Source organism: Nitrospira calida (assembly GCF_976986435.1).
The window spans coordinates 1,365,951-1,423,621 of sequence record NZ_OZ335950.1 but is presented as its reverse complement, the minus strand read 5'-3'; the positions used below and the strand labels follow the sequence as shown (position 1 = coordinate 1,423,621).

58 protein-coding genes (2 of these 58 cut by a window edge) are annotated in these 57,671 nt (G+C 59.7%); 2 read left to right on the top strand and 56 right to left on the bottom strand.

What is annotated here, in order from left to right; all coding sequences use genetic code 11:
• Nucleotides 1–1,805: the 3' portion of a [protein-PII] uridylyltransferase family protein gene (locus ACWHTU_RS07065; RefSeq protein ID WP_447862746.1), read on the top strand. The gene continues 457 nt to the left of window position 1, outside the view; only the last 1,805 of its 2,262 coding nucleotides appear in the window; the start codon falls outside the window, past its left edge; its stop codon occupies nt 1,803–1,805.
• Here the strand turns inward: ACWHTU_RS07065 and ACWHTU_RS07060 are convergent.
• The 32 genes from ACWHTU_RS07060 to ACWHTU_RS06905 form a co-directional block, all read right to left on the bottom strand.
• Nucleotides 1,802–2,608 carry a CBS domain-containing protein gene (locus ACWHTU_RS07060; RefSeq protein ID WP_447862745.1) on the bottom strand — a complete coding sequence of 269 codons (807 nt, stop codon included), beginning with the start codon at nt 2,606–2,608 and terminating at the stop codon, nt 1,802–1,804. The genes ACWHTU_RS07065 and ACWHTU_RS07060 overlap by 4 nt on opposite strands.
• Before the next feature lie 119 nt (nt 2,609–2,727).
• On the bottom strand, nt 2,728–4,143 hold the full coding sequence (locus tag ACWHTU_RS07055) for a multiheme c-type cytochrome (RefSeq protein WP_447862743.1): 1,416 nt from the start codon (nt 4,141–4,143) through the stop codon (nt 2,728–2,730).
• A 78-nt stretch (nt 4,144–4,221) separates the two neighbouring features.
• A complete protein-coding gene (locus ACWHTU_RS07050; protein WP_447862742.1) occupies nt 4,222–5,259 on the bottom strand; it encodes a cytochrome b in 1,038 nt (345 codons plus the stop codon).
• 57 nt (nt 5,260–5,316) lie between these two features.
• The gene (locus tag ACWHTU_RS07045) at nt 5,317–5,826 is read right to left on the bottom strand and encodes a QcrA and Rieske domain-containing protein (RefSeq protein WP_447862740.1); all 510 of its coding nucleotides are present in this window, start codon (nt 5,824–5,826) and stop codon (nt 5,317–5,319) included.
• Between the two features lie 10 nt (nt 5,827–5,836).
• Nucleotides 5,837–7,003: an ammonium transporter gene (locus ACWHTU_RS07040; RefSeq protein WP_447862738.1), complete on the bottom strand. Its 1,167-nt coding sequence runs from the start codon at nt 7,001–7,003 to the stop codon at nt 5,837–5,839.
• Nucleotides 7,003–7,236, bottom strand: a complete 234-nt coding sequence (locus tag ACWHTU_RS07035) for a hypothetical protein (RefSeq protein ID WP_447862736.1) — start codon at nt 7,234–7,236, stop codon at nt 7,003–7,005. The genes ACWHTU_RS07040 and ACWHTU_RS07035 overlap by 1 nt, the downstream gene beginning before the upstream one ends.
• Before the next feature lie 917 nt (nt 7,237–8,153).
• On the bottom strand, nt 8,154–8,897 hold the full coding sequence (locus tag ACWHTU_RS07030) for a hypothetical protein (RefSeq protein WP_447862735.1): 744 nt from the start codon (nt 8,895–8,897) through the stop codon (nt 8,154–8,156).
• 199 nt (nt 8,898–9,096) lie between these two features.
• Nucleotides 9,097–9,480 carry a PilZ domain-containing protein gene (locus tag ACWHTU_RS07025; protein WP_447862734.1) on the bottom strand — a complete coding sequence of 128 codons (384 nt, stop codon included), beginning with the start codon at nt 9,478–9,480 and terminating at the stop codon, nt 9,097–9,099.
• Nucleotides 9,481–9,501: 21 nt separating this feature from the next.
• A complete protein-coding gene (locus ACWHTU_RS07020) occupies nt 9,502–9,654 on the bottom strand; it encodes a hypothetical protein (protein WP_447862732.1) in 153 nt (50 codons plus the stop codon).
• 552 nt (nt 9,655–10,206) lie between these two features.
• Nucleotides 10,207–11,424 (bottom strand): ammonium transporter, encoded by a 1,218-nt coding sequence (locus tag ACWHTU_RS07015; RefSeq protein WP_447863325.1) that lies wholly within the window; start codon nt 11,422–11,424, stop codon nt 10,207–10,209.
• A gap of 188 nt (nt 11,425–11,612) precedes the next feature.
• Entirely contained in the window at nt 11,613–12,053 is a 441-nt protein-coding gene (cynS, locus tag ACWHTU_RS07010; RefSeq protein WP_447862731.1) for a cyanase, read from the bottom strand.
• Nucleotides 12,054–12,094: 41 nt separating this feature from the next.
• The gene (locus ACWHTU_RS07005; protein ID WP_447862730.1) at nt 12,095–12,970 is read right to left on the bottom strand and encodes an ABC transporter ATP-binding protein; all 876 of its coding nucleotides are present in this window, start codon (nt 12,968–12,970) and stop codon (nt 12,095–12,097) included.
• Between the two features lie 46 nt (nt 12,971–13,016).
• Nucleotides 13,017–13,898 (bottom strand): ABC transporter permease, encoded by an 882-nt coding sequence (locus tag ACWHTU_RS07000; RefSeq protein WP_447862728.1) that lies wholly within the window; start codon nt 13,896–13,898, stop codon nt 13,017–13,019.
• Nucleotides 13,899–13,972: 74 nt separating this feature from the next.
• On the bottom strand, nt 13,973–15,250 hold the full coding sequence (locus ACWHTU_RS06995) for a CmpA/NrtA family ABC transporter substrate-binding protein (protein ID WP_447862727.1): 1,278 nt from the start codon (nt 15,248–15,250) through the stop codon (nt 13,973–13,975).
• A gap of 68 nt (nt 15,251–15,318) precedes the next feature.
• Nucleotides 15,319–16,551, bottom strand: a complete 1,233-nt coding sequence (locus ACWHTU_RS06990; protein ID WP_447862725.1) for a sigma-54 interaction domain-containing protein — start codon at nt 16,549–16,551, stop codon at nt 15,319–15,321.
• 235 nt (nt 16,552–16,786) lie between these two features.
• A complete protein-coding gene (gene glnA / locus ACWHTU_RS06985) occupies nt 16,787–18,196 on the bottom strand; it encodes a type I glutamate--ammonia ligase (protein WP_447862724.1) in 1,410 nt (469 codons plus the stop codon).
• Nucleotides 18,197–18,257: 61 nt separating this feature from the next.
• Nucleotides 18,258–20,948 carry a [protein-PII] uridylyltransferase gene (gene glnD, locus ACWHTU_RS06980; protein WP_447862722.1) on the bottom strand — a complete coding sequence of 897 codons (2,691 nt, stop codon included), beginning with the start codon at nt 20,946–20,948 and terminating at the stop codon, nt 18,258–18,260.
• On the bottom strand, nt 20,945–21,283 hold the full coding sequence (locus tag ACWHTU_RS06975) for a P-II family nitrogen regulator (protein ID WP_447862720.1): 339 nt from the start codon (nt 21,281–21,283) through the stop codon (nt 20,945–20,947). Before ACWHTU_RS06975 ends, glnD begins: the two co-directional genes overlap by 4 nt.
• 100 nt (nt 21,284–21,383) lie before the next feature.
• Nucleotides 21,384–22,709, bottom strand: coding sequence for an ammonium transporter (locus ACWHTU_RS06970; RefSeq protein ID WP_447862719.1), 1,326 nt, complete (start codon nt 22,707–22,709; stop codon nt 21,384–21,386).
• Nucleotides 22,710–22,764: 55 nt separating this feature from the next.
• Nucleotides 22,765–24,543, bottom strand: a complete 1,779-nt coding sequence (locus ACWHTU_RS06965) for an NAD+ synthase (RefSeq protein WP_447862717.1) — start codon at nt 24,541–24,543, stop codon at nt 22,765–22,767.
• A gap of 258 nt (nt 24,544–24,801) precedes the next feature.
• On the bottom strand, nt 24,802–25,725 hold the full coding sequence (locus tag ACWHTU_RS06960) for an urease accessory protein UreD (RefSeq protein WP_447862715.1): 924 nt from the start codon (nt 25,723–25,725) through the stop codon (nt 24,802–24,804).
• A 15-nt stretch (nt 25,726–25,740) separates the two neighbouring features.
• Nucleotides 25,741–26,424, bottom strand: coding sequence for an urease accessory protein UreG (ureG, locus tag ACWHTU_RS06955; RefSeq protein ID WP_447862714.1), 684 nt, complete (start codon nt 26,422–26,424; stop codon nt 25,741–25,743).
• Nucleotides 26,425–26,440: 16 nt separating this feature from the next.
• Nucleotides 26,441–27,151, bottom strand: a complete 711-nt coding sequence (locus tag ACWHTU_RS06950; protein ID WP_447862712.1) for an urease accessory protein UreF — start codon at nt 27,149–27,151, stop codon at nt 26,441–26,443.
• Nucleotides 27,152–27,202: 51 nt separating this feature from the next.
• The gene (gene ureC, locus ACWHTU_RS06945) at nt 27,203–28,927 is read right to left on the bottom strand and encodes an urease subunit alpha (protein WP_447862710.1); all 1,725 of its coding nucleotides are present in this window, start codon (nt 28,925–28,927) and stop codon (nt 27,203–27,205) included.
• Entirely contained in the window at nt 28,924–29,415 is a 492-nt protein-coding gene (locus ACWHTU_RS06940) for an urease subunit beta (protein WP_447862708.1), read from the bottom strand. Before ACWHTU_RS06940 ends, ureC begins: the two co-directional genes overlap by 4 nt.
• Nucleotides 29,416–29,462: 47 nt before the next feature.
• Nucleotides 29,463–29,765 carry an urease subunit gamma gene (locus ACWHTU_RS06935; RefSeq protein ID WP_447862706.1) on the bottom strand — a complete coding sequence of 101 codons (303 nt, stop codon included), beginning with the start codon at nt 29,763–29,765 and terminating at the stop codon, nt 29,463–29,465.
• A 237-nt stretch (nt 29,766–30,002) separates the two neighbouring features.
• A complete protein-coding gene (gene urtE / locus ACWHTU_RS06930) occupies nt 30,003–30,713 on the bottom strand; it encodes an urea ABC transporter ATP-binding subunit UrtE (RefSeq protein WP_447862705.1) in 711 nt (236 codons plus the stop codon).
• A gap of 77 nt (nt 30,714–30,790) precedes the next feature.
• Nucleotides 30,791–31,558 (bottom strand): urea ABC transporter ATP-binding protein UrtD, encoded by a 768-nt coding sequence (gene urtD, locus ACWHTU_RS06925; protein ID WP_447862704.1) that lies wholly within the window; start codon nt 31,556–31,558, stop codon nt 30,791–30,793.
• Nucleotides 31,559–31,660: 102 nt separating this feature from the next.
• Nucleotides 31,661–32,800 (bottom strand): urea ABC transporter permease subunit UrtC, encoded by a 1,140-nt coding sequence (urtC, locus tag ACWHTU_RS06920; RefSeq protein ID WP_447862702.1) that lies wholly within the window; start codon nt 32,798–32,800, stop codon nt 31,661–31,663.
• A gap of 32 nt (nt 32,801–32,832) precedes the next feature.
• A complete protein-coding gene (urtB, locus tag ACWHTU_RS06915; protein ID WP_447862701.1) occupies nt 32,833–34,362 on the bottom strand; it encodes an urea ABC transporter permease subunit UrtB in 1,530 nt (509 codons plus the stop codon).
• Nucleotides 34,363–34,640: 278 nt separating this feature from the next.
• Nucleotides 34,641–36,008 (bottom strand): urea ABC transporter substrate-binding protein, encoded by a 1,368-nt coding sequence (urtA, locus tag ACWHTU_RS06910; RefSeq protein ID WP_447862699.1) that lies wholly within the window; start codon nt 36,006–36,008, stop codon nt 34,641–34,643.
• Between the two features lie 88 nt (nt 36,009–36,096).
• Nucleotides 36,097–37,470 (bottom strand): hypothetical protein, encoded by a 1,374-nt coding sequence (locus ACWHTU_RS06905; RefSeq protein ID WP_447862697.1) that lies wholly within the window; start codon nt 37,468–37,470, stop codon nt 36,097–36,099.
• 259 nt (nt 37,471–37,729) lie between these two features.
• Between ACWHTU_RS06905 and ACWHTU_RS06900 the strand changes: the two genes are divergently transcribed.
• Nucleotides 37,730–38,752 carry a hypothetical protein gene (locus ACWHTU_RS06900; RefSeq protein ID WP_447862695.1) on the top strand — a complete coding sequence of 341 codons (1,023 nt, stop codon included), beginning with the start codon at nt 37,730–37,732 and terminating at the stop codon, nt 38,750–38,752.
• Nucleotides 38,753–38,766: 14 nt separating this feature from the next.
• Here the strand turns inward: ACWHTU_RS06900 and ACWHTU_RS06895 are convergent, their stop codons facing one another.
• The 24 genes from ACWHTU_RS06895 to ACWHTU_RS06780 all read right to left on the bottom strand — a co-directional run.
• Nucleotides 38,767–40,032 (bottom strand): GAF domain-containing protein, encoded by a 1,266-nt coding sequence (locus tag ACWHTU_RS06895; protein WP_447862693.1) that lies wholly within the window; start codon nt 40,030–40,032, stop codon nt 38,767–38,769.
• Nucleotides 40,033–41,136, bottom strand: coding sequence for a 3-dehydroquinate synthase (gene aroB, locus ACWHTU_RS06890; protein ID WP_447863324.1), 1,104 nt, complete (start codon nt 41,134–41,136; stop codon nt 40,033–40,035). It abuts the gene before it with no gap.
• Between the two features lie 160 nt (nt 41,137–41,296).
• Nucleotides 41,297–42,457, bottom strand: a complete 1,161-nt coding sequence (gene aroC, locus ACWHTU_RS06885; protein WP_447862692.1) for a chorismate synthase — start codon at nt 42,455–42,457, stop codon at nt 41,297–41,299.
• Nucleotides 42,458–42,501: 44 nt separating this feature from the next.
• Nucleotides 42,502–44,508 carry a type IV pilus secretin PilQ gene (gene pilQ, locus ACWHTU_RS06880; protein WP_447862691.1) on the bottom strand — a complete coding sequence of 669 codons (2,007 nt, stop codon included), beginning with the start codon at nt 44,506–44,508 and terminating at the stop codon, nt 42,502–42,504.
• A complete protein-coding gene (locus ACWHTU_RS06875) occupies nt 44,505–44,879 on the bottom strand; it encodes a pilus assembly protein PilP (protein ID WP_447862689.1) in 375 nt (124 codons plus the stop codon). The genes pilQ and ACWHTU_RS06875 overlap by 4 nt, the downstream gene beginning before the upstream one ends.
• Before the next feature lie 305 nt (nt 44,880–45,184).
• Complete coding sequence (locus ACWHTU_RS06870) at nt 45,185–45,796, bottom strand: type 4a pilus biogenesis protein PilO (protein WP_447862687.1); 612 nt, start codon at nt 45,794–45,796, stop codon at nt 45,185–45,187.
• A gap of 1 nt (nt 45,797) precedes the next feature.
• A complete protein-coding gene (locus tag ACWHTU_RS06865) occupies nt 45,798–46,349 on the bottom strand; it encodes a PilN domain-containing protein (RefSeq protein WP_447862683.1) in 552 nt (183 codons plus the stop codon).
• A complete protein-coding gene (gene pilM / locus ACWHTU_RS06860) occupies nt 46,346–47,455 on the bottom strand; it encodes a type IV pilus assembly protein PilM (RefSeq protein WP_447862682.1) in 1,110 nt (369 codons plus the stop codon). The genes ACWHTU_RS06865 and pilM overlap by 4 nt, the downstream gene beginning before the upstream one ends.
• 13 nt (nt 47,456–47,468) lie before the next feature.
• The gene (locus tag ACWHTU_RS06855) at nt 47,469–47,687 is read right to left on the bottom strand and encodes a MerR family transcriptional regulator (RefSeq protein ID WP_447862681.1); all 219 of its coding nucleotides are present in this window, start codon (nt 47,685–47,687) and stop codon (nt 47,469–47,471) included.
• Nucleotides 47,688–48,013: 326 nt separating this feature from the next.
• The gene (gene rapZ / locus ACWHTU_RS06850; RefSeq protein ID WP_447862679.1) at nt 48,014–48,880 is read right to left on the bottom strand and encodes an RNase adapter RapZ; all 867 of its coding nucleotides are present in this window, start codon (nt 48,878–48,880) and stop codon (nt 48,014–48,016) included.
• A complete protein-coding gene (gene hpf, locus ACWHTU_RS06845; protein WP_447862677.1) occupies nt 48,867–49,418 on the bottom strand; it encodes a ribosome hibernation-promoting factor, HPF/YfiA family in 552 nt (183 codons plus the stop codon). The genes rapZ and hpf overlap by 14 nt, the downstream gene beginning before the upstream one ends.
• A 165-nt stretch (nt 49,419–49,583) precedes the next feature.
• Nucleotides 49,584–51,095 carry an RNA polymerase factor sigma-54 gene (gene rpoN / locus ACWHTU_RS06840; RefSeq protein ID WP_447862675.1) on the bottom strand — a complete coding sequence of 504 codons (1,512 nt, stop codon included), beginning with the start codon at nt 51,093–51,095 and terminating at the stop codon, nt 49,584–49,586.
• 31 nt (nt 51,096–51,126) lie between these two features.
• Nucleotides 51,127–51,912: an LPS export ABC transporter ATP-binding protein gene (lptB, locus tag ACWHTU_RS06835; protein ID WP_447862674.1), complete on the bottom strand. Its 786-nt coding sequence runs from the start codon at nt 51,910–51,912 to the stop codon at nt 51,127–51,129.
• Nucleotides 51,912–52,499, bottom strand: a complete 588-nt coding sequence (locus ACWHTU_RS06830) for an LptA/OstA family protein (protein WP_447862672.1) — start codon at nt 52,497–52,499, stop codon at nt 51,912–51,914. The genes lptB and ACWHTU_RS06830 overlap by 1 nt, the downstream gene beginning before the upstream one ends.
• Nucleotides 52,474–53,046, bottom strand: coding sequence for an LPS export ABC transporter periplasmic protein LptC (gene lptC / locus ACWHTU_RS06825; protein ID WP_447862671.1), 573 nt, complete (start codon nt 53,044–53,046; stop codon nt 52,474–52,476). Before lptC ends, ACWHTU_RS06830 begins: the two co-directional genes overlap by 26 nt.
• Nucleotides 53,047–53,236: 190 nt before the next feature.
• Nucleotides 53,237–53,704: a 50S ribosomal protein L17 gene (gene rplQ, locus ACWHTU_RS06820; protein WP_447862669.1), complete on the bottom strand. Its 468-nt coding sequence runs from the start codon at nt 53,702–53,704 to the stop codon at nt 53,237–53,239.
• Nucleotides 53,705–53,719: 15 nt separating this feature from the next.
• Entirely contained in the window at nt 53,720–54,724 is a 1,005-nt protein-coding gene (locus ACWHTU_RS06815) for a DNA-directed RNA polymerase subunit alpha (protein ID WP_447862667.1), read from the bottom strand.
• Between the two features lie 80 nt (nt 54,725–54,804).
• Complete coding sequence (gene rpsD, locus ACWHTU_RS06810; protein ID WP_447862666.1) at nt 54,805–55,431, bottom strand: 30S ribosomal protein S4; 627 nt, start codon at nt 55,429–55,431, stop codon at nt 54,805–54,807.
• Nucleotides 55,432–55,525: 94 nt separating this feature from the next.
• Complete coding sequence (rpsK, locus tag ACWHTU_RS06805) at nt 55,526–55,909, bottom strand: 30S ribosomal protein S11 (protein WP_447862665.1); 384 nt, start codon at nt 55,907–55,909, stop codon at nt 55,526–55,528.
• Between the two features lie 31 nt (nt 55,910–55,940).
• Nucleotides 55,941–56,330 carry a 30S ribosomal protein S13 gene (gene rpsM, locus ACWHTU_RS06800; protein ID WP_447862663.1) on the bottom strand — a complete coding sequence of 130 codons (390 nt, stop codon included), beginning with the start codon at nt 56,328–56,330 and terminating at the stop codon, nt 55,941–55,943.
• Between the two features lie 80 nt (nt 56,331–56,410).
• A complete protein-coding gene (gene rpmJ / locus ACWHTU_RS06795) occupies nt 56,411–56,524 on the bottom strand; it encodes a 50S ribosomal protein L36 (protein ID WP_289268191.1) in 114 nt (37 codons plus the stop codon).
• 66 nt (nt 56,525–56,590) lie between these two features.
• The gene (infA, locus tag ACWHTU_RS06790; RefSeq protein WP_447862661.1) at nt 56,591–56,809 is read right to left on the bottom strand and encodes a translation initiation factor IF-1; all 219 of its coding nucleotides are present in this window, start codon (nt 56,807–56,809) and stop codon (nt 56,591–56,593) included.
• A gap of 26 nt (nt 56,810–56,835) precedes the next feature.
• Nucleotides 56,836–57,585 carry a type I methionyl aminopeptidase gene (gene map / locus ACWHTU_RS06785; RefSeq protein ID WP_447862659.1) on the bottom strand — a complete coding sequence of 250 codons (750 nt, stop codon included), beginning with the start codon at nt 57,583–57,585 and terminating at the stop codon, nt 56,836–56,838.
• Nucleotides 57,582–57,671, bottom strand: the 3' portion of a protein-coding gene (locus tag ACWHTU_RS06780; protein WP_447862657.1) for an adenylate kinase. The gene runs 567 nt beyond the window's last position; the window shows 90 of its 657 coding nt (coding positions 568–657); the start codon falls outside the window, past its right edge — the gene reads right to left on this strand; its stop codon occupies nt 57,582–57,584. Before ACWHTU_RS06780 ends, map begins: the two co-directional genes overlap by 4 nt.

The window sequence follows — 57,671 nt, the reverse complement described above, 5'->3', positions numbered from 1 at the left end:
CGGCGGAGCAACGCCGCTTCACCGGTGAACTGAACCGCATGATCCACCTGCTGGATGCCCAGCAGTTCGAAGAGGCGCGCCACCACGTGAACCGGCAATTGGTGGAGCGGCTCGGTAAACAGCGGAGCACTTTCTCTGGTCTGCTGCAGCCTGTGCACATCACCTTCGACAACAGCCAATCCGCGACCGACACGATCATGGACATCCGATCGGACGACACACCCGCCTTCCTCTACGCGTTCGCTAACGCGCTGGCCATGCGGAACGTCTACATCACCAAGGCCCAGTTCGAGAACGTCGGCCCGAAGCTTCATGACCGTTTCTACGTCCGAGATCGCTACGGACAGAAGATCGTCGATCCGGACGAACAGCAGAATCTCCGGATCACCGCGGTGTTGATCAAGCAGTTCACCCACGCGCTCACCTGGGCGCCGGACCCTGCCAAAGCGATCGAGGCTTTCGATCAGTTCCTGGACTTGATCCTTAAAGAGGACAAGGGCCCCAAACGTCGAAAGGGCCTTGCCTTCGTCAAGGACAAAAGGTTTTTCCCGCTGCTTGCCCGCCTGTTGGGCGCCAGTGATTTCCTGTGGGAGGACTTTCTGCGCCGGCAACACACCAATCTCCTGCCGATGCTGGAAGCCTATCAGGTCGAGCCCCTCATCAAATCGAAACAGGAATTGAACAAGATCCTGAGCCGCCGGCTGGCGACTTGCAAGACCGACGAGCAGCGGCAACACACGCTGAATCAGTTCAAGGACGAAGAGTTGTTCCGGATCGATATGAAGCATCTCCTCGATCCCGCCACAAGTCTCGCCGACTTTTCGCTGGCCCTCACCCAGTTGGCCGAAACCGTTGTGAGTCGAAGCGTGGTCGACTGCCAAGCGAAACTGGAACGTCTCCACGGCCGGCCGAGGCTCGCTGATGGCCGCCGTTGTCCCATGACCGTGCTGGGGATGGGAAAATTCGGCGGCCGCGAGCTGGGCTATGCGTCCGATATCGAAGTGCTCTTTGTGTACGAGGGCTCAGGACGGACCGACGGCCGCCAACCGCTGGACAACAGCGAGTACTTCGAACGGTTGGTCCAGGAACTCTTGCGCTGGATCGAGGCCAAGCAGGAGGGGATTTTCCATTTGGATGTGCGCCTGCGGCCGCACGGGAGTAAAGGATCACTGGCCAACGCGCTCGACGAAATACGGACCTATTACAGTCCTTCGGGGTTGGCCGCCCCGTTCGAACGGCAGGCGCTGATCAAGTTGCGCCACGTGGCCGGAGATGAACACTTGGGCAAGCGGGTCGAAGCACACCGAGACGCGTACGTATACAGCGGCGCGCCGTGGGATCTGATGATCGCACTCGACCTGCGACGGCAGCAGGTGAAGGAGCTGGTCGAGCCGGGACGTATCAACGTCAAGTACAGCCCGGGCGGGTTGATCGACGTGGAGTACGCCGTCCAGTATCTGCAACTGATGTACGGCCATCGGCATCCAGCGTTGAGAACCACGAACACGATGGAGGCGCTGGCGGCCTTGGTCGAAACCGGATTGGTCGCGCGCGACGACGGTCTGCGCCTGCGCCAGGCCTACCTGTTCTTCAGGACTCTGATCGATGGCCTGAGGATGGTGCGGGGGAATGCGAAAGATTTGGTATTGCCCGAACCGGAGTCAGACGACTTCGTCTTCTTGGCCCGGCGGGTTGGGTATGCAACCGAGGACTGGCAGACTGGAGCCAGCCATTTACATTCCGACCTCGCCCGCCACATGGCCGAGACCCGAGCGTTTTTCGAGCGGCGCTTCGGCGCGCTCTAAGAGCGGACCGCTCCGTCCTCGTCGGCCCCGCCTTCCAACACCAGCCCGGACAACTCGTCATAGGCCCGCAGCAGATCGGAAACCGAGAGTACGCCGATGATCGTGCCGTCCTCCGTCACCGGTAAGTGTCGAACGCCGTTCTCCTTCATGAGGCGGATCGCTTCGGTCATCGGCTCAGTGTCTTCGATCGTGACGATCGATTTGCTCATGCACTGTTTGACAGTGGTGGTATTGGGGTCGAGGCCGCGCGCTACTGCTTTCCGGCTGAGGTCGGTGTCCGTGATGATGCCGATGTAGCGCAGGCCGTCATCGACCAAAAGGGACCCGACTCTCCACTTTTGGAGCAGCCGCCCGGCCTCTTTGATCGTCGCGTCTCGATGGACGCTGCGGACGTCGTGCGACATGTAGTCCGCCACCTTCACGCTGGTCAATACGTTCGTCCGCCCGTTCCTGGACGCCACTGACGCCTTTCGCTCCTCCAGTTCCGAGATGCAGCTCTCGATGACGCGCTTGCGTTGTTGAAGGCTTTCGCGAAAGATATCCTCCGCCCCTCCCTCCTGCGCCTCTTCGGGCAAATTGACCAAGCTTGCCGCCTCACCCAGCTTGGCGTACTGGTAAGCTTCCAGTTGATCGGATGCCTCGCCGAAGACCAGGCTGATCAGTTGCTCGGTGGTGGCATCAAACTCGTCAAGGGAGGCCAACAACTTTTTCCGGGAAAGAAACGGCTGGAATTTCGCAAGCTGCTGGCGAAACCGTTCAAGGTCACGGTCGAGAAACAGGCCGCGAGCCAATCGGGCTTTCATAGACTTCTGCATATCCGCTGCCTCGCCCTGTTGATGGGAGCCCCAGCATACTCCAATCCCGTCAGCCGCTCAAGAGGGAAGAGGGAACACCCTGCGGTTCGACGACAATCCGCTGTTTTCTACGTGCCACCGCGTTTTCCCTGCATTTCCTTGTCGTAAAACTCGAGCATCTGAGCGATTTCTTCCTTCGTCATGCCCTTCTCGACCCATCGGTGGGTTTCCTGGGCCAGCAGGTCCTTGGCGACATCTGGAGAAAGTTCCCGCACCATCGGAAGGAACTTGGTGTAGAAATGCTTGGCCACTTCGTAGAAGCCTTGCCAATGGACATAATCCGGCGCAACCTTGGAAAGCCCGTGCCGAGCGCGACGGCCTTCGTGATGCCACAGCTCATAGAACACCCATTCGATCTCCTCGTCGAACGGAGTCGGCGTGATCTTGTTCAACTCCTTTAACCGGTCCATCGCCGCCTTGGCCGGTTTGCCGAACTTCTCGTTGTACAGCGTGATGCCGCTGTCCATCTGGGTAAAGAAGCGATCGACGATCTCTGGGCTATGGCACGAGGAACAGACCTGCCTCATGGCTTTGCGCCGTTCCTCGTGTTGCTCGAGTCGCGTGGAGACCACCGGTCGCAAGGTCCAACTGATGCGGTCGCCCACGTCGTGCGTGGTGTCCTGCGTGAGCGTCGCGCTCATGTGGCACGTCGCGCAAGTTGGATAGAGATAGTCCCGTCCGGGAATCCACTTCTCCTTGGGAAGGCTCAGCTTCATCTTCTCTTTGTTCGCCGTAAAGAGCACCCCGTGTTTGCTTTCGTAGTAGGCCTCGATCTGCGGATGATCCGGCCCCATGTGACAACGGCCGCAGCTTTCCGGCTGTCTCGCCTGGGCGATCGAGAAACTGTGCCGAGCATGGCAGGCCGAACAGGTGCCTTTCGACCCATCGGGATTCACCCGTCCGATCCCCGAATTGGGCCAGGTGGAAGGATGGAGCTTGCCGTTCTCCATGACTTTGACGACGCTCCCGTGACAGCCGGCGCAGCCTGTCGTCCCCACCTCCGGGCCTTCCACGACGTTCCCCAGAAAATTGTCCAGCGATCCGATGAACTGTGCGCCCTTGGCATGATGGGATCGCGCGAATTCCTGCGCCTCCTTGTCATGGCAACGCATACAGTCTTTGGGCGTAACGAGCGTGGACACGACGGTGCCGTAATGGTCGAAGGCGTCGGGCTCGCCTTGTTCCGCCCGGTGACATTCCACACAGCCGATGCCCTTGGGTGCGTGCGCACTGACTTTCCAGTCGTTGATGCCGCCGACCGACACGTCCTTGGCTAGATGGCAGTCGATGCATTTTTTGTTCTCAGCCGAGATGAACGGCCGCAGGCCGCCGCCCCGCCGCTCTTCCACCTGAACGTAGCCGACGCCGGTCAGCGCGAGAAACAACACTAAGCACAGCCCGCCGATCAGATAGCGGGTGAAATTGAGTTTGCCGTTCGGCGCGGGTTCGTGATATCGACTCAGCTCGCTATCCGTCTCGTCCACAGGATCCTCCTTCAAGAGGTAACGCTCGTGCAAACGAACCGATCGCCTTTCGCCTAGCGCCTCGCCTCAGACGCCCATTCACATCCTTGTATCCAGAATCATCAGTGCGGCGAATGCGACCACGACCAGGGCCCCGACTACTGCGTTCACGATCGCCATCGGCCACCCTCGTTTCGACAATTCCCGATCGAGAAGCGGATACCCAACGAACACCGCGGCGCCGCCCACCATGCTCCAGAGCGCGACCGGACCGGGCAGCAACGTGATCCACATGTACGGCGCCGAGAAATACCACGGGGGAGAAACGTCCGAAGCGACCTCCTGGGGATTGGCCGGCTGGCCGAGAGTGGGAGGAAAGATCATGACCAGATCGACGATCAAGACCAGCAATCCGGCGGCGATCGCGCCCATCTTCAACGTATGTTCCGGGTAGAACGGGTGGGAGCCCCGGCTTCCCTCTACCTCGGCGAAACCGACAAGTCGGACCACCAGCACGTGACCCAACACGAGACCGGCCAGCAAAACGGGCAAGAGTTTCGTGTGCAGGTCGTAAAGCCGCAAGAGCGTGTTGCCGGACACCTCTTCCCCGCCGCGCAGGAGATAGAGCAGCGGCGTCCCGACGATCGGCAGCGTCCCCAGCATGTTGGTCACGACCGTCATCCCCCAATACGAGACGTTGTCGTACACCAGCGAGTACCCCGTAAATCCCATCGCGAAGGTCACGAACAACACCAGCGCGCCCGTGACCCATTTCAGTTCGCCGGGTGTCCGGTAGGCGCGCGTCAGAAAGACGCGAATCACATGAAAGAGCAAGAACAGGATCATCAGGTCCACCGAGAACTTGTGCAGACCGCGGACGAACCAACCGAGATAGATCTCGTGCGTGATCTGCTCGACGCTTTCGTAAGCCTGCTCCGGCGAGGGTACATAGTAGAACGTCAGCATCAGGCCGGTCGCGACGAGAAGCCCGAACAGGGTGAGCGGAATCGCTCCCAGGGTATACGGCCACCAGTCAAGGTGCTGCGGCAAATCTTTCTGGATATAGTCGATCCAGGTTTTGGTTCTGCCGTTTTGCGCGGCCGCCTTGATCTCCATCGGAGATACTAACGCCTTCACCTTGCCCACCCTCAACGTTCGGCCTTCAGTCCTCAGCGTTACGCCGAGAGCCGACGGCTAACTGCTTTGAAGAATGTTCACGTACAACTGTCCGTTGCGTTCCACCACCTGATACCGGTCCAGCGGGCGCGGTGGCGGGCCGGCGATGTTCCGGCCGGTCCTATCGAATACGCCCTGGTGGCATGGACAGACGAACTGCCCGCGCTCCTTGTTCCAGGAGACCAAACAACCGAGATCGGTGCAGCGCCGGGAAAAGGCCGTGACGCCTTCCTCGGTCTTGAGTACCATGATCTTATGGGTGCCGAGCGTCACAGGGACCGCTTCGCCCATCGGCAGGCGGGCTTCGGTTCCGATCAGAACCGCCTCGTACCGTTTCGACTTTTGACTCGGCACCAGGAACTGCACAAACCGCAGAGCCAGCGCTCCGATCCCGAACAGCGTCCCGAACGCCATGACGGCCTGACTTAAAAACCGCCGTCGCCCGATGTCATCGTGGATCACTGCCATACAGAACCCGTGGCGCGTGAAGCGTTGCCGGTGCGCGTGGAACCGCGCATCACATGGCATGTGTCACGCATCAGGAATACGCTTTCTCCCCATGCTGCGAGAGATCGAGCCCCAGCACTTCGGCCTCTTGGTCAGCGCGCGGCGACATCAGCCGCTGAAGAACCTTGATCAAAAGCACCGTCATCGCGCCGGCGTAGACCCAGGTTACAGCGGCGGCGACCACCTGGGCAAAGAATTGATAGGGATAACCGTAAAACAGACCGTCGCTTCCGTCGGGATTGACCGCCGTGGAAGCAAACAACCCGGTGGAGACCATGCCCCATGTCCCGCCAACGCCGTGCATGCCGAAGACATCCAGCGAATCGTCATACCCCAGGATCGGCTTCACAAAGTTCACGGCCATATAACAGAAGCCTCCGGCTCCGATCCCAATCACCAGCGCCGAGAGCGGGCCGACATAGCCGGCCGCTGGCGCGATCGCTACCAGCCCGGCCACGGCCCCGCTGACCGTACCCAACACGGTGGGCTTGTCCCGTTGCAGCCACTCCGCAGCAGTCCAAGCCAACGCAGCGGAGGCCGCCGCCAGGTGAATCGCCACGAACGCGCTGGTGACCGCAGTCACTGTCGCCACGCCCGGCTTGGCTGCAAAGCCCCACCATCCCACCCAGAGAAAGCCCGCGCCGCAGATCGAGAGAGGAAGATCGTGCGGCATCATGTCCGCTCGCCCGAATCCTTTCCGCGGACCGATCAGGACGGCGGCTACTAATGCCGCCACCCCAGCGCTAATGTGGATGACCGCCCCTCCAGCGAAGTCCAGGCTGCCCAGGTTCGCGAGCCATCCGCCGCCCCAGAGCCAGTACGCGAGCGGACCATAAACCAGCGCTATCCAGAAGACCGAGAACAGCAAAAAAAACGGCAACCGGACCCGTTCCACCACCGCACCAGCCACCAGTGCCAACGCCAGCGCCCCGGCCTCGGCGGAAAAGATCGACAGCAACGGTCCGCTATTCCGCTCCGCATCGGTCACCACCCCGACGATACGGCTCGCTTCCAACCCGAGACCGGCACTCAGCCAGCCGATCGACGCCAGCCCGAGCGCCAGCAGGGGAAGCGCCATGGTGTTGAGGGCATTCTTTTTCCGTACCATCCCGCCGTAAAACAGTGCCACGCCCGGAATGGTCAGAAAGGTGAACGTCCCGGCGACGAGCAGCCAAAGAATCGGATCGGAGTGAGCCATCAGGCAGTTGGCCGAATAAGCGCGACGCGATATTCGCAACGCCGGACCGGCTGAAGCGAAATCGCCTCGGCTCGACTCAGCCGGTCGACCGCCAGAAACACTTGGACCCAACTGGCGTCGGTCAAGAAATGGACGATCTCCTCCAGCATCTGCGGGCCTTGTGTGCGCAAGGCATCGAGGAGTCGCTCTTCGATGGACAACGCTTGCACAAACTCATAGGCCAATGCGCTCATGGTGACCTCCTTTGCCGAGATGTCAGCAACTCCAGTGCCAGGACGCATCACTCGAAAATTCCCTGCGAATACCGACCATTGCCTTGAACAAGGACAACCGGCCCGACAATTTTGTCGGAAAACAGACAAAAAGGGAGGCAGAACCGATCAGATTCTCCAGGTGCCAGGCAGCCCCTTGCGCTTCAAATGCTAATGGGTCTAGATGTACGAAAGGAGAGACAGTAGCGTTGATGAATCCTGCGGACGAGGCCGTTTTCAGCCGAGGGCTGACACGCGGCCCCGCTGCCTGCTCACTGCGTAAAGCGACTCGTTGCAGAAGCCAGACTTGAAGTCATCAAAATAGGTGATCGCATCGGATTTCGTCCAAAGCCCAATGCGTCCGCGCTGAAACTCATGATTGCAAAGGTCGAATACCCTGCGCTCGTCATGGAGCACTTCGATTCGGCAGCCGCGTAATGACCCGCAGCACGTGCCAGCGTCTCATCTCGATCGTCTGGTCCTGTTCTGGAGCATGTGCCGCACCCCTCCACCACACGATAGATCCGAACATTCTGCTCCAAGGGATTGGCGCGCGAGGTAATAGTTCCGGTCGTCGGCAGCACGCCATGTCGGCTTTCCCCTCGACCGGAAAACATACACCTGCACATCAACATCAACCCCGACGATCCCTTTATGAATACGAGCGGCTTATAAGCAGGCTCCGTCCCCGTCCTCTGCAACTGCCCCTCAATACCTACAGCGGGCTTTTGACGCGGTCTGATCGGAGAATTCTCCACTCTCTGGCTAGGCGACCATGGAACAGCGTGCCGACCGAGAAATCCTTGGAAAGGCACTCGCCTGCTCAGCAGCGAATGACCGGAAAAAGCACGCCACCATCTTCCATCATCAGGATCAGGCAACATGGACCGGCGGCCGCGCTAGCGCCATGTTACCGCTTCCCAGTAGAGATGGACGAAAGTTTCATAGGGAGGGAAGTTCTTGGTGTTTTGTTCTTTCGAGCGCACCCACAGGTCGATTTCCATTCCGGCAGGGTCGGTCTCTCCACCGGGCAAGGTCCGTTTGATCGGATACCGCACCTCGTTGGTCTTACGGTCTCTCGACCGCTCCATCACCATAAAGTGAGCCTGGTAGTCCTGATAGAGAACCCGCTCATTTTTCCACACGGTGGCAGTCCCCCATCCCGCGAGATACAGCCATGTCTTGGGGTACAGGGGGTCCCCGTTGCCGGAATCGCCATGCTCGTAAACGCGGCTTGCGATGCCTCCATCCTGATACGGAAGCGACGCAGTAAACCGGTCAAATATGATTCGATAGCGGTCCGCCTTCTCGACGAATTCGGCCACAACCCGACCGGTGTTAGCGAGTTCGTTCACATCGATTTGAATGGTGCCCTCCACAGAATTCAAATGTTTCCCCGCATAGTCGAGATGATCCCAGGGTGGAGCGTCTTGCATGCTGCCGATCAACGTTGCCCGTTCACCCTTGATGTGAAACTCCCCCGTGTAAAACGGATGCTCGACGGCCTTGAAGATTCGGGTGCCTTCCGTCCCCTTGGGCGTTCCAAATACACCCTCATCAGCCGTGACCGAAATCCAGACACCAACCACAACCGAGGCTACAACGACAATCGCCGCGACTTCTCCTCTGTTCAGAACCGCCACCGCATCCTTCCTTTTGCTGATCGAAAAGATGATCCAAAATCCTTTGTTGACCGGAATCGAACTATAAGCCAATTCTTCAACGAAATCGAGCGGAGCAATACTCAGTTTAGGGAGGCTTACCCCACCTAACTGCGAAAAGCTCAGATGCTGCGGGCCGAGCGGACTTTCAAGAAAATAGATATCTCGGGACGGCGGTCACTCAGCAAGTAGGTAAGGACGCAATACGGACGAGGTAGGACGCCACGAATTCGTTGAGGCGCGCCTCAGCTTCTGGAGCGATCCTGACGATTTGCAGTCCGAATTCAAGACCGTTCATCCACCGCACGGCTGCCCGTTCCACGTCCAGAGGTCGCGGATCATTCGGAAGAAACACGCGCAGGGCGAGGTTCATCTCGAAGCCGATCGGATGGTTGCCCTCGATGCGATAGCCGTTGAGAGAGAGATCCAATACCGTTCCGGTGCCCATGAAATTGTCAGCCAAGTAATACACGAAGCATCGGACGGGAATGCGACGGTACAGTCGCCTCCTTGGGAAATCGCCCGTGTCGCCGTTCTCTTTCTCTGGTCCGGAGGAGAGGGTCATGGCTCTTCCTTCGATCTCCGGTCAGCTCCACGCGCTCCTATCCGGCTGGTCATGCGCTCGGACAGGTGGATGCCGTTGCATGGCGGCTTGTGCGAAGCCGATCGGCATTGCGACCTCGTCAACACAGGCCCCAGCCAACACGACCAACGCCGCAAATTCCACAACACTGAACATCGTTACACTCTCCTGGTCGGTCGAACGGTCACCGTTTCCACCCGTCATCAGAAAGCATAAAAGAAATTCCGAGGAGACGGTATTCCTCGAAGAATCTACCTCCAAGGAGGGGATATGTTGCCCAACACTCTTCCTCCCGCTGCGAGGACGCTCAGATTACCGAGACAATCCCGTTGGTTACGAACCCGAGCCGTAGAAAGCGGCATAAACTGTTCGGCAAAGGAACAGTGAATGAGCGACAAGCTCCGAAGGAGGGAAAGGCAGTCGGCGTGTCACGACGAAATGCCTTGGATCGCCCACGGGACGAGGGGAAGTGTGGGAAGAACCGCGTGGATGCGCTCCAACGGCGCCGCCGTTGGATTCCAGGAAGGAATAAACCTGAACGCGCACCCTGTCATGGTCTTCGACGACCGGCACGGTTTCGAACAGCCTTCGGCCACGGCGGAGAACCGCCGCCTTCTCCCCGACAGCATCAGCGTCGGTGACACGTGGAGAGGACAGGTTTGAAGGCAACCGGAAACCCGAGGGCGATGGACGGGGCACGTGGCCGTCTTACGAGTATGCCCGCTCGTTATGCTGGCTGATATCCAAACCGATCGACTCTTCTTCAGGCGACACCCGGAGCCCAACCGTGCGCTGCACCACCTTCAGAATTGCGAACGTCCCGACACAGGAGAACGCCGCGACTGTGAGCGCAGCCACCGCTTGCACGCCGAAGAAACCGGGATTTCCGAAGAAGAGCCCATCAGCCCCGCCGGGGTTGACCGTTTTGGAAGCGAACAGGCCCGTGGCCAAGATACCGAAGATGCCGCCGACGCCGTGGATGCCGACGACATCCAGCGAATCGTCGTAGCCGAATTTCCCTTTCCAGATGATCGCGAGATAACTCAGGGCGCCGGCCGCCAATCCGATCGCCAGCGCGGAGAACACCCCCACATACCCCGCTCCCGGCGTGATGGTTGCGAGGCCGGCGACCGCACCGCTGGCGATTCCCAAGACCGTTGGCGTGCCCCGATGGCTCCACTCGATCAACACCCAGGCCAGCGCTCCGGCAGCAGCCGCCGTGTGCGTGGCCACAAACGCCGTCACCGCGGTCTGATTCGCCCCCAGGGCGCTACCCGCATTGAAGCCGAACCATCCGAACCAGAGCAAGCCGGTTCCCAAAAGCGTCATCGGGAGATTGTGCGGTGCCAGGTAATCGGTTCCGTAACCATGACGCGCACCCAACACCAGCGCGCAGACCAGGGCGCTAACGCCGGAACTGATATGCACGACAGCGCCTCCGGCGAAATCCAGCGCCCCCAGCTTCCCCAGCCACCCTCCGCCCCACAGCCAATGCGCGATCGGCGCGTACACGAACAAGGACCAGAGCGCGGCGAACAGCATCAGCGCGCTGAATTTCATTCGTTCGGCGAAAGCGCCCGTAATCAAAGCCGGCGTGATCGCCGCGAACATGAGTTGAAACACCATGAAGGCCAGATGGGGAACCGTAGGACCGTAAGTCGCATTCGGCGCCAGCCCCACCCCATTCAACGCGACCCAATCGAGCCCGCCGATGAGGCCCCACGTATCGGGACCGAAGGCCAAACTATATCCGATCAACACCCATAACACCGTGACCAGACACAGGATGGCAAAGCTCTGCATGATGGTCCCGAGCACGTTCTTGCTCCGGACCAGGCCGCCGTAGAACAGCGCCAGGCCCGGCATGATCATCGCCAGCACCAAAGCCGACGAGAGCAACACCCAGGCCGTGTCCGCGGCGCTGATCGCGGTCGCGCCTGCCGCAGCCAGTCCATCCTGCGCCCAGGCCGTTTCTCCGGCGGTCAATGACACCGCCCACAGACATGCCGCCGTCATTCTCATGGTCTTCCGCATGATGCTGTCCTGCTCCTCTCGGGCTTCGAGACCGCCCGCCGGGCGAGGCCGGCGGGGCGTTTCCCCTCGGATGCGTCCGATCAGAACGTCTTATACTCCAGCCACTTGCCGTTCAGCGTGATCTTGCAGCGGGCCTCCCCCTGGCTGCCGGTCACTTTCTCCATGTCGATCGTAAAATCGATGGCGCTCATGATCCCGTCACCAAACAGCTCGTTGGCCATCTCGCGCAGAGCGTCGCCGTAGACCCCGACGATCTCCAGCAGCCGGTACTTGAACGGATCGGTCGTGTTAGGAAAATCCGTCCGCACCGGAAACCGGCTCAGCGCTTCCGTCGTCTCCTTGTCCAACTCCAACAACTTGCCGACTTTTTGGGCTTCGTCCGGAGTTAACCGGTGATTACCGTTCAATGCAGCCGCGACGAACATCGGGCTTTTGCCGATGGTCTTCGCCACTTCGGCGATCGTCACCTTCTTTGCCAGCCGTTTGGCCTTGATGATGTCCCGTGGTTTCTTCGCTTCCATGTGCCCCCTCCTTCCGTGAATGGCCGTCCGCCGACCTCGACTCAGCGCAACACAAGCGAATCCTTTTCGAAGTTCACCACCAGCGGTTCCGCGCCGGCCGCCCGGTCCAAAGAACCTTCCTCCCTGCCGTCCGGTCCGCGCGCGGCGTGGCGGACCAGGAAATGGATGATGTGATTTCTGATCTTGTAATAATGCGGATGCTCGATAATGGTGGATCGTGCGCGAGGACGGGGAATGGTTACATCGACGATCTCGGCGATCCGCGACGCCGGGCCGTTGGTCATCAGCATGATTCTGTCCGACAGCAGGATAGCTTCGTCCACGTCGTGCGTCACCATAAACACCGTGTTCCGGGTGGCATTCCACATTTGGATCAACTCTTCCTGGATCACCCCCCTGGTCAACGCATCGATCTGCGCAAAGGGCTCGTCCAGCAACAGCACCTTCGGTTCGATGGAAAACGCCCGGGCCAATCCCACACGCTGTTTCATGCCGCCGGACAGCGCCGCGGGCTTCTTGTTCTCGGCCCCCGTGAGCCCGACCAGCGCGACATATTTGCGCACATGGGCAGCCACCCGTCCCCGGTCCCATTCCGGATAGGCGGACCGCACGGCCAGCGCGATGTTGTCGAACACCGTCATCCACGGCATCAACGCGAAGCTCTGAAACACCACCATCCGGTCCAGTCCGGGCCCGGAGATTTCTTTTCCATTCAGAATCACACCGCCCTCGGTCATCGGCTCCAGACCGGCGATGATGTTCAGCAGGGTGCTTTTGCCGCACCCGGAATGGCCGATGACCGTCACGAACTCGCCTTTCTCGACCCGAATCGTGACGTCCTTGAAGATACACACCTGACCGATCCCCGACGGACTGGGAAAGTATTTGCTCACGTGGTCGACTTCCAGAAAAGCCATGGGTCGTTCTCCTGAGAGCCGGCCGCTGATCGCCAGCCGCTTGGCTCTACTCCTGATACGTCACCGATCCCGCCAGTTTGTTGAAACCAGAGTCCAGGATGACACCGACGACGCCGACAACCAAAATGGCGAAGATGACGCCGGCGATATCCAAGTTGTTCCATTCGATCCAGCTCAAATAGCCGACCCCCAACTCGCCCAACAGCATCTCGGCCGGCACCACAGCCACCAATGCGCTCCCGAACGAGATGCGAAGCCCGTTCACGATCGTCGGCGCCGCGCCAGGCAAGATGACCTTGAACAGCCGCTTGAACCAAGAAAGTTGCAGAATCGCGGCCACATGGAGGTACTCTTTTTTGAGCGAATTCACGCCGAAGGCGGTGGTCGCCAGAGTCGGCCACAGGGAAGCCATGAAGACCACGAGAACCGCGGTCCATTTCGGGTCCTTGACTGTGTAGAGCAGCAACGGCATCCAGGCCAGAGGCGAGATCGGCTTGAGAATCTGGATATACGGATTGATCGCCCGGAACAGCACACGGTTAAGCCCCAACACGACGCCGAGAACGATCGCCACGACTGACGCGGCGAGAAATCCGCCGGCGAACCGAGAAACCGTATAGATCACGAGATACCCGATGCCGTGATCGTTGGTCCCTTTCTTCACAAAGGCTTCGGCCAACTCGGTGCGCGCCTTTTCCAGAACCGCCAGGGGGCCGGGTATGCCTTTCACCTTCTCTTTGTCCGGATTCCAGACGTAGGTTCCGTCCTCCAACCTGATAATGTCCCCGTTGAATTCCATCAATTGGAGCTGCTCCTCGGTCAACCCTCGTGGATCAAACGACGGCCGCAGCGTGAACAAATGCCACGCCAGCAGAAACACCACGAGCAAAAACCCTGAAATCACCCACGGATTCCCCTTGCCCACCACAGCTTCATCCCTCTCCGACTTTCTTGTTTCCCAGCGTATTCTCCCCTTCGTTGAAGCAGTCTCGCCCGCCACCCTCAGACCATGCTGTGAATTTTGAAGCTCTTCACATACGCCTCCGGCTGATCGGGATCGAAGACGCGGCCCATAATCGTGTGTTTCATCATGGTCGATTGGTGCGTCGGATAACCCAATTCCTTCGCGATCTTGTCGCACCCCGAGGCCAGGTACACTTGTTCGGCGACCGCCTTGTAGTTGATTTCGCCTTTGAGATGGCCCCACCGTTTCATCTGCGTCAAAATCCAGATTGCCATCGAATGCCACGGGTAGGGATCGAAGTCGATGCGGTCCGGAATGTTCTGAATCTTGCCCAACCCATCGGCGTAGGTGCCGGTCAGCACCTGTTCCAGCACGGTGACGGGCTGATTGAGATAATTCGCCGGAGCGATCGCCGCCGCGATTTCCTTACGGTGCATCGGGTTGGAGGCGTAATGGGTCGCGTCAACGATGGCCCGCCAGAGGGCAAGAAACGTGTTGGGGAAGGCGGAAGCGAACTCCTTTGTCACCGTGAAGGCACAGCACGGGTGCCGATCCCAGATCTCTTTGGACAGCTTGTAAATGAATCCGACGTTTTCGTAGACCGCGCGCTGGTTGAAGGGATCCGGCCCGAGATACCCGTCCACGTTGCCGGCCTTCAGGTTAGCGACCATTTCCGGCGGCGGTACCACGCGGATCTGCACATCCTTGTCCGGATGGATCCCGCCTTCCGCCAGGAAATAACGGAGCAGGTAATTGTGCATGGAGTAGTCGAACGGGACGCAAAACCGGAACCCTTTCATGTCCGCCGCGGTCTTCACGTTCTTGTGCTTGATGTGCAGCGTGATCGCCTGTCCGTTGATGTTTTCCACCGCTGGCATGTAGATCGGTGTGGCCATCGAGCCGGCCCCCAGGGTGATGGCCAGCGGCATGGGCGTCAACATGTGCGCTGCATCAACCTCCTTGTTGACGGCCCAATCGCGGATCATGGCCCATCCCGCCGCGCGCTTCACCGAGGCGTTCAGCCCGTGCTTTTTATAAAAGCCCAGCGGCTCGGCCATGATGATGGGCGTGCCGCAGGTGATGGGGATGAAGCCGATGCTCACATCCTTTTTTTCCGGCTTGCCAGCCGGATCGGCCGCGAAGGCTTTCAGTTCGGCCAGTGGAAAAACCTCCGCAATCAGCGCGGTCAGCGCGGCGCTCCCCATGCCGGCCAGAAACTGCCGCCTGGACGGCTCAGCCGCGCGCAACACGGCTTCGACCACTGACTCTTCAACGGTCCGCTCGAAATATTGCTCGGGCGACAATGTCGGCCTCATCGCCTCCTCCTTCCCTTACCGGTCCGTTTTTTCCCGATCATCCGATCTTCGTCATTCCGCCACCGGTTTCATGGCCCACGGATCCCGTACTTTTTCATTTTGTACGCGACCTGCCGCGGCGTAAGTCCCAACGCCCGCGCAGCCCTTGCCTGGACCCACCCGGTCCGCTCCAACGCCTCGAGAAGCCTTTGGCGCTCGATCTCCTGCAAACTCTCTCCTAGCGGGAGCCGCTCTTTGCCCGCCAGAGTCCCGCCGCTGCACTCCTCCCGCGCCACGTGTCGCATGTCAGCGAAATAGCCACGCAGCGATGGCGGTACGGTGTCGATGGTCATCCGGTCCCGCTCCGCCATCACGACCAGCCGTTCCACGCAGTTCTGGAGTTCCCGGACGTTGCCCGGCCAGTGATAGCTGGACATCAAGGCCAGAAGATCGTCCCCTAGGGACACCTGCCGCCGGTTCTCGCGATTGAAGCGGGCCAGAAAGTGATTGATCAGCAACGGCACGTCCTCGGCGCGCTCACGCAAGGGAGGCAGTGTGATCGGCACGACGTTCAGTCGATAATACAGGTCCTCCCGGAACGCGCCGCTCCGCACCATGGCCTCCAGATCCCGGTGCGTCGCGGCGATGAGCCGCACATCCACCGAGATCGACCGATTGCCGCCGACCCGTTCGAAACAGCGCTCCTGCAACACCCGCAGCAGCTTCACCTGCGTCGTCGGCGGGATGTCGCCAATCTCGTCCAAAAACAGAGTCCCGCCGTCCGCCTGCTCGAAGCGTCCTTTGCGCGTCTCGACCGCGCCCGTGAAAGCACCCCGCTCATGGCCGAACAACTCGCTTTCCAACAGCGTCTCGGTCAACGCCGCGCAGTGGAGCCGGATGAACGGACCGCCCGCTCGCGGCCCTTCCACGTGGATAGCCTTCGCCACCAGCTCTTTGCCGGTTCCGCTCTCGCCGCGCAGCAGTACGGTCGCCTGGCTGTGGCTCACCCGCCTGATCGCCTGGTAGACCTCCAGCATGGCCGGACTCTCTCCGACGAGACTGGCAAAGCCTGATTCCTGGGTCGACAGCGATTCACCGGATTCGCCTCCCGGAAACATCTTTGCACGAAGGCGTCGGAGACGGTCCCGCGTCAAATCGAGCGCCTGCGTCAGTTTCTGCTGAAGCGCGCCTGCCCCGGCCAGCACCGCTTCAATCGCCTCGAGCGCGGCCACCTCTTCCCGCAACCGTTCTTCCTCGGTCAGATCGGTCACACTCACCACGTGTCCACCGGTGCGATCCCGTCGGCCAAGTTTGGCCGACAAACAAAAAGGCGCCACACATCCCATCGCGACAGACGAGACACATCTCCCGCGATGGCGGTTGGCGCCTTTGCCATTGCGCCGGTCTCTAACACGCGACCGGCGTCCCGCCCGACGACGTTGTCGGGCTTCACGTTGCGCGAATAGCAAACAGCCGTCAGTCTTTCAGCGACACGCTCCTTTGTGTCGCGTTCTGCTATCCGTTTAGGCTGTTCGCCAGATACCGTTAGTGTATCGCCTACACGTCGTAATACATGAAATATTCGTACGGATGGGGTCGCAGGCGGAGTTGGTCGACTTCTTTGCTCCGCTTATAATTGATCCAGGTCTCGATGAAATCCTCGCTGAACACGCCGCCCTTAAGCAGAAACTGGTGATCGCGCTCCAGATTGTTGAGCGCCTCGTCCAGACTGCCCGGCATGGTCGGAATCTTCGCCGCCTCCTTGGGTTCCAAATCGTACAGGTCCTTGTCCGCCGGTTCGCCCGGGTTGATCTTGTTCTCAATCCCATCCAGTCCCGCCATCAACATGGCGGCGAACGCGAGATAGGGATTGCAGGCCGGATCAGGGAACCGCACTTCGATCCGCTTGGCCTTGGGACTGGGCGAATACATTGGGATGCGGATGCCCGCCGACCGGTTGCGGCTCGAATAGGCCAGCAGCACCGGCGCTTCAAAGCCCGGCGTAAGCCGCTTGTAGGAATTCGTCGTTGGATTGGTGAACGCGGCGAGCGCCTTCGCGTGCTTTAGAATGCCGCCGATGTAATACAGGCACGTCTGGGAGATGCCGGCGTACTCCTTACCCGCGAACAGCGGCTTGCCGTCCTTCCAGATGCTTTGGTGCGTATGCATGCCGGACCCGTTGTCGCCAAAGATGGGCTTCGGCATGAAGGTTACCGTTTTGTTGTGGCGTCGCGCGACGTTCTTCACGATGTATTTATACATCATCATCTTATCGGCCATGTTGACCAGCGTGTCGAAACGGATGTCGATCTCCGCCTGGCCCGCCGTGGCGACTTCATGATGATGTTTTTCCACCAACATGCCGACCTTTTGCATCTCCAAGATCATTTCGCTGCGGATGTCCTGTTGCGTGTCGGTCGGCGCCACGGGAAAGTAACCTTCCTTATGCCTGGGCTTCGAGCCGAGATTGACGCCTTCCTTACCTGCGTTCCAGATCCCCTCATCGGAATCGATGAAATAGTACCCGCTGTGGCTGTTCTGATCGTAGCGGGCGTGATCGAAGATGAAGAACTCGGCTTCTGGCCCCCAGTAAGAGGTGTCGCCGATCTTCGTGCTCTGCAAATATTTCTCCGCCTTCTGCGCGATGAACCGCGGATCGCGGTCATAATTCTCGCGCGTGATCGGATCGACCACATTGCAGACCAAGCTCAAGGTCGGCACAGCGGCAAACGGGTCCAGACAGGCCGTGGCCGGGTCTGGGATCGCCAACATGTCGCTGTTCTGGATCGCCTTCCAGCCGCGGATCGACGACCCATCGAATCCCGATCCATCCTTGAAGAGGCCTTCGTTCAGTTCCTCGACCGGAATCGAGAAGTGCTGCCACGTCCCCAACAGGTCGCAGAACTTGAGATCCACCACCAGCACTTTATGTTTCTTCGCAAATTCCAAAACCTCTCGCACATTCATGCCCTTTCCTCCTTCGTTGAGAAGGCTCCGCCGAACTCGTCGGCGCAGCCGCGGCCGGTACTCATGCGACCTTCTTGCTGAGGAACGCTTCGATCTCCGCCTCCACCGCAGCGCGGATGGCCTCCAAGCGGGCGTGGTCCTCGATCTTCCGGCCTTGCAGGTCCGTCACGTAAAACACGTCGGCGACCTGATCGAGCCGCGTGGAAATACGGGCCGCGTGCACCGACAGGTTGAGCCGGAAGATCGCGTTGGTGATGACGTACAGCAGGCCCTGACGGTCATCCGCAAACACATCGATGATCGTGAACCGGTCGGACGTCTCGTTGTCGAGCCGTACTTCGGTCGGCTGCCGGTTGGACGGAAACAGTCGGCTCGACGAGATCCTGGCGCTGCGCCGCATCAACTCGTCGATCCGCACCTCGCCCTTCAACGCCGCGACGATGGTGCGGCTGATCGCTTGCAGTCGCTCCGGCGGCGGCGCGCCGTTGTAGTCCGGATCGGCCGCCTGGAACGTGTCGACGACAACGCCGTCGTGGCGGGTGAGAATCTGCGCGTCAAGAATCTGCAGCCCGCTGGCCGCCATGACGCCGGCGATCTTGGAAAACACCCCAGGAATCAGATCGTTGAACGTCACCACCGCATACTCACAGGTGCCCAGCGACGGATTGAACTCCGCCTCCACCAACACCTGCCCTTCCTTGAGCCGGCTGATCGCCGCCAGATGGGCCGCAATGCGATTCGGCGGCGTGCCGTAGACATACCGCAGGGGAAATTGTCGCAGTTGCACTTCGATCCAGTCGGAAGCCGCAGCGTTCAGCCCCACGAGCGAGGCCTGTTGCGCCACCTCACTCACCACTCGTTTCCACCGCTCTGGCTCGTCCGCCGTCCCCCGTTCGCCCGAGACTTCTGGCATCGTCTGCAGATAGAGTTCGATCAACAGCGATTCCTTCCACTTCGTCAACATGCCAGGACCCACCGCGGCAATATCGGCCGCCGTGAGAATCAGCATTTTCCGCAGCACTTCGGGCGTCCCTACTTCACGGGCGAACGGCAGCAGCACCTTCTCGTCGTAGGGATCGCGCCGAAACGCCGTGTGGGCCATGAGCAAATGCCGGTGCACCAGGAAGACCAGCGTGCGCGTCTCCTGCTCGTCGAACCCGAGCAGCGCCGCCGCATCCTCCGCGATCCTTCTCCCGACTTCGCAGTGATCTTCCTCGCGGCCCTTGCCCAAATCGTGAAGCAGCACGGCCAGGTGCAGGATGTCCTTGCGTTTGATCTGCCGGTAGACATCGCCCAGCATTCCCTGATCCTGCTCTAACGCTTCGGCCTTCGCCACAGCCAACAGACTGTGCTCGTCCACCGTGTACTTGTGATACTGATTGAACTGCATCAGGCCGCGCACCGTCGCGAAGGCGGGGATCAATTTCTCCAGCAGGGACGCTCGGTGCATGGCCTGTAACGTCTGCGCCGCTCCGGGACCGGACAGAATACGCGCAAAGCTCCGGCTGACGTCGGGTGTGCGAAACGCTTCGCCTGGCAGGTGCCCGGCGTGGCGATGGATGTCCTCCAGCAAAGACGGGTCGAGTGCCAGCCGCCTTTCCCGCGCCAGGTCGAAAAGTCGCAACAGCCTCGCGGGGCTGTTCAACACACGGGTCCGCCGCTCGGCGCGGACGCCGAGCGCGTCGCCGATCACAACGAAATCCTCCTCCACGCGGGGCGCCGGCAGGATCCGGACCAGCCGCTGCCGGAACGGCACGCTGCGACAGCGGTCCACAAACCGCATGCACCGCTCGTGCAACCCCATCGTGTGGCGGTAATACTGTTGCATGAACTGCTCGACGGCCAGCAGGTTCGGCTTGTCACGGAATCCGAACTTTTCGGCCAACCAGACCTGTTCATCGAACGTCAGGATCTCCTGCGCCATTCCAGCTCGAAAATGCATGAAGGCCCGCACACGCCAAAGAAATTCACGCGCGTCGCACAACGCCGCGTAATCCTCCCGGGAGATCAGGCCGCGGTCGGACAGTTCGCGGACCGTCGGCGCATGAAAGCGGGCCATCCCCGCCCATTGCAGCATGTGCAGGTCCCGCAACCCGCCTTTGCTTTTTTTGACGTTGGGCTCCAGTAAATACACCGTTTCGCCGAACTTCTCGTACTCGCGCCGTCGTTCGGCGAGCTTGCGCTCCAGATAGGCGTCCGTGCCTTTCGACACCACCTTGCGGAAATACTTCCCGTGGAATTCCTGAAACAACTCGGGACTGCCAGCCAGGAACCGCGCTTCCATCAGGGAGGTCCGAATCGTCAAATCCGTTGCGGCCAGTTCGACGCAATCCTGGATCGTCCGTACGCTGTGACCCACTTGAAAACCGACATCCCAGAGTGGGTGCAGCACGCGGCGGACCAATTCCGGCACCACACGGTCCGCTTCCGGCCGGAACAGAAACATGAGATCAATGTCCGAATGGGGCGCCAGCTCCCGGCGGCCGTACCCGCCCAGTGCGACCAGACAGCAGTGTTGGGAGCTGGCCAGGACGAAGTCCTCCCCGCCCTTGCGCACCGCGTTCCGGTACCGTCCGGCGATGAGGCCGTCCACCAGATCGGTGATCGCCGAGACCACTTCGGCGCCGGAGGCGCCGTCTTCCAAGCGCTGGTGGATGGCGCGGCGGTGCTCGGCTAACATCGTCCCGACGCTTTCGACCTCGCCGTCTCCCAGAACGTTGAGGGAGGAATCGTGTCCCGGAACGGATTTCACAATGCGCTTTCCCCCGTTTCGCCAGTCCTGATGCGGACCGCTGCGCTCAGGTCCCGCACGAAGATCTTGCCGTCGCCGATGCTGCCGGTTTTGGCCGTCCGGGCGATCGTCTCGATCACGCGAGGAACCTGGTTGTCAGTCACCGCAACCTCGATCTTCACCTTGGGCACGAACTCGATCGTGTACTCCGTGCCGCGGTACGTCTCTTTGTGACCCTTCTGCCGACCGAATCCCTTGACCTCGGTCACCGTCATCCCCTGAATGCCGATCTCGAGGAGCGCATCCTTCACTTCATCCAGTTTGAACGGCTTGATGATCGCTTCGACCAGCTTCATAACATCTCCCTCAGCGAGCAGCGAATCGCCGCCGGCACGTCGCCGGGTTTGCTCGCCGCGCTACCCTATGCGCCATTCGCTGCTTGCTATTCGCTCCTCATCACGAATACGCCCGTTCGTTGTGTTGTGTCAGGTCCAGCCCAGTGGCTTCTTCTTCGTGCGAGACGCGCAGCCCCATCGCGTTCTCGACCAACTTCAGGATGACATAGGAGCCGACGAAACTGAACACCGCGGCCGACACCACCGCCACGGTTTGAACGGCCAACTGGGAGGAATTGCCGAAGAACAGGCCGTCTGTCCCGACGGGATTGATCGCCTTGGACGCGAACACCCCCACCGCCAACGTCCCCAGCACGCCTCCGATGCCGTGCGTCCCGACGACGTCGAGGGTGTCATCATAGCCGATCCGTCCCTTCCACACAATCGCCAGATAGGAGCAGCCTCCCGCGACCAGACCGATCAGGATCGCGGCGTTCGGACCGACGAACCCGGCGCCGGCTGTGGATGTGGCCAGACCGGCGACGGCGCCGCTGGCCACCCCGAGAACGGTGGGTTTGCCGCGATGTTGCCATTCGACGATCATCCAGGAGAGAGCGGCGGCCGCCGCCGTCAGATGCGTGACTACCAGTGCATTGACCGCCACCGCATTGGCGCCCCTCGCGCTCCCGCCGTTGAACCCAAACCAGCCGATCCAGAGCAGGCCCGCGCCGAGGAGTACATACGGAAGGTTGTGGGGCGCCATATAATCCGTTCGCCACCCACGCCGCCGCCCTACGACCAGCGCACAGGCCAGCGCGCTCAACCCGGAGCCGATGTGGACGACGGTCCCCCCAGCGAAATCGACGGCACCCAGTTTGCTCAGCCACCCTCCACCCCAGATCCAATGGGCTAGGGGCGCGTACACGAACAGCGACCACAGCACGGTGAACGCCAACATGGCGCTGAATTTCATCCGCTCGGCGAAAGCGCCGGTGATCAACGCCGGGGTAAACGAGGCGAACAGCAATTGGAACAGCATGAAGGCCGTGTGTGGAATTGCCGGACCGTAAGCCGGATTGGGCGTCGCCCCGACACCGCTCAGACCAGCCCAATCGAGTCCCCCGATCACGCCGCCACGGTCCGGCCCAAAGGCGAGGCTGTAGCCGCAAATCACCCAGACGAGGCTGACCGCGCACAGGATGGCGAAGCTTTGCACCATCGTGCCGATCACGTTCTTGCTGCGGACCAGCCCGCCGTAGAAGAAGGCGATGCCCGGCGCGATCATCGCCAGCACCAGAGCGCACGCGGTCAACATCCAGGCCGTGTCTCCGCTGTCGATTCCTCTCGCAGCGGGCGCAGCGCCTTGCGCCCATACGTCGGCGGCTCCCCCCAGGAAACCGATGACGGCCCCCGCGATCAGCACCCCGCACCGTTTTCGTGTTTCCACCACGGCCTCCCCCTTGGTATCCACCGGCGACCGCGTCATCGTCGACCGGCGGAGGTCACATGCTCCGGTATCCGTTCGTGATCGGCATTCGCCGATCCTTGCCGAACGCCCGATGCGTGATCTTGATCCCGATCGGCGCCTGACGCCGCTTGTATTCGCTGCGATCCACCATCCCGATGACCTGCGCGACGGTCTCGCGGTCGAACCCCATGGCGACGATCTCTTCGAGCGACCGATCTTCCTCCACATAGGCTTTCAAGATCGGATCCAGCGTCGCATAGGGAGGCAGCGTGTCTTCATCCTTCTGACCGGGTTTCAGCTCGGCCGTCGGCGGGCGATCGAGGATCCGTTTGGGAATCACCGCACGCTCGCCCCAGCGATTGCGCAGCCGCGCCAGTTCGTACACCATCGTCTTGGGCACGTCTTTGATCACCGCAAAGCCGCCGGCCATGTCCCCGTACAGCGTGGCGTACCCGACGCTCATTTCGCTCTTGTTGCCGGTGGTCAGGACGAGATGTCCGAACTTATTGGAGAACGCCATCAGGATGTTGCCCCGGATCCTGGCCTGCAAATTTTCCTCCGTCGTGTCGGCAGGCCGGTCTCCGAAGATCGGCGCCAGTGCTCTCAGGTAGGATCGGAACGGCCCGGTGATGGGAATCGTCCACAGCGCGATGCCCAGCCGCCGGACCAGATCGGCGACATCCTCGCGGCTTTCTCTGGAGGTGTACGGCGACGGCATGAAGACGCCCAGCACGTTGGCCGGCCCCAGCGCGTCTACCGCGATCACCGCCGTCAACGCCGAATCCACACCCCCGCTGAGCCCGATTACTACGCGCTTGAACCCGTTCTTGCGCACATAATCGCGCACGCCCAGCGTCAAAGCCCGATAGACCTCTTCGATCGAATCAAGCGGCGTCGCCAACGGCGGAACGACGGGCATCCGCTTCCGGCTGGCGGTCGGCATCACAAGATCGACTCGGTCGATCACCGAAGCGAATTTCCCGGCCAGCGCCTTCCTTCGGCCATGCGCCATCCGGAACCGGGCCACTGCCTCAATGTTGAGATCGGCAACCAGGAGGTCCTCCTCGAACGCCTTGCCCCGCGCGATCACGTCACCCGTCTGATCCAGAATCAGACTGTTCCCGTCAAACACCAGCTCGTCCTGCCCGCCGACGGTGTTGGTGTACGTCAGGATCACGCCGTTTTCGCGCGCCCGGGTGGCCAGCATCTGTTCTCGATACCGGCTCTTGCCCACGTGAAAGGGGGAGGCGTTGATGTTGACGATCACCTCCGCGCCGGCCCACGCCTGAATCCTGGTCGGTCCTTCCGGTAGCCAGATATCTTCACAAATGTTTACCCCCAAGACAGTGCCGTTCAGCGTCACGATGGGAAGGCGCCGACCCGGATGAAAATATCGGCTCTCGTCGAACACGCCGTAGTTCGGCAAGAACCACTTGCTGTAGGTTGCGACCACACGCCGATCCACGATGACAGCGGCGGCGTTGTAAAGTTCGTGCCGGCTGGCAGGGACGACCATCGGCGAGAGGCTCTTGTGCCCAGACACCCCGCCTTGCCCCACATATCCTATGACCGCGGCGATATCCCGGCATTCCCGAACCACTTCTTGCAGCGCCAGACGATTGTCCTCGACGAAGCGAGGTTTCAATAAGAGATCTTCGGGCGGATAGCCCGTCACCGCCAATTCAGGGAAAGCCGCCAGATCCGCTTTGGCCTTTCTGGCCTCGCGGAGCCACCCGACGATCCGTTTGACGTTGCCGTCCAGATCACCCACCGTAGGATTCATCTGGACCATGGCGATACGAAACGAACGCATGGTGATATCCGTTTTCAGTCCTCAGCTAGAAAGGAGCCAAGGAGGCCGTTCCCTCTTCAAATCTTTAAGCCACCAACTCGGACCTGGAGGCTCCCCCAAAAAAAAACGCCCTCAATCCCGCTCGGGGACCGAGGACGTCATTGTCCACCGACCAATACGTTGTCTTCGTTGAAGGGAGACGCCGTTGTCTCCCCCAAAGCGGGGCTAGGATAGCACCTGAACCGCAGAACTGTCAAATCCCTTACAGGGAAATCCATTTCAATATTTTCGCCACACCACAGGCGGCAAGTTCCACAGTTCCCTTCTCGTGGCCTGCCAGAGCCCATCGAGCACGAAGGCAAGATCCGGCGCGGACCGGGCGACCAATTTCACCGCCAGGCCAGTGACGGCCGGCCGGGAGACGCCGCCGAGGATTCGCTCGGGTCGCTCATCGAGGAGGGACGCCAAACGTTCTTCCAATCGCTTCCAGACTTCGTCATCCACAGCTTCACTGACCACATACAGCGAGGCGACATAGTTCCACGGTTCAACCAGACCCACTTCGCCGGAGCTGTCGCCAGGGCAAAGAGTGTATCGCTCTAAAATGGAAGCGCCCGATGCCGTCGCGATTCGAATCTCGTTCTTGAGGCATGCGAACGCCCATCGTTCCCCAGCCGCAATCCGTCCCGAGACAATCGCGTCCCACAGCACGACCGCTGCGCTCGGCGCAAGCGTGACGTGAATGGCTTGGCAAAACCGCGACCCGGCGAACGGAATAGTCGGCTCCGGAATCCACTCGAGGATGGCCTCCGGGCCAACCGTTATCTCGACAACCTGCGCGGCCTGTGCCCCCAACGAGCGGTAGACCTTGTTCGCGGAGGGCGTGGACATGAGCACATGCGCGCGCCCTCCCAGCGAGAGGTTGAGCGTCAGATGGTCGCCACCAACCAAGCCGCCGGAAGGATTGAGCAACAGCGTATAGGCGCACCCCGTGTCGTCGAGATAGATGGGTGGCAAGAGATGCCAGGGGGTGCGGCAGGATGACCGGGAAAGCACCGTTTGCGGTCCCTGCCGAACATACTCCAGTGCCAACGTTCCCTTCCGGCCGACGGACGAGACTCCGGAATAGGTCGAGGTTCGAGACTCAAGGTTCGCGACAAACGGAGACTCGTTCTTCAACTTCGAGCGGCGAACTGCGACCATATAACCGTCCGCAATCTACACCCCAACTTTCCTCTTGCTTGCGACCACGTGTTCCACCCACTCGACCACTCGAGCCAATCCCTCGCCGCTCCGGAGGTTCGTAAAGACGAACGGCAGATCGCCGCGCATGCGGCGGCTATCCCGCTCCATCACTCCCAGATCGGCCCCGACATACGGAGCCAAGTCAATCTTGTTGATCACCAAAAGATCCGACCGCGTAATGCCCGGGCCCCCTTTGCGGGGAATCTTGTCGCCTTCCGCCACATCGATCACGTAGATAACGTAATCCACCAGTTCTGGGCTGAAGGTGGCTGCGAGGTTGTCGCCGCCGCTCTCGACGAACAGCAGTTCTACATCAGGGTGGCGCCGCACCAGGTCATCGATGGCTTCCTGATTGTGCGAGGCGTCCTCGCGGATGGCGGTATGCGGGCAGCCGCCTGTCTCTACGCCGAGAATACGGTCCTGCGGCAACACACCACGCCTGGTCAGAAATTCCGCGTCTTCTTTCGTGAAAATGTCGTTCGTCACCACGGCGAGGCTGTAGCGACCGCGCAACTGCTTGCAGATGGCTTCCACCAGTGCCGTCTTGCCCGAGCCCACCGGCCCGCCGATGCCGATGACCGGGATGTGCTTGGCGCGGGCTCGCGTGGGTCTGCCGCCGCCGTGAGGACCGTGGTCATGGCGATGTTGGCCGCCCATATAGAGACGCTCTCAGCTAGGACCTAAACAGCCGCGACTCCAGTTGGCTATGCCGCATGGCGTAAATATCCTGCACCGGCGACCAGGACGCGAGCGCGGACCAGCCTGGCGTCTGCCTGCTCAAGTGCGCGACCAGCGGAGCCCACTGCTCGAGCAACCGCTGGCCTTCCCGTTGTCCCACCGGCAAGAGCTTCATCGCGGCTGAGACAAACCCCACGGCCGTCTGGTAGAGATAGGCGGCAACCGTGTCGGTTCTCGTCCATCCGCAGGTGGCCAGCGCCAAACCGATGCTCACAGGAAAGTGTCCGGGGGCGCGATCCTCTTCAACTGCCGTCCGGAATTCCTCAAGAAGCCGGTACGCTCTGAACTGCTCGGCCGCCACTCGGATCACCTGTCGTCCCATTTGCCGGCTCGCCATCCGTGACTCTCGGCCGATCTTCATCGCATCCAGTTCACGATCAACCTTCAGCGCAGCCTCCAACCTGCCGGTCACGACCGCCTGGTGAGCCACCGCTACAGCGACCGCTTCACGCCGGCTTATGCCTCCACGAAACAGATCCTCGACGTACCGGGACAGATCGTCCGCACTTTGCACCGCTCCGCCCCGCACCGCCGCTTCCAACCCCGACGAAAACGCATATCCCCCGGACGGAAAGAAACTGTCGATAAAGCGGAGCCCGCGAATGAGCGAGAGGGTATCCATATCCAGTCGTCGGCTATCCGCCATCAGCTATCTGCAACATATCAGCAACAAGCTGACCGCTGACGACTGACCGCTCTAAAAGAGGAAATACCGTTGCGCCATCGGCAACACCACCGCCGGTTCGCAGGTCAATTGGACGCCATCGGCGGTCACAACGTAGGTTTCCGGATCGACTTCGATCTTGGGCAGGGCGTCGTTCAGCTTGAGGTCGCGCTTGGTGAGACCGCGACACTGCTTGACCGGCACGATCCGTTTCTGCAACCCCAGTTTCTTGGGCACGTCCCGATCCAGCGCGGCCTGTGAGACGAAGGTGAGGCTCGTGCGAAAGAGCGCCCGACCGTAGGACCCAAACATAGGCCGACTGAGGACCGGCTCCGGCGTCGGGATCGAGGCATTTGGATCGCCCATCGCCGCTGTAGCAATGAACCCGCTCTTCAGAACCAGTTCGGGTTTGACTCCGAAGAAGGCCGGCTTCCAGATCACCAGATCCGCGAGCTTGCCGACTTCGACCGATCCCACCTCATGAGCGATGCCGTGGGTGATGGCCGGATTGATCGTGTATTTGGCCACGTAACGCTTCGCCCGAAAGTTATCATGCCGCGCCGAGTCCTCGCCACCACCTGGGGATAGATGACCGCGCTGGATTTTCATCTTATGAGCCGTCTGCCAGGTCCGGATGATGACTTCGCCGACCCGCCCCATCGCCTGCGAATCGGACGACATCATGCTGATCGCCCCCAGGTCGTGCAGCACATCCTCCGCCGCGATAGTTTCTCGCCGGATGCGGGATTCCGCGAACGCCACGTCTTCGGGCACATTCTTGTTGAGGTGATGGCAGACCATCAGCATGTCCAGATGCTCGTCCATCGTGTTGACGGTGAACGGCATGGTGGGATTGGTGGAGGACGGCAAGACGTTCGGCTGCCCGCACACCTTGATGATGTCCGGGGCGTGGCCGCCGCCCGCCCCTTCCGTATGGAAGGTATGGATCGTCCGACCGGCAAAGGCTTTGATCGTATCTTCCACGAAGCCGGCCTCGTTCAACGTGTCCGTGTGGATCGCAACCTGTACATCATACCGCTCGGCCACACTCAGACAGGTGTCGATCGCGACAGGAGTCGTCCCCCAATCTTCATGCAGCTTGAGCCCGATCGCGCCAGCCTCGATCTGCTCGTTCAGTCCCTCAGGCATCGAAGCGTTCCCCTTGCCAAGGAATCCTAAATTGATCGGGATGCCGTCCGACGCTTCCAGCATGCGGTGAATGTTCCAGGGGCCCGGCGTGCAGGTGGTGGCGTTCGTGCCAGTGGCCGGGCCGGTGCCGCCGCCAATCATGGTCGTGATGCCGGCTGACAGGGCCTCCCAATATTGTTGCGGGCAAATGAAGTGGACATGGGTCTCCACGCCGCCGGCTGTGACGAGGCAATGCTCGGCGGAGATGACTTCCGTTCCCGGCCCGATCGTCATACCAGGCGTGACGTTCGGCATCAGGTCGGGATTGCCCGCCTTGCCGATGCCGACGATCCGGCCGTCCTTGATTCCGATGTCCGCCTTGACGATTCCCCAGTAATCCAGAATCAGCGCGTTGGTGATCACCGTGTCCAACGCGCCCCCGGCACTGGTCGCCCGCGACGACTGCCCCATGCCGTCGCGGATCACTTTCCCCCCGCCGAACACCGCCTCGTCGCCGTAGGAGGTGAAATCCTTTTCCACTTCGATCACCAAATCGGTGTCGGCCAGCCGGATCCGGTCGCCGACGGTCGGGCCAAAGAGGTCGTTGTATTGCCGTCTGGAAATCTTCACCGCCCGCCTCCCTTCCGAAGAAAGCCGCGTTCCGCCGCGCGAGCCAGCGCTCCCGCTTTGGTGCTCGGATCGCCCAGCGGTCCTTCGGTCAACCCGTTAATGCCGCGGGCGATCCGGTTCCCGGCCAAAGCCACGAGCGTGACCCGCTTTTCTTCACCCGGCTCGAAGCGCACGGCTGTGCCGGCCGGAATGCAAAGGCGAAACCCGTACGCCTGCTCGCGGTCGAATATCAGCGCCCGATTGACCTCGAAAAAATGACAATGCGACCCGACCTGAATCGGTCGGTCGCCAGTGTTCGCCACGGTGAGTTCCTTGGTCTCGCGCCCCTTGAAGGCCTCGATCTCTTCGGCCCCCAAGAGAACTTCGCCCGGAATGATGGGCTTGGACAGCTCGGCTTTGATCGCGGTGGCCAGAGCGTTCCCCGTGGCCCTCGTATTCTTGAGAGCCTTGGACGGCGTCTTCGTCGTCTTCGTGGTCTTCGTCGGCATGTCATCTCTCCCTGACAGGATCCCAACGATGGCGGCGATGAATGCGATCAGCGGATCGGCTGATGGACCGTGACCAGCTTGGTGCCGTCGGGAAACGTGCCTTCCACTTGAATCTCCGGAATCATCTCCGGCACGCCGGGCATGACATCCTTGCGGGTCAGCAGCGTGGCGCCGTAACTCATGAGATCAGCCACCGACCGGCCGTCGCGGATGCCCTCCAGAATTGCCGCCGTGATATAAGCCACCGCTTCGGGATGATTCAATTTCAATCCCCGGGCCTTCCGATCCTTCGCCACCTGCGCGGCGACATAGATCAGCAATTTTTCCTGCTCTCTCGGCGTCAAATGCATACTTCAACTCCGGAAACGGACGCGAGGCGATGGGCTATGGGCACCCACAAAAAGGCGCCACCACCCTATCTTTTTCTTGTTTCTTGTTTCTTCCTTCTCTCCTTTCCAGTCAGGCACGCGGGACTTCAATGGGATGGCCGGGGTAGGGTCAACTAGGTACATCGAGCGAGCACTTTCCGAAGTTGGCGCTCTGCGAGCAACTGACCCTGCCCCGGCCGTCCCATCTCCCACCATCTCTCACACCACCAAATGCTGCCGCACCTGCTCCTGGCTTAATTCCGTCGTCTTGCCCGACGCCACCACCGCCCCTTTGGCCATGATCACATAACTATCCGCCAACCTCGCCGCGAACTGCAAACCCTGCTCCACAAGCAGAATGGCGAACCGTCTTTGGGCTTTGAAACCGATGATTACCTCCTCAATGAGATCCACGATCGAAGGCTGGATTCCCTCGGTCGGTTCGTCCAGTAACAACATCTTGGGCTGGGACAGCAGCGCTCGCGCGATCGCGAGCTGTTGCTGCTCGCCGCCGCTCAGCACCCCGCCGGGCCGTTCCAGCAGCATGGTCAACTTGGGAAAGAGCGAGAACACTTCGTCGAACGCCGCGGCCTCGGAGATCCGATCGTCGGCGGGCGATCCGGCCCAGAAACCGAGTCGCAGATTTTCCCGGACGGTCAGGTGCGGAAAAATCTCCCGCCCCTGCGGCACATAAGCCAGGCCGCGACGAACCCGCCGGTCCGGCGAGTCTTCCGTGATATCGGCCCCGTTGAACCACACCCGCCCAGACCGGACCGGGAGCACGCCCATGATCGCTTTGAGCGTCGTCGTTTTGCCGACCCCATTCCGCCCCATCAGACAGAGGACCTGCCCCGGCTCGACCGCGAACGAGACGTCGCGCAGGACATGGCTTTCGCCGTAATACACATTCACGCTCTCAAGCTGCAACATCGTCGTCCCGTCTGTCCGTCGCACATATCCCCCGGTCGCCTGTCGAGGGACGCTTCACACCATCTCGCTTCAGTTCCTCAAACATGTGCAATCTTATGATGCCCGAGATAAATTTCGACCACGCGCGGGTCCGCTTGCACCTTCTCCACCGGCCCCTCGCAGATCACCGTCCCCTCGTGCAGCACGGTCACGATGTGCGCGATCTGCCGCACGAACTCCATGTCGTGCTCGATCACGACGATCGCATGCTTGTCCGCCAACGACTTCAGCAGCACCCCGGTCTGCTCGGTCTCACGATCCGTCATGCCGGCCACCGGTTCGTCCACCAGCAGAAGCGCCGGATCCTGCAGGATGACCATCCCGATCTCCAGCCACTGCTTTTCGCCGTGCGAGAGCGCGCCGGCGCGGAGATAGGCCTTGTCCTTGAGCCCGATCGTCTCCAATGTCTCGCCAATTCGCTCCCGCTCCGCCGGCGTCGATTTCCCCAGCAGCGTCGCGAAGACTCCTTTGCTGGGACGGCGCAGGGACAGATCGAGGTTTTCCCAGACCGTCAGGTTGGAATAAATCGACGGGGCTTGGAACTTCCGGCCGATGCCCAACTGTGCGATCTCGTGTTCACGAAGACCGATGAGATCGGTGTCCTTACCGAAAATCACCCGGCCGGCGACCGGCTTGACCTTGCCGGAGATGACATCGAGCAGTGTGGTCTTGCCCGCCCCGTTCGGACCGATGACCACGCGCAGCTCGTAATAGTCCACGATGAAATTCAGGTTGTCGAGGGCTTTGAAGCCGTCGTATTCGACGGTCACGCCCTCGAGATAGATGATGGACCCGCGCTCGGCCACAAACCACCTTTGGTGAAATTATGAATGTTGAATTCTGTCTGAATGATGAACGGCGCGGCCTCCATCAATTCATAATTCAGAACTCATAATTCAGAATTTAGCTCACCCCTTGCTCGCCGGTTCCGGCACAATCATCGGTTTGTGCAACCCGCGCCAGCCCACCCGCAACTTTCGGCCCAACCCGACCAGGCCGTCCGGGAACACCAGCACCACCGCGACGAAGAGGCCGCCCAAAAAGAACGGCCAAAGGTTCGGGAAATGGTTGGTCAGGATACTCCGCGCCCAATTCACGCCCACCGCCCCGACGATCGCCCCGATCAGCGTGCCGCGTCCGCCGACCGCGACCCAAATAACCATCTCCAAGGATGGCAAGACGCCGATCTGGGCCGGCGTAATGATCCCCACCTGCGGCACGTACAGCATGCCGGCGAGTCCGGCCAAAGCCGCGGAGACGACAAAGACAAACAGCTTGTAGTTGGCCGGCGAATACCCGGAGAAGAGCACCCGTTGTTCGCTGTCGCGGATGGCCACCAAGACCTTGCCGGTTCGGGATCGGACGATCCAGCGACACAGGAGATAGGCCGCCCCTAAGCACAGCACCGTGATGACATAGAGGGCGCGCTGCGTGCCCGGTTCGCTCAGCTGGAAGCCGAGGAGCTTCTTGAAATCGGTTAACCCGTTGGTGCCGCCCAGGTTGGTCTCGTTGCGATTAAAGACCAGCCACGCCGAGAGCGCCAAGGCCTGGGTGATGATGGCAAAATAGACCCCCTTGATCCGGCTCCGGAACGCCAGGAACCCGAACACCAAGGCAAAGAGCGTCGGGACAAGAAGCGCGGCGGCGAAGGCGAACGGAAAACTATAGAACGGCTTCCAAAACAGCGGCAGTTCCTTCACCTGGTTCCACACCATGAAGTCCGGCAACTCGCTGCCGTACACGCTCTCGGTGCCGATCGCCAGCATGAGATGCATCCCGATGGCATAGGCTCCGAGGCCGAAGAACACGCCGTGTCCCAAACTCAAAAGGCCGGTATAGCCCCAGATCAGATCGAGACCCAGCGCCAGAATGGCAAAGGCGAGGAATTTGCCGAAGCGGTTGAGGGTGAAGTCCGAGACACGGAGCCAGGAATCTTCCGCCGGCAGGACGTTCAGCAGGGGGAGAAGGACGAGGAGGAAGAAGCCGACCAACCAAAACGCAAGCCCTTCCCGGTCACGTTTCTCGTCTCTCGGTCGCTCTTCGCTCATGCCGCTCCCCGACCATGCCGCCCGCGCGATTGTCACTCAACGTATCGTCCTCTAATCGCGAACAGCCCCGAAGGCCGCCACTGCAGGAACAGAATCACGAGTGCCAGGATGAGGACTTTACCATAGACGGCCCCCAAACTGGGCTCCAACAATTTGTTGAGCCCCCCGATACCGAGCGCCGCGACGATCGTGCCCATCAACTTCCCCACCCCGCCGGTGACGACCACCATGAAGGAGTCCACGATATAGTTCTGGCCTAAGCCCGGTTCGACGTTGCCGATCAGCGTGAGCGCGCACCCGGCCACCCCCGCCAGCCCCGACCCGAAGGCGAAGGTGTAGGCGTCGACCTTCCTGGTAGGGATGCCCAGACAGGCGCTCATGTTGCGGTTCTGCATCACGGCCCGGACCCGCAAGCCCAGCCCGGATCGGAACAGCAGGAGATAGATGCCGGCGACGCATGCGATGGACAACGCAATGATGAAGAGCCGGTTGTACGGCAGATAAACCCCCACCATGATCTGCCAGCCGCCACTCAGCCAACTGGGGGCAACCACCGCGGTGAGGTCCCCGAAGTACACGCGAGCGGCTTGGATCATGATGAGGCTGAGCCCCCAGGTCGCCAACATGGTTTCCAAAGGCCGCCCGTACAGGAAGCGGATGACGGTCACCTCCAGAACCAGCCCGAACAGCGCGGCAACCAGAAAGGAAAGAGGCATGGAAAGCAAAAAATAATAATCGAAGAGGTCGGGCGGAAGATAGGCTTTAAAACATTCCTGCGTGACGAACGTGGCATAGGCCCCCACCATCATCAATTCGCCGTGGGCCATGTTGATCACACCCATCAATCCGAAGACAATGGCCAGGCCTATGGACATGATCAACAAGATCGAACTGAGACTGATCCCCCTGAAGAGGGTCTCGAAGGCGCCGGCCCAGGCCGCCCAAACCTCGATGCGCTCGATAGCCTGGGTTGCAGCCATCGCGAGGGTCTTCTGCTCGCCGGTCGCGTTGGGATCAGCGGCAGCCTGCGCCAGTTCTTTCAAGGCAGGCACGGCGTTCTGACTCCGCAGCTCACTCAACTTAACGGCCGCCGCCATTTTGGCGGCCGGGTCGTCGGCAGCCAGCTTCAACAGATACGCCGCCTCCTCCATGGTGTACCGCACCCAACGATTCGGCTCGCGGGAAGCGGCCTGCTCCAGCCACGGGATCGCCTCCAGCCGGCCAAGCATCCCCAAGTCCGTCGCCGCCGAGCGACGCTCATCGGGCTCCGGACTTGTCAATTTGGCGCGGTTCTTGAGCAGATCCATGACCGGCTTGATCGCCTGCCGAAGGCCGCGATCCGCGTCCGCCCGAATCTCGTCCAGACGGGGCAGCAGGCTCTCGTCTCCCTCCTCGATGAGCGTGCGGACCGCTGCTTCCCGCACCGTCTCATCCTCGCTCGACAAGTCTGCCAGCGCTCGCTCGACCGCGGGCGGAGGAGTAGGCGCCTCGGCCCCCTCGGCCGCCATCACCGCTCCACTTCCCCACAGCGCAAGCAGGAGGGCAAGCGGTCCGGCACCCATCAAAAACGGTCGCCTTCTAAACTTCGAGAGGATCACGACATTTTCACCGTCTGAATAAGCCCTCGGCGAACCTCCGCTGGATAAAAATACGGGTGGCACCGCCCTAGGTGCCTGTCCGTGCGGAGCAGGGTCCCTACACTGGATGGGGTGCAAGCCTGCGCCCGTTGCAACGGAAAAGAGCAACAGGTTCCCGGTCGTCGGTGCGGGACCCGCATTCTCACATCCTAACCTGCACAAATCCGAAACACGCGGGCGGCATTAACCCGCTTATGCTTCGATCAGGCTTTCTTTTGATACGTCCCCTGGTGCTTCACCCAATCGCATCCCTTGTCCGGATTGGTGTACTCGCTCCAGGGCTCCGGCTTGACCAACCCTTTGCTCTGCCAGACCACTTTGAACTGCCCATCTTTCAGGATCTCTCCGATCAAAACCGGCTTGTAGGTGTGGTGATTGGTTTCATCCATCTTCTTCTTGCCACCCGGCGCCATGAACTCCATGCCGTATACTGCCTTACGGACTTTGTCGACCTCAATCGAGCCAGCTTTTTCCACCGCCTGTTTCCACACATAGACCCCGAAATAGGCCGCTTCGATCGGATCATCGGTGACGCGTTTGTCTCCGTCCGGCAAATTGTTCTTCTTGCAGTAGGCCTTGAAGTCGTCCACGAATTTCTTGTTCTCCGGCGTGTCGATGCTCTGGAAGTAGTTCCAGGCCGCCAGGTGTCCGACCAGCGCCGTCGTATCCATGCCGCGCAGCTCGTCCTCGGCCACGCTGAAGGCCATGATCGGCGCGTCTTCCGCGCGCAATCCCTGATTGGCGAATTCCTTGTAGAAGGGCACGTTGCTGTCGCCGTTGATCGTGCTGATCACGCAGGCGCCGCCGCCGGCCGCGAACTTTTTGATCTTGCCGACGATGGTCTGATAGTCCTGGTGATGGAACGGCGTGTATTCTTCCATGATGTTGGCCGGGGGCACTTTCTTGGCCAGCAGCATCGCCCGCAGGATCTTGTTGGTCGTGCGAGGATACACATAGTCCGTCCCCAAGAGATAGAACTTCTTGAACGCGCCGCCTTCCTTGCTCATCAAGTATTCCACCGCCGGCACCGCCTGCTGATTCACCGCCGCGCCGGTGTAGAACACGTTGCGCGAACATTCCTCGCCTTCGTACTGCACCGGATAAAAGAGCAGGCCGTTGTTCTTCTCGAACACCGGCAGCACGGACTTGCGGCTGACCGAGGTCCAGCACCCGAACACGACCGCCACCTTGTCCTGCAACAGCAACTGCTTGGCCTTTTCGGCGAAGAGATCCCAGTTGGACGCGGGGTCCACCACGACGGGCTGGATCTTGCGGCCCATCACGCCGCCTTTGGCGTTGATTTCCTCCACCGCCATCAGGACCACGTCACGGAGAGAGACTTCGCTGATCGCCATCGTGCCGCTCAAGGAGTGCAGCACACCGATCTTGATCGGCTCCTTGTCCGCGGCGTAGGACAGGGCCCAGTGGCCCAGATTGCCCAGCAACGCGGCAATGCCCACCCCGGCAGCGGCCTTGGTGCTCTGCGTCAGGAACTCGCGGCGGGAGGGGTGCTGATCGGTGCTCGCTTCCTGCGGTGCCTTGGCTGATTCATGGGGTTTCGTCTCGTTCATGTTCACGCTCCTTTTGATATCAGCTATCAGTTTTCAGTTCTCAGCGATCAGCTTTTTGCCGAGGGCTGACCGCTGACGGCTCGCTGCGTCAGAAGTTGTACCAGAAGGCAATATTGTAGGTATCGCCTTGATAATGCTGGCTCCCCGTCCCAACGGCCCAGGTCGTCCACAGGTGTTGCCATTCCAACCCGATATAGAAATCGGACCAGATGGGGTGAATGGCCGTGAGATAGGTGCGGTAGTTGCTTTTGTACTGCGTGTCCACGTTGACGGTGCTTCCCCGGACGTCCTGGTCGAGCGGGTTGTCCATGCCGGCCCCGGCCAGGAACGTGTATTTGCGCGAGGCGGCCCAACTCAACTGGCCCCATCCCATCAAGGTCCGGATGGGTTTGCCGGTGGTCAGGTTCAGATCCTGACCGAAGCGGAAGAACTCCTGCCCCAAGGCCTGTCCATAGGCCAATTCACCAGAAAATTTCAGGACCTTGGTGAGCGGGATCACCACTTCGCCGCCGACGAGGTAGGAGTTGATGTCGCGGCCGGAGGTGAAGTTCCCGCCGAAACCGGTTGGAGATCCTGCATACGGTGCAGACCGATAATATCGATAGGCCGCGCTGACCGCCAGCAACATTCCGTCTTTGCTGTAGGCGAACCGGGTTCCGTAATAGGGATGCTGAATCGGGTCGCTGAACGCATCGTTCGATGCTCCCCCAGGAACAGGGTTATCTCCCTGCGCAACCTTCGGCGTAGCCTGCGGCCGAACCTGGCGCTGGCCGGCAATCGCATAGAGCCCGCGCTCGAACCGCATCACGGTGATCACGCCTTCCAGGTTCTCGGTGAATTGGTACCGAAAGGTGATCTGCGGAATACGCTGCCAGAGGTTGCCGCCGTACCCCATGATCGAAAAGTCGATCAGGTCCGGATGCAACGCCATCACCGGGGTCCAGTCCTGACCGACGGTCAAGCTCAACTCTTTATACGTGTAGCGTGCGTAGGCGAGCCTTAGACGCGGCGGCAGGTTTCCAGCATTGTCCTTTTCGCCATAGAAATCCGCCTCAACCACCCCTGTCAGGGTATGCACTCCATCGGTCCGGTCGGCCCGGATGCCGAACACACTGTAGCGGGGATTCAACGTGCTGGTATTGTGGCTGTTGCTGCCGGCAGCGGTCGCGTACCCGTTGAACTGGGCCGGATCCAAAGGATTCGTGTTTCTGTTGCTGTAAATCCCATCGAGCTCGATGCGCCCGTACGGTGTAATGCTGCCCCTGCCTTCCTGCGTGAAGATCGGCGCCAAGCACCCCGGGCACATATGCACGGGTTTGTCTTCCTGCTGTTGAGCCAGGCGCCTCGCGCCCTCTGCTTCTCCCGCCGCCTGCTGCGCCCACGCCGGCGGAGCGAAGAGCATCATAGCTACGACGGCCGTCATCCACAGGCCGCAGCCGGCTCTCCTGATGGACGTGCTCATATCCCTCCCTCCCGGTCATCTCAAGCGATGATCGTCGATCACACACCCGGACCGGCGGGCGGTCGAGCCCCAAAAAAAAGCGCCCTTCCGGTCCGACTCCGGACCAAAAGGACGCCGTTGTCCTCCCCTCGTTCTGAATTCCGCGGCGGTGCGAAGACCCCCTTGTCCCCGCACCGACGGATTTGACGGTGGGTTGCTTATAATCTTCCCCCGTTTATTCTGTCAAGGGGGTCTTGTGATGTGCTAGACTAGCGCCGCTATGCGACGCTGTGTTTCTGCATCCGGCCTGGCGGCGATGAAACCGGTCGCCCTGTGGCTCTTTGCAGGGTTGTTGACGAGCAGTTGCGCGACATCGCCAGAAATGGATGTGATGATCGAGGAAACTGCTCAAGGCGCAGTGTATCTGGAACGCCTTCCCGATCGGTCGATCCAGGCCGCCCATCCCATCATCCTGGCACCGGAGACGATCGCCCGGGTCCTGCGAGGCGTGATGGTGCGCGACGAACGGATCGCTCTGTCATCTCTCTTGAGCGATCAACCGAGGACAACCCGGGTTTTCTCGGAAGAGGAGATTGCGTTTCTCACGCCGCTGCTTGTCACGGCGTTCACCCGGGCGGCTCCTGACCAACAGATCGGATTTCGTATCGTGGCGCGCGGGGCCCCTTCGTATTCCATACAGACCGGGGCAGGCCTGGGCTCATCGGAACCACCGCTGACCCTTGCGCCGCGCGAAGTGACCGCGGGGACGCTGTTCGCCCACGGCTTGTCCCTCCACCTGACCCTCACCCAATACCGCCAACGAGCCGAGCGCGTGGACACCATCAACATGGCCAATCGTCGGTTGGCCGATCCCTCAGGGCTGAGTCAGCGGACGGTCTTGTTCCTTCCCGAAGCCGCGCGGCGCGATGACTCTTATCGCACGGCGCATGCGGAAGACACCACCTTGGTCATCGATTACGCCCTGCTGACCAAGCTGCCGCAGGCGGAAGGAGAACCAGCTCCCGCCGCAGTCTTAACTGGCAAGCCAGCCGCATCCGCTCGTCCCCCTGCTCCCGCCACCCGACCGGTCGAGGCTCAACCGCCCTCCGCCGCGACCTCCGACCCGCACGACGACGAGCTGCGCGCGATCAAGGACCTGATCATCAAGAAGGACATGGAACTGGAGGAGTTGAAGAAGCAGTTGCGGGAGATTCGACAACAACTCGCCGACCGCGATGCCGAGACGGGCGGCGCAACGCGCAAGAGCAGGTCAAGTCCCAAGACTCCAAGCCAAATCCCGTAACGGACGTCTTTCCTCTACATTTTCTGCCGCTCGGCTCTTTCCTCGATTTCTCCCGCCAACAGGATCGCCTCCGCGATTTCCCGCATGGACTTGCGCAGGTCCATGCTCTGGCGTTGAATCAGCCGGAAGGCTTCCTCTTCCGAAAGCTTCTTGGACCGCATGAGATAGCCCTTGGCCCGCTCGAGCAGCTTCCGGACCGCCAGGGCTTCCTGCATCTCGAACGACTTTTCAAGCAGCGTCGTGTGTTCGATAGCGATGGCGGCCTGATTGGCGATCGCCTGCATGAGCTTCACTTCCTCGGCCGTGAAGCTGTGCGGCACAGAGGTATAGCTGTTGATCACGCCGACAGCTTTGTCTCGGATCATCATGGGCACCGAAAGCAGCGAACAGAGGCCCTCTTTTCTGGCCATGTCCGGATACATGTAGTCCTGTTCTTTGGTGACATCCGGTACGATAATGGGCCGGCGTTCCTGGACCGCCCGTCCGCTGATGCTCTGCCCGATCTTGAGGTTGGGCTTCCGGCGGTACGCCTCGCTTAGGCTCTGTGTCGCCACGATCCGCAACTCCCCGGTCGGCTCGTCCAGCAGCATGATGGAACAGATTTTCGAGTTCATCATCTGCGCTGTCATCGTGACGATGAGTTGGAGGACATCCTCGATCAAACGATTCGAGGCGACGGTTTCGGACACCTGCGACAGCGTTTCCAGTTGCAGCGCCTTGCGCTTCATCTGTTCGTAGAGCCTGGCGTTTTCGATGGCCCCGCCGACCTGGTTGGCGATGGTGGAGAGCAGCGCCAACTCGTCCGGTCGATAGCGTCTCGGCCGCTTGTGCTGCACATTGATGACGCCCACGACTTCTTTCTTAGCCATAATCGGCACCGAGACGAAAGCCTGATAGCGGTCCTCCGGCAGATTGTGGAAGAACTTGAACCGCGGATCGTCGCTCGCGTTGCTGGGGATCACCACCCGAGTCCGTTCGCGCGCCACCCACCCCGTGATGCCTTCGCCAAGCCCAATCGTGATTCGGCCGATCAGTTTGGGATGGGGATTCTTCGACGCCCGCAGGATCAATTCATCGCGGCTGTCGGAAAGCAGGTACAAAAGACAGGCGTCGGCCTTGGTCACTTCGACCACCACTTCGACGATGTGCTTGAGCACCGCTTCCAGATCCAACGTATTAGTGATGGACTCGGAAATGCGGTGCAGCACGTCCACCTCGCGCGTTTTCTCGCGCAAAGCCTGCTCCAACTGAGCCAGTGATTGTCGGCGCTTGAACTCCATTTACCTTCCGCTTCTCGCCCCCCGGCCGACGAACCACCGCCGGCAGGCGTCGCGCGCCAAGGGCGCGATCCTGACCCGGCCTACCTGCTCCGGCCATACGCCATAGACCTCTCCGTGCGCCACTTTCTTATCATGCTGCAAGGCCTGCCAGAGCGCGTTGAACGACACCTTGGGCATGGCATCAGGCAGACCCGCGGCGCGCACCAGTCCGCGCAGGCGATCCACGACTTCCTGGCTGCAAATCCCGAGATGCCTGGCCAGGTCGGCTTCCTGCACCATCCCGATAGCAACCGCTTCCCCGTGAAGGAGCGACCGGTATCCTCCGAGGGCCTCCAAGGCATGGCCGATGGTATGTCCGTAATTCAGAATCCGCCGGCGATCGGATTCCCGTTCGTCCTCCGCCACCACCTTCGCTTTGATTTCACACGACCGCTTGATGACCTGTGCCACCGGTCCCGACTCCCTTCGCAAGAGCGCCTCCGTGTGTTTTTCCAGATAGGCAAAAAAGGCTTCGTCCGCGATCATGCCGTACTTGATAACTTCGGCCAGCCCGGCCACCCATTCCCGCTTGGGAAGTGTTGTCAACGTGTCCGGATCGATGAGCACCGCCAGCGGCTGGTGGAACGCACCGATCAGATTTTTTCCAAGGGGATGGTCGACGCCGGTTTTTCCCCCGACGCTGGAATCGACCTGCGCAACCAGGGTCGTGGGGACCTGGACGAAAGGGATGCCTCGGAGATAGATCGCGGCAGCGAAACCGGTGAGATCCCCAATGACGCCACCCCCCAGGGCTATTAGGGCCGACCGCCGTTCGAACTTGGCAGCGATCAGTTCATCCAGAATCTTGGACACCGATCGCAGCGTCTTGCTCCGTTCGCCCGCCGGCAGGATGATCGGCACCGCCCGGAAGCCGGCCGCCTTGACCGAGCGCACAATTCGCGTCAGATACCGTTCCGCCACATGGCGGTCTGTAACGATCCCGACTGTGTTCGAGAGCCCGAGCCGGCCGAGGACGGACCCGATCTCTTGCAGCGATCCACGCGCAATGAGGATGTCGTAGCTTCGCTCGGCGAGCGAGACCCGCACTTCGTACTTCCCGAGCACCTCCACGGTGGTCGCTCCAGGAGTGTTCACGGCCCGTCCGATCGCCTGCGCCAGGACGTACCGCCGCTTGCCACTGGCAAATCCGACGGTCGACAGCGCTGTCGCAGCGGAAAAAAAGGCGGTCAAAACGCGGAGGATGGTAGCACACCCCAGAGGGAAACTAAAAGGCTTTTACGTAAGCCTGATACGCGTCGAAGTTACGCTTCATCTCTTCCAGACTGTCGCCGCCGAACTTCTCGATCAGCGCATTGGCCATCTCGAAGGCGACCACCGCCTCCCCCACCACGCCGGCGGCCGGCACGGTGCAGATATCCGAACGTTCCACCGCGGCATCGAAGGGCTCTTTGGTTTCAATATCCACGCTCTTTTTAGGACTGTACAGAGTCGAGATCGGCTTCATGGCCACCCGAAGGACGATGGGCTGGCCGTTGGTGATCCCGCCTTCCAACCCACCCGCGTTGTTGGTCTTGCGGACGAACTCCCGGCCTGTATGATCGTAATAAATCTCGTCGTGGACCTCCGATCCGAAACGGCGGGCCGCCTCAAACCCCATGCCGATCTCCACCCCTTTCATGGCCTGGATGCTCATCGCCGCCATAGCCAGGCGCGCGCTGAGCCGCCGGTCCCATTGTGCGTAGGAACCCAGGCCGATCGGGGGATTCGTGACCACAACCTCGAAGACCCCCCCGAGCGTGTCGCCCCGATGTTTGGCCGTTCTGATCTGCTCCACCATTTTCGCGCCGGCCTCCGGATCTGGCGAACGGACCTCCGACGCTTCGGCCCGTTCATAGGCTTCGATCGGATCGTCGCATCGTTTGGCGGCGATGCCGCCGATCTCCACCGTGTAGCTGACCACCCGCATCCCGAAATGGCCGAGCAACGCCTTGGCCACTCCGCCGACCGCCACGCGAATCGCCGTTTCCCTGGCGCTGGCTTTTTCGAGGACGTTCCGGATGTCCCGATGACCGTACTTGATGGCTCCGACCAAATCGGCGTGGCCAGGCCGCGGTCTGGTGACCACTTTCTCCGGAGGGATCGGCCCCGGCTCGACGGCCATGACGTCCTTCCAATTCTCCCAGTCCTTGTTCGCGATGAGCAGGCCGATCGGGTTACCGATGGTCAGCCCTTTCCGCACCCCGCAGGCGAACTCGACCTGGTCTTCCTCCACGCGCATGCGCCCCCCCCGGCCATAACCCTTCTGGCGGCGGGCCAGGTCCTGGTTGATCATGTCAGGTGTGAGCGGAAGCCCGGCGGGAACGCCCTCCAGGACGGCAACGAGATACTTACCGTGGGATTCGCCCCCGTTCAAATAGCGCAGCATGATGAGTTACCGGGGGGACTTGTAACGTGTTGCGACGGCGGGTGTCAAGAACTCTTGACGATGGTTGGTGTTAAGAAGATGAGCAGTTCCTGTTTCGCCACGCTTTCGGTCTTACTCTTGAAAAGCCAGCCGAGAACTGGAATCCTGGACAGATACGGGACCCCCGTGACCGTGTTGGTCTGAGTATCGACGAACACACCGCCGATGACCATGGTCTCTCCGTCCCGCACCATGACTTGGGTGGTGGCCTCGCGCCGATCAATGCTGGGACCAGCGGGATTGCTCCTGGCGCCGACCGCATTGCGAGTCGCCCGGACCTTCAGCAGAATCTGTTTTCCGATTTCTTTGGGGTCGCGGGATGTAATCTGCGGCGTCACGTTCAGTTCGAGGTTGGCGTCAACAAACGTCGTCTGGGTCCCCTGCAGTGAGGTGGTCTGGAAGGGAATCGATTCGCCCTGCGCGATCTTCGCGTCGCGCTTGTCCAGTGTCGTGATCTTGGGCGCTGCGATCACCTTGGTCAATCCAAGGAGTTCTCCCGCCGAGAGTCGGAGATCGAGTAAGGCTCCGTCGGCCTTGCCGAACGTAAAACCTGCCGCGGGCGTGGCGGCAAGGCCGGTCACGGCCGCAGGCAGGTTGACCAGAAAATCCGAAGCTTGGGCACCGAAGGCTCCTGTATTCCCGCTGCGGAAATTGGCCACTCCGAAGGAAGGACCCATTTGGTTCACGTTCTGGATTCCCCACTGCACGCCAAGGGAACGGGTATAGGTGGTATCAGCCTGAACGATCCGCGCTTCGATCTGTACCTGCGGTAACTCCAAGTCTAATCCTTCCACCAGTTGCTTGAAGGCCACCATCTGCGATTCGGTATCCTTCACCACCAGCGCATTGCTGGCTACGTTGAAGTTCATTGTGCCCCGGGGACTCAAATACTGTCGCAACGAAGTCATCAACTCCTGGGCGTTAACATTGCGAATGTAGAATACCCGCGTGACCAACGGTTCTGCTTTGGTCTTGGATTCCTTGACCCGCGCTTCATCGTCTTGCTGCTTGGCGATATTGGCCAAAGTGTCAACCCAGACGATGTTACCCTGTTTGATCATGCCCAACCCGTTCATTCGCAGCAACATGTCCAACGCTTGATCCCAGGGCACGCTGACCAGCTTCATCGTGACCTTCGCTTTGACCCCTTCTCCCACTACGATGTTGAACCCGCTGACTTCGGCGATGAGACGCAACACATTCGTGATGTCGGCCTGTTGGAAATCGAGCGAGATTCTCCGGCCGACAAACCGGGTCTGACCGGTCACCATGTCAGATTCCCTGCTTTCTTTGCCCTCTTTGTCATTCGGCTCGGTCGCCATTTGCGCAAGACGCGGTGCAACCGCACGGCGAGGGGCGCGCTCGACCCACAGAGCCGGTTTGAACGTTCCGCTCGACGTTCCAACCACCTGAGCGCTCGACTTCCCATCCATCATGAACCGCGGAGTCGAAACCGCCGGTTCCGCCGGTTCCGGCCGGTTCATCAACCTGACGACGATTCGCCCGTCCTCGAGATGCACGTCATGACGGACCGGCCCAGACAGATCAAACACCAGCCGAATCTTATCCGGATGGTTGCCAATCCTGATCCGCTTCAAGAGCGGGTGATCGATGGTCAGGACCGGGAACGGGACGGCCGATGCCACGTCGGCCAGATCCAGAATGAGTCGAGTGCCGTCGATCAATTGTTCACGATACCGGAACCGACCGTCACCCGACACCAACACGGTAACTTCCTCCGCGCTTCGTTTCACGTCGATCCTGTCGACGACACCGGCTTGCGCGCGTACCCGGACCGGCATTCCCACACCGTACCCCGCCGACCCCGCATCGTCCATCGCCTCGGCGACTTCTGGTCCCCCAACGTTCGCATCGACGATCGAGAAGCCGCCACGCGCACCGGCCGCATCCGGGACGGTGTCCGCGCCGCCGAATGCAAGCGCGGGGCCCCCGATCGCCCAAAAGGCAACCCAGCTCAGAACAATTCGTGAGTGGCGACGTATGCGGCTCATTCTTGGCCCTCTTTCGCATGCAGAAGCTTGACGTACTCCCGCTCCTGCTTTTTTCCGTAAATGTCTGTGAATCGTTCCTGGACAATGATGCCTCGCTCCGTAATCGCGCTGACCACGCCGTTATTCGGACCGATGCGCGTCCCGCGTCGGACCGCATAGCCCTTCCCGTCAGGCGTCTGCACCATTGCGGTGTATCCGTATGCACCCCAGACAATTCCAATGAGGGTCAATTCAGTCAGGCCGACTCGCTGAAGCGGCGGCAAATTCTCATCAGCCGGACCGATACCCTGCCCCTGCTGCACAATGGGGGCAAAGGGATCACGCCGCCCCGACGGGTCATACGAAAATCCTCCTGACTCAGACGTCAGCATAGGCTCTGTGGACGATCCAACCGGCTCGATTGGCGGCGCTGCAACGCTGCCCGGCGCCTGTCTTGGCACATCCGTCATCGGAGTCACTTTCAGCGAGTCGGACCTCATCTGGTTGATCTGCCTCATGTGCTGGGCTGCGGCTGCGTCCTGCGATAAGGCATGATCGAACCCGAACGGACCGACACAAACGACGAGCCCCCAGCCGAGGACAACAGCGAACGTCCGGGGACACCTATCTCCGACGGAATTCTTTTCTTCCAGTCGTCTTTTCCGTAATCCATCGATCATGTGTCATGCGTTCGGCTTTACTTCTTGGCGGCCGGCGTTCCTTTTTTTTCCTGCGGCGCGGCAAAGGCGACAAGGTCGAACACCGTCTGGGTCACTACCCGTCCCTGTTCGATGCGCGGAGAACCCATTTTGAGATCGGAGACGTTGATGATTCGAGGCAATTTGTTGATCCGATCGAAGAACAGAGCCGCCGTGTGGTACCCACCAGCCACCTCGACGCTGACCGGCATCCTGACGAAGAGTTTGGACGGATCCTCCGTTTGCGCACCAGGCTTCCACAACTTGATATCCAGACCCAATTTGACTCCGAGATCGGACAGTTGCTTGAGCAGCATGACCGCCTCTTCCTCGGGCGGAAGCCGCTCCTTTTTCTTGGCCAAATCGATCTCCAACTGTTTGTTGGCAGCGATCAGCTCGTCAAGGTGTTTGACTTTGATGGTCAAGGTTTGAATGTCGGTATCCAACTTGGCGATCTCGGTCTGCAGTCCCGCAATGACCATGCTCTTGGGCTCGACAATATAGTAATAGAACCCCACGACAATGCCGGCAAGGAACAGCCCCAGCAACGCGATCTTCTGAGTCGGAGGAACGCCGCGCAGAGATTCCAGGTTGAGACCAGACAGGGCCATGTCAGCCTTTCAATGCGAATCCGAGTTTAAATTGATACACGTTGATCTTGCTCTCTTGCGCCGAGCGACTTTCCAATAACCTGATGTTGGTGAAATAGTCCGTGCGTCGCAGGTTGTTGACGAATTCCACGATGTCGTCGTTGGAAAGGGCTCGCCCTTCCAGTTCCACGTTGTTGCCCTGCACGCTCAACCGGACAAGCCACAGTTTGAGGGGTTCCAGACTCTGGCTGACATAATCCAACACGCGGACAGGCCCCGAACGCGATTTTTCCAATTGCTCGATGATACGATTCTTGTCCTCGAGCAGCTTCTTCTTGGCTTCAAAATCCTCGACCTGTTTGAGCTGCTCTTTGAGGAGCGCCAACTGCTTTTCCTTTTCCTGTTTTCCGGTCTGATGCCTTTCGATCTCCTCGTCCAACGATGAGGAATACCACCAGCATCCGGTTAGTGTGATCACAAGCGCTCCGACCCCCAGCAACGCCTCAGCCCTGACATCCCATTGCTGCTTGGGCTTCCGTGCCCTCGGCCCTTGGAGGAGATTGATTCTGATCATCGATCACCCACCGTCCGCAGCGCCAACCCCACGCCGACTGCGGCGAGGGGCGCCAATTCCTCTAACGTTTCCGGATCGATGCCGCTGACCGAGGTGTCGATTTCGTTGAACGGGTTGGCGAGTTCGACCTCAACGCGCATCCGGTCGCACAACTGTTGGCTCAGCCCGGCAACTTTTGCGCCTCCTCCGCACAGTAAGACCCGATCAATGTCCCCTTCAGGAGACGTGGTCTTGAAGTAATCGACCGTCCTCGCGATTTCGGACGCTACCTCAGCATTGACGCTGTCGATGACGCGAGCGACGGTTTGTCGGTCGCTTCCCTCAACGTGTCGGCCTTTCTTCGCCTCTTCCGCTTCTTCATACGACATGCCCATTTCCCGCTGGATGGCTTCGGTATAACGATTGCCTCCCAGCGGAATATCGCGGGTGAACAGGGATGTCCCGCCTTTAACGATGTTCACGTTCATGACGCTGGCGCCGAGATTGACCAGCGCGGTTGTGTCTTCTTGGGCCACCGGATAATTGATCGCGTGCATATTCTCGACCGCAAATGCATCAACATCCATAACGACGGGAACCAAACCGGCCCCTTTGACCAACTCGGTCAGCTCGTTGACCTTGTCTTTTTTGGCCGCGACCAGGATGATGGACATCTGTGGTTCGGCGTCGTTGCCGACTTTCGAGGGATTCAGCACATGAAAATCCAGATTGACTTCGTTGATGTCGAAGGGGATGTACTGTTCCGCAGCGAGCTTGACCTGTTCTTCAAGTTCTTCCTCCGGCATCGGCGGCAAGGTGATTTTCTTGATGATCACCGCGTGTCCGGAAATGGAAATTGCGACGTTCTTCAATTTGACGTTGTTTTCTTCCATGAGTTCCTTGATGGCCGAGACGACCCGCGCCTCGTCCATCACCGTGCCGTCCACGATCACCTCGGGTTCGAGGGCCTGTACGCCGAACTTCTGCAGCACATACCGTCCCCTGTTCTCCTTGAGCTGCACCAGCTTAATCCCGCTCGAACCGATGTCCAACCCGACCAACTGACGCTTCGGGGAAAACATCGCAAAGACATCGGCATCGAGCAGACTTTTGAACGAACCGAGCATGCGTCTACCTCTCTCAGAGAACCGCTTTCCGCGCCCGAATGAATTTTTTGATCTCCTTGACGTTCTCCGGCGTGTAGAGCCTCCAGTTACGCCAGTCGCGAGGTGGGCCCGATATCAACCCTTCTCGCTCCCATCGGAACAGGGTTGCTCGGGAAACGTCGAAGAGGTCACAAATCTGATTCGTCTTGTACCACTTCTTCTTATTCTCTGGAACGGTTTTCGACTTCTTCACAAATCCGCCGCAGCCTTACTTAAGAAATGCAGACGATTGGAGTTACGTTGCAAGTATAGTCAATATGCTACACCTGTCAAGCAAACCCTCACTGCGCGCACGCGGTGAAAGCGGCATGGTATGTTCTAGCGACTCGTCAGAGGAGCGCCTGGCCGGCCTGCGTTGTTCGCAAAGGTTCGTGATCGCACTGCTGAGGCGCCTGGATCGTCGGACTGATTCCGATGGGAAAAGCCATGGGTGCCCATGCGGAGATCTAAGGGAGGGATACCTAATTCGCAGCGCGTCGGCGGTTGCGGACGAAGCCCTCGGTAGAAGGATAATGCGGGCTAGGCCTTGTGAAGATCGCGATGCACAAGCGTGACCTCATGCCCCATGTTGGCGAGACTATCCCGCAGACGCAGAGCGAGTGCAACGGAACGATGGCGTCCTCCCGTGCAACCCAGCGCGATGGTCAGGTAGCTCCGACGCTCGCGTTCGAAGAGGGGAATAAGGAACTTGAGCATGCCTTCAACCAGCCCGAGGAATGCGATCGCGTCGGGATCGCTGAGAACATAGGTCCTGACGCGCGGATCTTCACCCGTGAGCGGCTTGAGCTCCGAGACAAAAAAGGGATTTCGCAGGAAACGGACGTCAAACAATAAATCGATGTCGTAAGGAACACCGAACTTGAACCCGAACGTCACCAAAGAGATCGTGAGGCGATGTGGTCCTTCTTCTCGCTTGAATTGGCGCGCGAGAAGATCTTTCAGCTCATGCACCGTCAGATCGGACGTATCAATAATGCGGTCGGCTTGACCGCGCAGTTCCGTCATCCGTTCCCTTTCGAAGCGCACGCCTTCCAGAACCGGCAAATGCGGCAACAACGGGTGGGGGCGCCTGGACTCAGAAAATCGACGGACGAGCACCTCTTCCTTGGCTTCCAAAAACACCAATTCGACGGAATGGCCCAAAGCCTTGACCCGATCAAGGATGCTTACAAAATCCGAAAAAAACACCCGTTCCCGAATATCGATTCCGAGCGCCACGTTCTTGATCTCACCACCTTGCTGATTGCAAAGCTCGACGAAGGTGGGCAAAAGCGCCACCGGGAGGTTGTCCACACAGAAATACCCCTCGTCTTCGAAAAACTTGAGCGCGTGGGTTTTGCCCGACCCCGAAAGACCGCTGATAATTACAAGGTTAAGCGCGGACATGTAATTCCATGGGCGCTTGCGGCTCCGGATCGATCAATTCGACCTCGCCGCTGGCGAGCCGCCTGAGCACCTGCAATGTATTCGACGCCTCGTTGACGAAAACAAGGATAGCCGATGGATTCTCGCCCAACTTTGCCACCGCATCGTTCAAGCGAAGAACGGGTGCGGCTGAACGCACCATCTTGACTTCGACCGCTTGCGTCGCAGGCGCGCGTTCCTTGGGTCTCAATGCTTTTCTCTGCGAACCGCCTTTATGATTGATCAACCGGTCTTTTCGCTTCCGAATCTGACTTTCGACCTTGTCGACCAATTGATCAATGGATGCGTACATCTCCTCAGTCGATACTTTGGCTTGAATCGCCCTTCCGTTGAGCATGCAGGTCGCTTCCGCGGTGTGCCGGAACTTTTCGACCCCGACGACGACCTGAATATTGCTCAACTTGACGCCGAACCGCTCCAACCGCTTCAGCTTGGTCTCCACGTACCGCCTGAGCGCGGCGGTGATTTCAACATGTCGCCCGGTCAGCAGCACTTGCATCGTTGTCCCTCATATCTCCTGCGTTGTCCCAAATCGCATGTAGGCGCCTTGCTCCATCCTTTTGCTCGTCCACAGGCACGGGCGTCCGGTGCGACGCCGCGCGTGGCACACGACAGGCTTTCATCTTGCTCTACCGATCTGATCGATGATGGCGAAGAACGGGCCTTAGAAGAAGCGCTTGCGCTGGTTGGCTGACGGAATATTCTCTTCTGCTCGGTATTTCGCTACGGTCCGGCGCGCAATGACGATGTTCTGCTTCCGCAATCGGGCCGCAATCTCCTCATCCTTCAATGGGCGGGTGGCATCTTCCTCCGCCACCATTTTCCGAATCATCTCACGGACGGTGACGGAAGACAACATATCAGTCGGCTGGTCGGCGCGCTGGAGCCCGGCGTTGAAAAAGAACTTCAGCTCCAACATGCCCTGCGGGCAGTACATGTATTTGTTGGCCGTCACGCGACTGATCGTCGATTCGTGCATGCCGATGTCCTCGGCCACTTGTTTTAACACAAGCGGCTTCAAATATTGGACCCCGTGCTCGAAAAACTGTTGCTGAAACTTGACGATGCTGGAGACAACCTTCACGATTGTCTTGTTCCGCTGCTCGATGCTGCGGATGACCCACTGTGCAGCTCGCAATTTCTCGTCCAGATAGGCCTTGGTCTCCGGGGAGTGTCCACCGGCCATCAGTTGCTTGTAATAAGGGCTGATTCTCAGGCGGGGGAGACCGTCGTCGTTAAGCAAGACTACCCACTCACCTTCGTTTTTGACCACAAAGACATCTGGCACAATCGCATAATTGTGGGTGTTCGCGAATGGACGGCCGGGCTTCGGCTCCAGTCCCTCGATGATCTTCGTTGCCTGGCACACTTCTTCCAGCGAGACATTGAGCGCTTTGGCGATGCGTCCGTATTGCTTTTTCTCCAAGTCCTTCAGATGGTGCAGAATAATCGCCTCGACCACCGACCCTCTTAATGCGCCGGGCCTCGCTCCGATCGATCCGATCGGACCGCGTCCCAGATAGCCCAACTGAAGCAGAAGACACTCCGATAAATCGCGGGCGCCGACACCGCTGGGATCGAATGTTTGGATCACTTTCAGCACCGATTCCGCTTCCTCGACAGAGAACTCGGTGCCTTCGACGACTTCGGTCAGCGGAATCCGCAGATAGCCGTCGTCGTCGATATTCCCGACGATCAAACGTCCGATTGCCTTGTGGCGATCTGAAAGACCGGACAATGAAAGCTGCCACAGCAAATGATCTTCCAGCGAGGTTGCCCTGGCGACCGTCTGGTCATAGGAAGGAAACTCATCCTGAACAGAGGAAGGATATTCCGTATCGCCGGCGCGGCGATCGCTGTCGAAGTAGTCTTCCCAACCCGCTGCCGTGAGATCTTCCGGACTCTCGTCCCCACCCGTGGATCCCTCATCGTCGGCTCCGCCTCGGCCGGATGACCGCGAGTACTCGGTTCCGTCCAGGTCGGCTTCATCGGATCCGGCCGAGCCGTTTTCTTCGGCCTCGGCGGGCACCTCTTCCAACAGAGGATTCTCCATCAGGTGCTGGGCCAAACTCTGCTGAAGTTCCAACCGTGAAAGCTGCAGCAGCTTGATCGCCTGCTGCAACTGAGGAGTCATGATGAGCTTCTGGCTGAGCCGAAGATCAAGTCGCAGTTTCATATTGCTACCTTTGCACCATCACCCATACCCATCAGAGCCGGAACCGCTCGCCCAAGTAGACCGCCCGCGCCGTCGCACTGTTCACGATGACTTCCGGAGAGCCGGCTTCCAGGATCCGTCCCTCATTGATGATGTAGGCCCGATCCGTAACGGACAGCGTTTCCTGCACATTGTGGTCGGTGATCAAGATCCCGATGTGTTTCTGCTTGAGGCGAGCGATGATCTGCTGGATATCCGCCACGGCGATCGGATCGATGCCCGCGAACGGTTCGTCGAGCAGCAGAAAGAGAGGTTGCGTCGCCAAGGCTCTGGTAATTTCCAACCGGCGCCGCTCTCCTCCCGAAAGAGAGTAGGCTTTGCTTGTTCGAAGATGGGTCAATTCCAGTTCCCCCAACAACGCCTCGACTCGCTGTTCGCGCTCCGTCGCCCCAAGGTCCAGCATTTCGAGAATCGCCAAAATGTTTTCTTCGACCGTGAGGCGGCGGAAGACCGACGACTCCTGGGGGAGATATCCGATTCCCTTCCGCGCCCGCTTATACATCGGCAGATCCGTGACCATCTCGCCGTTCAAGTAAATATCGCCGGAGTCCGGCTGACAAAGCCCAACCATCATGTCGAAAATGGTGGTCTTACCGGCTCCATTCGGTCCGAGTAAACCGACCACTTCGCCGGCCCGTACCTCCAGCGAGACGCCTTTCACGACGGTTCTTCCCTTAAAGCTCTTCACCAGACCGGTCGCCGACAGGAGCTCGCCCAATTCACAGGAACTCGTTACAGGCTCGGCCTTTGAACCGGTCAACGCGCAGGCATCCAGCATTAGCGCCCTCCTGCTTCTCCCTCGATCGTCACGCGAGAACCGCCTTCGACAACGCTTCGATCTTCGGCGAGAAACATCGTAATCCGCTTCCCACTGACCCGCGTTCCTTTTTGCCAAGCCACCGGGTCACCGGTCAGCACAATCTTCTCTTCGTCTTGATAGTAGACCGCCTTTTGGCAGGTCGCCCGTCCATCGTCTTTTTCGATCCTGACCCGCCCGATCGCTTCGATCATGCTGACCGCTCGGTTCGACATGGCAGGAATAGCCTCGCGCTTCCGACCGGAGCCTTCCGCAGTCCCCCGCCCTCCGCTCCGATCGCCATTGGATTTCTCTTTCCCCTCCGTGTCAGCCGGTCGAAATGACACCACCATACGATCGGAATGAACCACCAGCGACCCCTTGATCAGTACCACTGCACCTTCAAAAACGGCCTTGCTGTCCTGGTTGCGGACAGTCATTTTTTGCGCGGTGATCGTCGTGCTGGTGTTCGAAGAAAAGGCCGCTTTCGCCTCACGAGACTCCGACGAATGAACGTGTTCCGCTAGCCCCAGTCCAAACGCGCTAATCAGCGTGATGAATATCCACATGGACGTCTTCGAGAACCTGAAATTCTTCGGACTGCACCTTCCCGATCAGCCCACGACCGTTCACGTGCAACCCATGACCTACGATCGCTACGGGCTCGGCCGTGCTGATTTCACCCCGTTCTTCGTTCCATGTCAGATGGTTCGTATAAATTGTATACCCGCTTTCGGTGTGCACGACGATCGGATCGGTTTGATTGGAGAGGATGAAATTTTTTTTCATGGTGTCGAGCATCCCTTCATCCCCTTGTAAAGTAAATTCACGTCCCTTATCTCCGTAAAGAGTGATACGGACTCGATCCAGAACGGCTCGGTTTTCCCCCTCGAACAAGCGAGCTTTCTGGGCACGTACCTCCCACTGTACGGCGCCGTCCTTCGTTTGCACGAAGGTAAATCCCTGGATGCTTGCGTCGGCCTGTTCAAAGTCGGTCGCCGGGGTAAGCTTGGAGGAGGAAATCGATTCAGCGCGGGTCAACAACAGGTAGACAAGAAACGAGGCAAACATGGCGCTCATGGCGAGTAAAAATCCGCGGAACCAACGCTGCCACACTTCCCGTCACTCCGCTTTCTTCACAGTACATCCATGAAAACTTGTGCTGGCACGATAATAGCATGGCGGGCGGTGCAAGTAAACGCAACGCCGTAAGCTCGCCCAGACCATGCTTAAGATTCACGAAGAAGAGTAACGCGGGGGAGACAAGACGTGGGGGACAGCTTCAACACCACCACCCAAACCTTGCTTAAGCAGAAGAGCTGTCAGACATTTCCGGCGTCGATTGTTTGGATGCCCCTCCCTTCTTTTGATCTCCGGCCTTCCCGGATGCGGGCGGCTTGGCCTGGTCGGAAACACCCGCTCTGGAGACTAACTCGATCGCAACCATCTCGGCCGCGTCGCCGACGCGACGACGCGTCTTGATGATGCGCGTATATCCGCCCGGACGATCGCGAAACCGCAACGCGACATCGTCGAATAATTTCGAGACCACGGCTTTGTTTCGGAGAAACCCGAGCGCACGCCGCCTGGCGGGTAACGTCCCTTCTTTTCCCAGCGTGATCATCCGCTCGGCGAACCCGCGCACCTCTTTGGCCTTGGCCTCCGTCGTTTCAATGCGCTCTTGATCGAGCAGCGACGTCACCAGACTCCGAAACAGCGCCCATCGATGCTTGGTCTTGCGGCCGAGTTGCCTCCCTTTTTTCCTGTGACGCACGGCAGCTCCCCTCGTTTATGAATCGGATTTGGGATTCCCATCGCCGGACGGCAACCCATCCAACTTCATGCCCAGACTCAAGCCCATGCCCGCTAGAACTTCCTTGATCTCGTTGAGCGATTTCTTGCCAAAGTTCTTGGTCTTGAGCATCTCGACCTCGGTTTTCTGGACGAGATCGGCGATGGTTTTGATGTTCGCGTTCTTGAGACAGTTGGCGGCCCGGACCGACAGCTCCAACTCGTTGACGCTCCGGAACAGGTTCTTGTTGATTTCGTGCGTTCGCTCGTCCTTAGCCGCTTCCGGCTTGGCTTCCGCCCGCTCCTCCGGATTGATGAAGATATCCAGATGATCGCGCAGAATGCTCGCGGCCGTAGAGAGCGCATCCTGCGGCGTAATCGTGCCGTCCGTCCAAATTTCCAACGTCAACTTGTCATAATCAGTCACACGACCGACCCTGGCGTTTTCCACGTGGAAGTTCACCCGCTTGATGGGTGAGAAGATGGAGTCCACCGCAATGACGCCGATAGGCAACCCCTCCTCTTTATTCCGCTCCGCTGGCACATAGCCACGCCCGTGCTTGACAACCATCTCCATGTCGAGCGTGGCATCTTTGTCCAGCGTGGCGATGTGCAGATCCGGCGTGAGAATGGTGATGTCGCCGTCGTGAACGATGTCCGAACCTTTCGCCTCACCGGGTCCCTTCTTTTTGAGGCGAATCGTTTTCGGCTTGTCGGAGTGGAGAGCCAGCCGGAGACTCTTCACATTGAGAATGATCGACGTGACATCCTCCGTCACACCCGGAATCGTCGAAAATTCGTGCAGGACCCCCTCGATCCGGACAGTGGTCACGGCGGCGCCGGTCAAGGACGACAGCAGTACCCGTCGGAGCGAGTTGCCGATAGTCGTCCCAAATCCTCTCTCGAAAGCCTCCGCCGTGAATCTGCCGTACGTCGGGGAGAGAGTTTCTTTGTCGACCTCGACCCGCATCGGGATCTGAAAGTCCTTCATCGCCTTGATCATGATTCCCCCTTCACTTCATCCATTGGACCAGAAAGCCAGTCGTCCGGAAGCCGGTCGTTGATTCCAGCAGAATCGAGGTCCTATCTGGAATACAACTCCACGACCATCTGCTCATTGACGGGAAGTCCGATCTGCTCCTTTGTCGGCAGCGCTCGAACTGTCCCTTTGAAGGCAACCCGATCCAGTTCCAACCACTCGGGGATCCCCCGCCCGTCCACAGCTTCCAGGGCGGCCAACACCGATACCAGGCTCCGGCTTTTGGGCCGGATCTCGACGACGTCCCCGACTTTCACAATCGCCCCCGGGATATTCGTTCTCCGGCCGTTCAGAAGCACATGGCCGTGATTCACTAGTTGACGTGCTTCTTTCCTCGAGGAGCCGAACCCCAGACGATACACCACGTTGTCGAGCCGGCATTCGAGCAAACGCAGCAAAGACTCGCCGGTGACCCCCGCTTGTCGCTCGGCTCTTTCGAACATCCCCCGGAATTGTCGTTCCTGCAAGCCATAAATCCGTCTCAATTTCTGTTTTTCTCTCAACTGAAGGCTGTAATCCGAAATCCGCGGACGTCCCTGGCCATGCTGACCCGGCGGATAACTCCGCCGCTCGATCGCGCATTTCTCCGTCATACAACGGGAGCCCTTTAGAAAGAGCTTTTCCCCTTCACGGCGACACAGCCGACAAACCGGACCACGGTACTTCGCCATTGTTCTTCCTCGTGAATCGGAATTCGTTACACGCTCGATCGAAAGATCCGTTTCTTTACGATCACCGCCAACGTTTAACGGTTAACCTCGCTCTTTACACTCGTCGACGCTTCGGCGGGCGACAGCCGTTATGGGGGATGGGCGTCACGTCGCGGATCAGATTGATCCTCAAACCGGCGGCTTGGAGCGACCGGATCGCCGATTCCCGTCCAGCGCCCGGCCCATTCACATAGACGTCGACCTGGCGCATACCGTACTCCATCGCTTTCCTGGCGGCGGCCTCTCCAGCCCGCTGCGCGGCGAAGGGCGTACTCTTCCGCGAACCCTTGAATCCCTGATTGCCGGCGCTCGCCCAGACCACCGTATTTCCGCTCATGTCGGTGATGGTCACTATGGTGTTGTTGAAGGAGGCCTGCACATGCGCCACCCCGCTCTGGACGATTTTTCGTTCTTTTTTCCTGCCCTTCTTCACACTCATGGGATGTCCTTTTCGCGATCAGCTTATATTCTTAGCTGCCCGGTACTCCCGCCGGTTTACGCGCCTTCCCGATTGACGCCCGGCGCCCCTTTCTGGTCCGCGCATTGGTTCTTGTCCGTTGTCCCCGTACCGGCAAACCCTTACGATGCCGCAAGCCCCGGTAGGTCCCCGTGTCGATCAGCCGTTTGATATTCATTGACACTTCCTTCCTCAGGTCCCCCTCGACTCGATAATCCCGCTCGATGATTTCCCGCAACTTGATGATTTGGTCCTCACTGAGGTTTTTGACCCGAATCGAGCCGTCCACCCCCGCCTTTTTCAAGATTTGCTGGGCCGAGGACCGACCGATTCCATAGATATAGGTCAGCCCCACATCGATTCTCTTCTCCCGCGGCAAATCAACTCCCGCTATCCGAGCCATGCGCCCTCCAACCCGCTAAACGTGACACGTTAATCGCGAAACAGGCAGCGACCCGTCTCACGTTTAACGGTTCACGGCTTCTACCCCTGCCGCTGTTTGTGGCGCGGATTCTCGCACAACACCCGCACCACCCCCCGGCGACGGACTACTTTGCATTTCGAACAGATTGGCTTGACGGACGACTTCACTTTCATGGTATGGACCCCGCTCCCCGTTCAAGACCCCGAAGTCTCTGCGCCTGCGACCGCCGTGTCGTCCCCTCATTTGAAGCGGTACGTGATTCTTCCCCTCGTCAAGTCATAGGGCGACAATTCGACGGTCACCCTGTCGCCCGGCAGAATGCGAATGAAATGCATGCGCATCTTACCGGAAATATGAGCCAAGATCTTGTGGCCGTTATCGAGTTGGACCCGGAACATAGCGTTCGGCAATGTTTCCACCACCGTTCCCTGGACTTCAATAACTCCTTCTTTCGGCACGAAGACAGATCTCTCCTTTTTTTCCGCTACAACTTTGTCAGGATTCGAGCCGGGCCGCTGGGCTGAATCGCGATCGTGTGCTCAAAGTGCGCGGACAGGCTGCCGTCTTTGGTTACCGCTGTCCACTGATCGTCCAGGATCCGGACTGCACTTCCGCCCATATTCACCATCGGTTCAATGGCCAGAACCATTCCGTATTGAAGCCGAGGGCCCTGCCCCGGTTTGCCGTAATTCGGCACCTGCGGTTCCTCGTGGAGTTGGCGCCCGATCCCGTGCCCCACGAAATCGGTCACAACGGAGTATCCCGCAGCCTCCACGTGACGCTGAATCGCATGCGAGATATCAGACAGCCGATTGCCGACGACCGCTTGTTCGATGCCGAGATACAATGCTTCTTCGGTCACCTTCATGAGCCTCGCCGCTTCAGGAGAAACTGCTCCAACGGCTACCGTCATCGCAGCATCTCCATAGAATCCGTCAACGATGACCCCCAAGTCGAGCCCGACGATGTCCCCTTCTTTTAACGGGCGTTTGGACGGAATGCCGTGCACGACCTGTTCGTTCACGGATGTGCAGAGTGTCTTCGGATAGTTCCGGTAACCCTTGAAAGCCGGCCGTCCGCCCCGCGCGATGATGAACTCTTCTGCAAACCGGTCAAGCTGTTCGGTCGTGACCCCGGGACGGATTTCCTTTTTTAAGGCTTCCAGGGTTTCCGCAACCAACTTCGACGCCTGCGCCATAATCTCGATCTCTTCAGGCGTCTTCAAGATAATCATGTCAACCCAAACCCTGCAAGCAGTGCCGTCAACCGTTCATGAACCGACTCCACTGAACCCGATCCATCCAGATTCGACAAAAGTCG

Excerpts from the sequence above, each read along its gene's own strand:
- ACWHTU_RS06960 (WP_447862715.1), bottom strand. The coding sequence starts at position 25,725 with ATGGTCGCAGTTCGCCGCTCGAAGTTGAAGAACGAGTCTCCGTTTGTC.
- rapZ (WP_447862679.1), bottom strand. The coding sequence starts at position 48,880 with ATGTCCGCGCTTAACCTTGTAATTATCAGCGGTCTTTCGGGGTCGGGC.
- ACWHTU_RS06875 (WP_447862689.1), bottom strand. The coding sequence starts at position 44,879 with ATGCTGACGTCTGAGTCAGGAGGATTTTCGTATGACCCGTCGGGGCGG.
- rpmJ (WP_289268191.1), bottom strand. The coding sequence starts at position 56,524 with ATGAAAGTGAAGTCGTCCGTCAAGCCAATCTGTTCGAAATGCAAAGTA.
- pilM (WP_447862682.1), bottom strand. The coding sequence starts at position 47,455 with ATGCTCGGTTCGTTCAAAAGTCTGCTCGATGCCGATGTCTTTGCGATG.
- ACWHTU_RS06975 (WP_447862720.1), bottom strand. The coding sequence starts at position 21,283 with ATGAAGCTGGTCGAAGCGATCATCAAGCCGTTCAAACTGGATGAAGTG.
- urtA (WP_447862699.1), bottom strand. The coding sequence starts at position 36,008 with ATGAACGAGACGAAACCCCATGAATCAGCCAAGGCACCGCAGGAAGCG.
- ACWHTU_RS06895 (WP_447862693.1), bottom strand. The coding sequence starts at position 40,032 with ATGGAGTTCAAGCGCCGACAATCACTGGCTCAGTTGGAGCAGGCTTTG.
- ACWHTU_RS07035 (WP_447862736.1), bottom strand. The coding sequence starts at position 7,236 with ATGAGCGCATTGGCCTATGAGTTTGTGCAAGCGTTGTCCATCGAAGAG.
- rpsK (WP_447862665.1), bottom strand. The coding sequence starts at position 55,909 with ATGAGTGTGAAGAAGGGCAGGAAAAAAGAACGAAAAATCGTCCAGAGC.
- ACWHTU_RS06940 (WP_447862708.1), bottom strand. The coding sequence starts at position 29,415 with ATGCCGACGAAGACCACGAAGACGACGAAGACGCCGTCCAAGGCTCTC.
- rpsD (WP_447862666.1), bottom strand. The coding sequence starts at position 55,431 with ATGGCGAAGTACCGTGGTCCGGTTTGTCGGCTGTGTCGCCGTGAAGGG.
- ACWHTU_RS06870 (WP_447862687.1), bottom strand. The coding sequence starts at position 45,796 with ATGGCCCTGTCTGGTCTCAACCTGGAATCTCTGCGCGGCGTTCCTCCG.
- map (WP_447862659.1), bottom strand. The coding sequence starts at position 57,585 with ATGATTATCTTGAAGACGCCTGAAGAGATCGAGATTATGGCGCAGGCG.
- ACWHTU_RS06965 (WP_447862717.1), bottom strand. The coding sequence starts at position 24,543 with ATGCGTTCGTTTCGTATCGCCATGGTCCAGATGAATCCTACGGTGGGT.
- aroC (WP_447862692.1), bottom strand. The coding sequence starts at position 42,457 with ATGCTGCGCTATTTGAACGGGGGCGAATCCCACGGTAAGTATCTCGTT.
- glnA (WP_447862724.1), bottom strand. The coding sequence starts at position 18,196 with ATGAATGTGCGAGAGGTTTTGGAATTTGCGAAGAAACATAAAGTGCTG.
- urtE (WP_447862705.1), bottom strand. The coding sequence starts at position 30,713 with ATGTTGCAGCTTGAGAGCGTGAATGTGTATTACGGCGAAAGCCATGTC.
- lptB (WP_447862674.1), bottom strand. The coding sequence starts at position 51,912 with ATGCTGGATGCCTGCGCGTTGACCGGTTCAAAGGCCGAGCCTGTAACG.
- ACWHTU_RS07045 (WP_447862740.1), bottom strand. The coding sequence starts at position 5,826 with ATGCCATGTGATGCGCGGTTCCACGCGCACCGGCAACGCTTCACGCGC.
- cynS (WP_447862731.1), bottom strand. The coding sequence starts at position 12,053 with ATGGAAGCGAAGAAACCACGGGACATCATCAAGGCCAAACGGCTGGCA.
- ACWHTU_RS06900 (WP_447862695.1), top strand. The coding sequence starts at position 37,730 with ATGCGACGCTGTGTTTCTGCATCCGGCCTGGCGGCGATGAAACCGGTC.
- ACWHTU_RS07005 (WP_447862730.1), bottom strand. The coding sequence starts at position 12,970 with ATGGCTTTTCTGGAAGTCGACCACGTGAGCAAATACTTTCCCAGTCCG.
- ACWHTU_RS06865 (WP_447862683.1), bottom strand. The coding sequence starts at position 46,349 with ATGATCAGAATCAATCTCCTCCAAGGGCCGAGGGCACGGAAGCCCAAG.
- urtC (WP_447862702.1), bottom strand. The coding sequence starts at position 32,800 with ATGAGCGAAGAGCGACCGAGAGACGAGAAACGTGACCGGGAAGGGCTT.
- ACWHTU_RS07060 (WP_447862745.1), bottom strand. The coding sequence starts at position 2,608 with ATGAAAGCCCGATTGGCTCGCGGCCTGTTTCTCGACCGTGACCTTGAA.
- ACWHTU_RS07025 (WP_447862734.1), bottom strand. The coding sequence starts at position 9,480 with ATGACCCTCTCCTCCGGACCAGAGAAAGAGAACGGCGACACGGGCGAT.
- ACWHTU_RS07020 (WP_447862732.1), bottom strand. The coding sequence starts at position 9,654 with ATGTTCAGTGTTGTGGAATTTGCGGCGTTGGTCGTGTTGGCTGGGGCC.
- rpoN (WP_447862675.1), bottom strand. The coding sequence starts at position 51,095 with ATGAAACTGCGACTTGATCTTCGGCTCAGCCAGAAGCTCATCATGACT.
- ACWHTU_RS07040 (WP_447862738.1), bottom strand. The coding sequence starts at position 7,003 with ATGGCTCACTCCGATCCGATTCTTTGGCTGCTCGTCGCCGGGACGTTC.
- pilQ (WP_447862691.1), bottom strand. The coding sequence starts at position 44,508 with ATGAGCCGCATACGTCGCCACTCACGAATTGTTCTGAGCTGGGTTGCC.
- ACWHTU_RS06950 (WP_447862712.1), bottom strand. The coding sequence starts at position 27,151 with ATGGCGGATAGCCGACGACTGGATATGGATACCCTCTCGCTCATTCGC.
- ACWHTU_RS06905 (WP_447862697.1), bottom strand. The coding sequence starts at position 37,470 with ATGAGCACGTCCATCAGGAGAGCCGGCTGCGGCCTGTGGATGACGGCC.
- ACWHTU_RS06815 (WP_447862667.1), bottom strand. The coding sequence starts at position 54,724 with ATGATCAAGGCGATGAAGGACTTTCAGATCCCGATGCGGGTCGAGGTC.
- ACWHTU_RS06995 (WP_447862727.1), bottom strand. The coding sequence starts at position 15,250 with ATGAGGCCGACATTGTCGCCCGAGCAATATTTCGAGCGGACCGTTGAA.
- rpsM (WP_447862663.1), bottom strand. The coding sequence starts at position 56,330 with ATGGCTCGGATAGCGGGAGTTGATTTGCCGCGGGAGAAGAGAATCGAT.
- ACWHTU_RS06935 (WP_447862706.1), bottom strand. The coding sequence starts at position 29,765 with ATGCATTTGACGCCGAGAGAGCAGGAAAAATTGCTGATCTATGTCGCC.
- ureG (WP_447862714.1), bottom strand. The coding sequence starts at position 26,424 with ATGGGCGGCCAACATCGCCATGACCACGGTCCTCACGGCGGCGGCAGA.
- ACWHTU_RS06830 (WP_447862672.1), bottom strand. The coding sequence starts at position 52,499 with ATGTGGATATTCATCACGCTGATTAGCGCGTTTGGACTGGGGCTAGCG.
- hpf (WP_447862677.1), bottom strand. The coding sequence starts at position 49,418 with ATGCAAGTGCTGCTGACCGGGCGACATGTTGAAATCACCGCCGCGCTC.
- urtB (WP_447862701.1), bottom strand. The coding sequence starts at position 34,362 with ATGGGTGCCGGACCGCTTGCCCTCCTGCTTGCGCTGTGGGGAAGTGGA.